Genomic DNA, 57,191 nt, shown 5'->3' with positions numbered 1-57,191 from the left:
AGTTTACATTTTTAGGGAAGTTTACAGCGGGAAGAGTGAATCCTATAGTGCTGATGAAAGCAAGAATGAGTGTCGATTTTGGCATGTGTTGAGTTGTTATTTGCTGAATACAAATATAGTGAGATAATTGCGAATGTGGGCTTAAGGTAAACGGACAAGGACTATCCCTTGTCCGTTTTTATGGTTTTAAAATTAACTTGACTTAGACGTTGAGCTATTTATCAACCACTTCAGTGAATTTAATATCCTTTTCTTTGGTGATCTTTACAAATTTGAACTGCTTATTTTTTACAATTAATTTTTCTCCCAAGAATTTTTCGATGTCAGATTTTTTAATTAAAATATCCAGATTAAATCTTAAACTATCCGGGCTGTCAAAATTACCTATTGTAAATTTAAACTCATCGATATAGTTCTTTATAGAATCTTCCAAAACAGATGTGTAAATATGTAAAGCCAGCTCTTTAATCGTTTTTCTTCTGAATAAAGTATCATTAATTTGATCGTTTGACCAATTGAGCATGGTTATTTCATATTCTTTTCCAAACCCCTCACAATTTAGACCCGCATATAACGGCCTGTATTGATAAGATACTCTTGATATAAATACATCATCATTAAATTGCTGTTTTAATTTTTTTTGAAGAGTTTTTTCTTTTTTATTTAAAGGTCTACTTTTACCACAATCATCAAATGGGTTTTCTGTGCCCATAATACAGGAGCCTAAGATAAAAACCAATAACATACTAACTATTTTCATAACTAAAATTTTACCAATCACCAACATTACAAGGTTTATGAGTATGTGCATCTAAATCAATCGATCTAAATTCAGTATTATTTTTTCCGCCGTTATTTTTCATGAACCAGCCATCCCCAATTTTCAATGAATTCCATTTGAAATCTTTTATACCAGATACTGTGAATTTATAAAATTCTCTCAATTCTCCTTCAGTTGTTGTATATTGAGTAGATTCCGTTTTTGTTATTTTGGCTTTTTTCTTTTTGTCCCTCCATACGCGCGCTCACACCGTTCTCAATGATATTAAAATAACTTACCTTTGTAAAACCAACCGATCTGTCACGTAGCATTTTCCAAATGAGCAATTTATTCCCGGATGAAACACAAATTCAAACAGTTGCCGGTTTCCGGGACCTGGTTTCCGTGCCGTTTCAAGGTAAAATAAATGCCGTGTGTTGGGGGCGCCAACTGACAGGAGATTTTTCCGAGATCGTTGAAAAAATAGCACTAAACGGAAATATTACGGAAGTGGAGCCCGGAGAATTGCTTGAGCTCCAGTTGAGCGAACAAGGACAACTGGCTCGTGAGATCCTGCTGAACGACCTGGAACTGCTGAAAAATTGCGGGGCATCACCGGTTCTCAACGTGATTAGATCCTATGATCGGGACGATTCGTTTTTCCCAACCGACGTGTATTCCTTTCACGTCGACCGCTCTCCTGTCCCGGTTGACACCTTTTTGTGCACTTATGTCGGAGCAGCGAGTGAGATCGTACCAAATGCACAGGTGAGGCAGAAAGTCTTGATTCCTGAAATACGCGACGAACTCAAAAAACAATATCATGGATCAGAAGAAGGGTTTGAATCTTTCCTGGAGGAAAATTTCTTTGATTTGCACTATCAGGCTGAGCCGGGTGCGCGTATTGTGAGTTTGGGTCTCGGGAATTTGTGGCGATTGGCGGTGGATCATCCCGGAAGTCAGGTTCCGCCTTGTGTTCACCGGGCACCGGAAGAAAAATCCGGGGAACTTCGCTTGTTGCTGATTTGCTGAATAAAATTCCTTGCCTGGCGGATCTGATCTGCAAAAGAAGTAGGAATGGATCGCCGGAAATGCTGTTTACATCCGGAATCTGCCAGGGGAAATAAAAGCTCCCAAGTTAAGTGCAACTAAGCTTGAATCATAAACAAAAAGGCGTCTCCCGCAGAAAACGCCTTGATCGAGTCATTAAACAACAATTCTTACAACGCAAATGCTATTGGCAATACCATTTCAGCATCTACCTTTTTACCGTCCTTTTCACCGGGAATCCATTGCGGCATTCCATTGACAACGCGCAAAGCTTCTGCATCAATTTCCTTGTTTACGCCCCGTTTAACAGCGGCTTTTGTTACTTTTCCTTCCTTCGTTACAACAAAAGAAACGATCACTTTTCCGGTTGTCTTGGCTTTGGCAGCAGTCTCCGGGTAACGGATGTTGGAAACCAGGTAGTTGGTCATAGCTTCCATTCCACCGGGATATTCAGGTAATTTGTCCACTTCTGTTTCTTGCTCAATCGCCTTGGTGGATAGGGAAGAAGTCGTGATTTCCGGCATTTTTTCCACAGGAGGGATGAATTGAACCATTTTTTCATTCGGAACTTCCCTGGAAATCGGATTCTGCTGTGTTGTCTCAACCTGTTTCACGGTTCGGTTGGAAGGGCTTTCTTTCTGTGTTTCGCGTTTAAATTCCGAACGCGTTTGGGGTGTTTGTTTTTGCGGAACCTGATCGCCTTCTGCTGTGAATGAGATCAAAGTCAGTCCGCCTGCAATGATTGGTAGGGCAAGTGCCGCTATCAATACTTTTTTTGAGGTGTTTTTCATGATTTTAATACGTTTAATCAGTGTGAGCTTGGTCATAAACTGATTGGTGAATAAATATATTGAGGAACTAGTTCCGAGAGAATACGCCAGCAGGAATTCCATATAACCGACGCGGTATTTGTTGTACATGATCCGGTCCACTTCAAATTCATGGATGTGAACCAATTCTTTCTTCATCAGCAGGAATACCGGGTTGAACCACGAAAGGCAATGTGCCGTTTCGAAGAACAAACGGTCTGCCGAATGGTATTTCTGTGCGTGCACCTTCTCGTGCTGGAGAATAATTTCCCGGTCGTATTCCGAAAGCCCGGCCGGTAATTGAATAAAACGGAAAAAGGAGGCAGGAGCTTCGTCAGGCAATTCAACCAGGGTAAAGCCGTCTTCGGTTATTCGTTTAGCGCCAGAAAAGACTTTCAGGACTTTATAAACATTGAAAAGCATCCACCCGGAAAGGAGGATAACTCCCAGCCAGTAAGTGATGTCCCAGATCGCCGAATAATCAATGCTGTACGGGATTATTGTCTTTTTGGAAGAGATAGTGACCGTTTCAAGCTCAAAGACCGGGATGTGATAACTCCACGACGACTCTGTAATACTCACCTGCTTCACCCAAACGGCAATTCCGGACATGATGGGAATCGAAAGCAATGAAAAACGTTGCCATCCAAACGAAAGAAAACGCTGTATCAGTTTAAAAACGCAGAACAGCAAAGAGATCACTACGTTAACTTCAAAAATGGTCCATAAGTAATTAGTCATGACGTTCCTTTTTAATGATTTCAAGTAATTCATTTACATCCTTCAAGTCCAGGTTATTCTCTTTCATGAAAAATGAAAGCAATTTTGCATTCGAGTTCCCGAAGTAATTTTCTTTCAGGGATTGAAAACGCTGTGCAGAATAAGCTTCTTTGGTGATCATGGGGTAGTACTCATTAGACTTTCCATAGGTTTTATAATCCACGAATCCTTTGTGCACCAATACACGAATAACCGTTAATACCGTATTGTAAGCCGGTCTCGGTTCTTCCAGCTGCTCGTGAATGTCTTTTGCAAACCCTTTTCCAACAGACCAGATTGCCTGCATGATTTGTTCTTCTGCGCGTGTCAATTCCTTTTTCATAATGCAATGATATAATTAGTTTTTTAATTATACAACTATATTTATAAATATAAATGTATTTTTTTTAAAATCGCTTGCAGTTCATCTGACAGATTCGGTAATCTCATGGGCAAATATATCAGGTTGCAAGTTTGCGATATTGCGAACTGGCTGGTCCGGGCGAGGGATTGGGAGAAATAATAACCCTGATTCAATGGGGCGAAAACATTCAGATTCCTTCACATCAGAAAATAAGAAAGCAAGTTAATCACTATCTTTCGTGTTCCATAAAAAAGGATCATGAACGAATTGGAACAAAACATTGCAGCACTTTTTGAAGTCAAATCGGATGATTTGAAAACAATTAGTTCTTATTTCCGACCCATTTCCCTGAATAAAGGAGCATACTTCTTCAAAGAGAATGGTTATTCCAATCAACTCGGATTTGTGAAATCAGGTTTACTCCGTGAATGGGTCGATCTGCCGGATAAGGAAGTGACCAAGTGGGTTGCAACACCCGGTTATTTCATTGTCGATTTAAACAGTTTTTTGTTTGACAAACCGGCCGTTTCTTCTCTTCAGGCATTGACTGACTGTGAATTGATGGTCATCAGTAAGGAAGACTACCGGAATATGGGAAAATCGATCCCGACCTGGAATACCGTGGAGAAATTGTTCATGGCAAAGTGTTTTGCTACCATGAGCGATCGGATTCTGGCGTTTATTTCCATGACTGCTGAAGAACGGTATACCCAATTGTGGGCTGCAAATAAAGAATTGTTCAACCAGGTCCCACTCCAATACCTGGCTTCCATGTTGGGAATGACTCCGGAAACCTTCAGCAGATTGCGGAAAAAGCTCGCTTCCATTTCTTGATATTTGTCAAGAGCAGCTTCCGTTCTTTCATCGAACTTTGTTTCATCAAAGAATCAAAAAACAGTTCAGATGAAAAAAGAAATTAAAACAGAGATTATCATTCAGGAAACTCCGGAACGTGTTTGGGAAGTATTAACCAATTTTAAAGGGTATTCCGATTGGAATCCCTTTATCAAATCCCTGGAAGGCAAGGTAAAAGTGGGGGGGAAGATTATCGTGCGTCTGGAATCTCCCGGAGCAAAAGGAATGACTTTCACCCCGAAAGTGTTGACTTTTGATCAAAACAAAGAATTCAAATGGATCGGTCGTTTGTTTTTGCCCGGAATTTTTGACGGGGAACACCGCTTTGAACTGATCGATAACGGAAATGGTACAACGACCTTCATCCAGGCTGAAAGATTCAATGGAATTTTGGTACGTATGCTTTCCGGGATGCTGGATGGAAGTACACTGAACGGATTTAAAGCGATGAATGAGCAATTGAAGATCGAATCGGAAAGACGACGCGAGCATCCGTGATTAAGTAGGTTTAAACTTCTTCACAAACGCATTCAACCGGCTCAGCCATCCTTTTAAGAAAACAGCGTTCTTTCCTTTTGCAATGCGGTGAAAGAAGTCGGAGCGTTGTTTTACCAGCTCATCGAATAATTCCTTGGGAGGAATGGCATTGGCGGCGGCAATCGTTTTTGCTCCAATCACTCCGTCTACAGATACCGCACCGCCTTTTTTGTTGATTGCACGTTGCAATGTCAATCCCGCTTGTCTTGCTCCCGAACCCCAGGCAATCGTAGTTACCATGAAACCGATCGACAGCGAGTTAAAAGAAGCAGCCCGTACTTTGGAATAATACAAAGAATCGAAAACAGCAAACCAATCGGCATTCGACATGTCGAAGAAGCGCTGATCATTTAATTTCCCGAATTTCTTTCGCCAAACGGAGTAAGTAATTCCTGCATTGGTGTGCCAACCCGTCTTGCCTTTGTATGGAGTTGGACAGGGTGTTTTACTTGCCGAGTCGGAAGTGTGTCTGCTGAGACCGCCTTCCCATTTTCGTTCAAAATTGATAAAATCTTCCAGTGTCATAGAGTGAATAGTAAATATGTCATAAAGATGCACCAAATTTTATAAAAACGCATCGTTTAGACTGATTGTTAACATGTTAATAAATTGGCTTGCTGCTTTTAAGGATACGAATTTACGACAGGAAGGCCGTAAGCTTTTTACGGGATGACTTTTTGGGGAAAAGAAAATCGGATGAATTTTCCGGGTTCATCCGATCTCTCCTTTGCATCCGGAGGCTTAGGTTTTATAATGTTAAGATCTTGTCTGTTTCGGAGCTCATAGATACCTAACGAGGTCTTTTTCATTTGGGTTGGGTACAAACGAAAATCGGATGAATAATTCAACTCACCCGATTCCGTTTCATACGAAGTGTTGCTTGTTAGCTGTCGGAAGTAGGAACCTTACTTTTCGGGCTCTCATTCCAATATTGCATAATGATAAATGAAATAGCTACGGCACAGCCAATTCCTTCCGTGAAGAGAGTCAGTGCAGCCTGACCGAGGGTAATGTGATTGTTCCATAAGATCCCTCCTTCAAATTTACTGATGTAATCGGGCTGAATGAACATGGCATAGATTACAAAGCCGATTAGAGATAATCCGACGGTGACCACGTTGGCCAGAATTAGAGAAAGCCAGGCATTCAGGTAATTGCTGTCGGCATTGCTTTGATGATTCTTTTTTGCCAGGCGATTGGTAAAATAAATAATAATAAAAACGTTTAAAAAGCGGAGAAAGGTGATGTGTTCCAGTGAAAGCAGTTTGGTCAGTAAGAATAGTATTACAATTCCTGCAAAACTATAAAGTCCGTAGCGGACGGATAGTGATCGAGTGTTCATAAAGATATGAATTTAAATGCGTTTAGAAATTACATGAAAACAAAATGATATCCAAATTTATTTTTATGTAATACATTTATTATCAGTAAAATAAAAAAAGAAAATCGGATGGGTTTAAATCCATCCGATTTCCCGATTTGTCAAGAGTTTTACTCTTTGGCGGGTTCCACAGGAACACATTTGTTGTCCGGAGTTCTTTCATTCCAGTACATTACGTTGATAAATGATACTGCCAATGCGCTTCCTGTTCCTTCAAAGAACAGGATAAATGCGGCCTGGTCTAATGTAACATGATTGTTCCAGAAAATTCCCCCATCAAAATGGTTAATAAAATCCGGTTGAATAAATTTGGCATAGATCACGAAACTGACTACTGTTAAAGCTACTGTAACCATGTTCGATACGATTAATGAACCAAATGCAGTCAGGAAATTATCGTCGTCATCGATCTGGCGATTCTTTTTGGCCAATCTGTTTGTAAAGTAAAACACAATAAATACGTTTAAAAAACGCAGGTACCCATTGTTTTCCAACGAGAATAATTTCATGATAAAAAATAGCGCTGCAATACATACAAAACTATAAATTCCGTAACGGAAATGTTGATATTTACTGAACATAACTTTGCTATTTGAATGAGTTTATAAATTACGACAAACAGGATTGGTATCCAAGTATTTAACATTTTAAAACACTTCCTTCCGGTGAACCTTTTTTGCCTGAAAGTGTATCTCAAATCAAAGATTTCTTACATTAGTAAACTTAATGCTGTGCCTATGAAATTCGTCCTTTATTCTTTAGCTGTAGTTTCCATGCTTGCTTCGTGTGGAAATCCTGCTGTTCCCGGTTCCGGGACAGGTCCGGAAGGAAATGTTGCTGTTGATGAAACAGAACCTGTCCGATTGAGTGCGGCAGATCTTTTTAACGGTGAAAAAGTACGCTTGTTCCTGTACCAGAATCCAAAAGCAAACCAGGAATCCAATAAGTTGTTCCTGAATGCCCTGGATGAATTCAAGAATGAAAAGAACCTGCGGGCTGCAAGTGAAGGGTTCAAGGCATCGATAGCAGCATACCCGAATTCAAAATCCTACTATGAATTGGGAAATGTATGTATGGAAATGAAAAACTACCAGGGAGCTCTGGATGCTTATTCCATGGCCGAGAAACTGGGATACGAACCGTTTTCAAAAGTGATGTTCAATGTGGCTTGCGCATATTCTCAATTGAAGAATTTCCCCATGAGCGCGGATTATTTGCAATTTGCTATCCAGGCAGGATACGTGAATATCGATAACATTGAGAAAGATCCAGACTTGGCAAATCTCAGGGAAAAGGAACCTTATTTGTACAAAAAGAACATGGAACTGGCTCTCAACGGTATTTCCGACCTGGAAAATTTACACTGGCTCCAGTTTAAACGCACGTTTGTTCAGGCCTCTTTCCCGATCAACATGAATCTGGAGCAGGGAAAAATGGTTTACGACGATAAAAACAGGATTTCCTACGATTACGAACGCTTTGTCTCCGAAATGCGTAACGAACGCTTTTCCAGGGAGGTTAGCAAAGGATTCTACCATTTCGTTCAGGTTGCAGAAACACCGAATTATGTAGCGTTGATCTATGTGATAAGAGAAGAATTTAACGGGGACCAAAGTCCTTTGACCTATAAGTTGGTAACTTTTACAAAAACAGGAAAACTAATCGATAAAAAAGATATTGCGGGCCGGCAGGATTACTCGGAATTGCTTAAAATGTGCACGATCAATAAAGATCTGACCTTTACGATTACCAATTACGAGACCACATTCCAGAAAGATCCGGACGAAGAAGGTTACTACGACAATCCGATTGTTTCCAAAAAGAAAATCGATACGGAAAGATACCGGATTGATTCTTCCGGGAAGATCCGCTATATCGATGGGAAAACATTCGCAGAAGCAGCAGCTGCCTAACGATTCGCCAGCAATCGTTTCACCAGTCCGCGCCGGATAAAAATCTCAGCGGCAACCAGATTGAGAGTCCAGCTTAACCACGAAAGCAGGATGTACAGATCTGTAGGGTCCATTCTCAAATGGAATACGTCGAATAAATAGGAGTAAAGCCTCAAAGAAACTGCTGATAGGGTCAGTGCGTAACTGCGTACCATCCATTTCCCGTGTCGTTCGTAGTCTTTTTTGCGCACATAGTGATACGCCAAAAAAGTACTTCCGATCCAGAGAATGCTTAAGATGACAAAACTTGTTTGAGCAGGGTATCCGCCATTGGCATAAAAAGACATGACCAAAGCCGCAGGTCCCGAAATCAAAAGGGTTACAGTCAGATAAATGAAACCGGAAATGCGGTGGATCTTCGGATAGCTGCTCAAAATGGTTTTACTGAACTGAAACAGGCCACTGGTGATGATCAAAATGCTGGTGAATACGTGAATATAAAAACTGTACCTCCAATGTTTGATGTGGTAGATGAATTGCTTGGTTTTCAGAAAATCGATCCCACGGCGCATTTCCAAATAAGGAAGCGACAATAAAAGCAGCAAGTACGAAGCGTAAAGAATTCCGATAACGAAAAAGATCCAGGCCGTTTTTTTCATTTAGCCGCCTGCATTAATAATAATCCGGGTAAATACTCAATTCATTAGGTCCGTCAAAACTGGGCATTTCATCTTTGTTTTGTGACAACTTGAATTTCATGATTTGTTGCTTGAAATGAGTGTTTTTCGACCAGTTGATAATCAGGGTTTTCGGATCGGAAAACTTCCAGGACCCTTTAATTATTTCCTGTTGTTCTTTTTCCTGTCCTTCCGGATAATAGCTAAACCGGAGAATTCCGTTTTCTTTGAATTCAACATAGCCGTCTCCCAGGTTTGCATTAGAAAACAAGTCCATGAAATTGTCTTCTGTAATTTCGCCGTCATCATAATAGGTTTTATCTTTAGATGCATCTGTTTGTTTGACAGGCTGTTTTTTCAAGGTAAACTTTTTGGCCTTTATTTTTGGATCATTCGCTGTCCAGCTTGCATCCACATGACCATCCTTTTTTGAAATGTTCAAAACGAAAATACCGTCGTATGGATTATCGCCCGGCTCGTTTAATGTCAGTTCGAAACGGTCCGCTTTCTGAACAACCGAACCGCTGATGTTTCGCTGTAATCCTTTGTGCACGTTGTAGCCGATTGCTTTTTTGTCGTTCACATAGGTGAGGACTACATTGATGAAGCCATCTCCGAAATCACCGGTATACAATCCGCAAAGTGTATCAAAATCCGTTTCCGGGAACCATAGATCGGTTTCAAGGGAGTCGGCAGAAGTTTTTTCTGTTAGAGCAGTTGTTTGATCCTCAACAGGATCGGAGGAGCAGGAGGAACTGAACAGCAAACCGGCTACTCCGATAAAAAGTGCGACATGTGTTTTCATAAGGCCATTAATTCGTAGCTAAAATAACCTTTTTGTCGTAATCCGGTGAAATGATTTTTAATTGCCTGAATTGGAGTTGAAACTTAGCTGGATATTTCGATTTAAAAGCTTATTTTTGAACTTTCGAAGAAAATTTATGGAATACAACACCACGAGACCGAAGTTATTACTTCCGGAGTATGGTAGAAACGTACAAGAAATGATTTCTCACGCGATGGAAATCGCAGATCGCGATGAGCGTAATAAAGCAGCCAGAGCAATTATAGAGGTCATGGGACAATTGAATCCGCATTTACGTGATGTAGATGATTTCCGACACAAGTTATGGACACATTTGTTTGTGATGTCTGATTTCAAACTTGATGTGGATTCTCCTTATGAAATTCCAAAGCCGGAGACACTGACCAGTAAACCGGAACAAATGACTTACCCGAAAGGCCGGATTAAATATGGTCATTACGGGAAATACACACAGGAAATTTTAAAGGATGCGAAGAACGTCACAGAAGCTGATGAGCGTGATTACTTAAAGATTACCATGGCGAATTTCATGAAGAAGCAGTATTTGGCTTATAACAATGATGCGGTGGAAAATCACGTGATTGCAAACCAGTTGAGAGATCTTTCGCAAGGGGAATTGATCCTGGAAAACCCGGATGAATTGATGAATACTAACCTGATCCTGAAATCGTTTGGAATTCAGCCGAACAAGCGTCCGAAAAAAAATCAGAAAAATCAAAAGAACTTTAAAGGAAAAAATCAAAACCAAAATCGTAATAAGTAATTCAGTATGTCATCTTTTGAAATTTACGGAGGAAAGAAGCTAAAAGGCGAATTGACTGTTCAAGGCGCAAAAAATGAAGCACTGCAAGTTTTATGTGCCCCTTTGCTAACTTCTGAAAAAGTTACTATTTCAAACATTCCGGATATCGTTGATGTAAATAAGTTAATTGACTTGTTACAAATAATGGGAGTGAAAATTGAAAAAGTGGAGCGCGGTACTTACGTGTTTCAGGCAAAAGATATCGATTTGGCTTACCTGGAAACGGAAGATTTCAAAAAAAGAGCAGGATCTTTGAGAGGTTCGATCATGATTGTCGGCCCATTGCTGGCGCGTTTCGGAAAGGGATTTATTCCAAAACCGGGTGGTGACAAGATCGGACGCAGAAGATTGGATACGCATTTCGAAGGGTTTGCATTATTGGGTGCAAAATTCAATTACGATGCCGGTGAGCATTTTTATTCCATTGAAGCAAAAAAATTAAAAGGAACATATATCCATTTGGATGAAGCTTCCGTTACGGGAACTGCAAATGTTATTATGGCGGCGGTTCTGGCAGAAGGAACAACTACATTCTACAATGCAGCTTGCGAACCGTACATTCAGCAGTTATGTAAAATGTTGAATTCCATGGGAGCAAAAATTTCCGGAATCAGCTCCAACTTACTGACCATTGAAGGGGTGAAAGAATTGGGTGGTTGTTATCACCGGATTTTACCGGATATGATCGAAATCGGAAGTTTCATCGGTTTGGCAGCAATGACGCAGTCGGAAATTACGATTAAGGATGTAAGCTGGGAAAACCTGGGAGTGATTCCGAATACCTTCAGAAGATTGGGAATCAAACTGGAAAGAAGAGGAGATGATATTTATATTCCTGCCCAGGAATCGTATGAAATAGATACTTTTATCGATGGTTCGATCCTAACGATCTACGATGCTCCTTGGCCTGGATTCACTCCGGATTTGTTATCCATTATCCTGGTTGTTGCAACACAGGCAAAGGGAAGTGTGCTGATTCACCAGAAAATGTTCGAGTCCCGTTTGTTCTTTACGGATAAACTAATTGATATGGGAGCGCAAATTATTTTGTGCGATCCGCACAGAGCAACTGTTATCGGATTGGGAAGACAACACAATCTGCGCGGGATCCAAATGACGTCTCCCGATATTCGTGCGGGAGTTTCCTTATTAATTGCGGCACTTTCAGCGGAAGGGAAAAGTGTCATTCACAACATCGAACAAATAGACAGAGGTTATCAGGATATCGATATTCGCTTGCGAAATCTGGGTGCTGACATCCGTCGGGTAAACTAAATACAGATGAAAAATTCAATAATCATTCTTTCGACACTTTTACTGGTAGGTATTGGCTTGTCTTCTTTTAAAACGCTTAAAGCATTGCCCGGAGTCGGTAGCAAGGCACCGGAAATTGCCCTGACAGGTGTTGATGGAAAAGTCGTGAAACTTTCTTCTTTAAAAGGAAAAATGGTACTGATCGATTTTTGGGCTTCCTGGTGCGGACCTTGCAGAAAAGAGAATCCGAACGTAGTGGAAGCTTATGGGAAATACAAAAACGCGAAGTTCAAGAATGCAAAAGGATTCGAAGTGTTTTCAGTTTCTTTGGATCGTGACGAAGCCAAATGGAAAGAGGCAATTAAAGCAGATGGCTTGGTTTGGAAAAGTCATGTTTGGGACAAAGCAAACGATGCCGGAAAAGCATATAATGTGCAATTCATTCCAAGTGCTTTCCTGGTAGATGGCGAAGGGAAAATAGTAGCCGCCGGAGAGTCTTTGAGAGGTCTTGGACTGCATGTGGAATTGGATAAGCAGAAAAAGTAGTCTTCTTGTTCTAATTGTTCTAAATTCGATCGGCAAAATATACGGATAGACATGTGTCTATTTGATCAGTGATACCAGGTTTTTTTAACTTTTTATAGCTTGTTTTTCTTGGTTTTAAATCCAAATCCGCTGAACTTGCGTAACTGATTCAAAACGATTGAACATGAAAAACTATTTGATTATTTGCAGCTTGTTTTTTGGATTAACTGCTTGTTCCCAGGAACCAACCAAGACCGATTCTACCAAAAAGGAAACAAAATACAATAAACTGACTCCACAGGAAGAAAGTGTAATAATCGGTAAAAATACTGACCGGGCGTTTACAGGAGATTATTATCTGAAAACGGACAAAGGAATTTACATCTGCAAACAGTGTAACAATCCGTTGTATAGATCAGACGATAAATTTGAATCTCATTGCGGCTGGCCGAGTTTTGATGATGAAATTGAAGGCTCCGTGATCCGGGTTCCGGATGCAGATGGAATGCGGACAGAAATCATTTGCGCCAATTGCAAAGGACACTTGGGGCATGTCTTTACGGGCGAAGGATTTACGGATAAGGATACCAGGCACTGTGTGAATACGAGTTCTATCCAGTTTTATCCTTCAAAGGATTTGGACAAGCTCCCGAAAGTGATTAAATAAAAGAAAGCACTGCTTTCGATTCGATTGTCTGCTCCAGCGAAAGAAACTTCAAATTGCTAGATATACTAATTAAAAAGTCTTCCGATTTTGGAAGGCTTTTTTAGTTTGATCAACACCTGAACTCCACGTAAATTCGCAAAAGCCAACCGGATTTAAAGAGATGCGGAGGGATTTTTAATCAAACAAATTGTAAGATAAAAGCACTAAAGTGCAGTCAGAATCAATTGCCAAACTTATAATTCGGTATCCGTAATTAATTTGGAATTTTTAAGTTTTGTCCAACACGAATCACGTAAGATCTCAAGTTATTCGCTTTGGCAATTCGAGATACGGTGGTATTGTGTTTTTGAGCTATTTGAGAAAGTGTATCTCCCGACTTTACAGTGTAGCGTCTATAATGCACAGCCGGAGCTGTAGGTTTTGATACAACCATTAAAGAAGTCATTTCTGCGTCTTTTTCTTTCTGCACCACTTCAGCAAGCGTTGTACCGTTCCCAATTTGAGGATCGTAATATTTGTAGAAATGTTGTTGAATATTGATTGCACGCGTCACAGTATCTAATTTTTCCCCCTCCCAGTTGTAGCATTGCAATACATTGTCGTTGAATTCAAGCAGTTTAACAGGGACCAGGTTGGAGTGCAGCCGGTGCATACGCGGACATTGTTTTTGAACGGCAGGCAATCCCCCTCCCGCTGAACCACGGCTGTCAACACTCATGTAACATCTTCCGTCAAGGCTTGGTCCAACTACTGCAGTCCAGTAAACAGTCAAAGTGGAAGGATCAATTTGAATGTATAATTTCTTCAGATCGGAATTAAATCCTTGGCTGCGAACTTCGGCTAAACCGGCATTGATCTTATCGTTTAAAAAGCCTCCGAATCCGTCCATTCTTCTGCGGTGGAAAGAATGCAGCGCGTCATAGATATAAGGCTGCCCTTGGGCTGTGTATGAATCCGAAACCAGGAAATCGTTTTCTCCAAGCTGGATGGTATCCGGATTATATTTTTGGAATACAGGGACTTCCAGGATTTTCTTTGAAGGAACAACAGCAATAGAATCAGGTGTTTCAACTTCCGATTCGCTGTCTGATTGCGCGTACAGTGCCTGACTGCTAATCAGAATACTAAGAAAAATAAATTTGATCCCCCTCACTTTTGTTGTTTTATGTACCTTAAACGTTCCTAAATTTAACAAGTTACAGTGGGAATTCAAAAAAAAGTTTGTTGAAAAGCCGGATATGTTCGATAAAAAGCATCAAATACATGGTTTATTAGACGGATTAATCCAGGTGGAGAGACCATAAATGAATAAGAAATACATATTTCTTCGTTATATAACGATATCATGTTTTGATTGATTGCTGGCTAAACAGGTAATTATAGTCAATCCCAACTATGGATCAATCATTCGCAATTCGGCATTCGTAATTCGGCAATCGTAATTACCTTTGCTCCATGCAGAATCTCAAGCAGCTTACTTCCCTTTGGACGAATAAACTATTCAATCTCTATTCGGAAAGAGAAGTGAGAAACATTCTTCTACTCGTTTTGGAAGATATTTTCGGATTCAATCGTTCGGCTTTATTGGTTTCGAAAGAAATAGCGCTTTCCGATGATCAGTTGAACCAGCTGGATCAAATCTCTTCCAGGCTGCAAACAGGAGAACCGGTCCAATACCTTATCGGTTTTACGTATTTCGATGACTTGAAGATCGAAGTTGCCCCTGGAGTGTTAATTCCCCGGCCTGAAACAGAAGAATTGGTGTCGTGGATCATGGAATCGGCCCGGGAACACACGAATTTGAAAGTAGAAGATTGGTGCACCGGATCGGGATGCATCGCCCTGGCGATAAAAAACCGCAGGAGGGACTTTGAAATCTTCGGTTTGGATGTTTCTGAAGAAGCGTTGTTGATTGCCCGCTCGAATGCAAGAAAATTAAATTTAAACATTGAATTTGAGTTCGGCAATGCTCTTGATATAGACGAAAGGAAGTCTGTAGATCTGATTGTTTCAAATCCGCCATATATTCCCTGGATAGAAAAAGAACAGATGCATATGAATGTAACGGGATTCGAACCGGATCTGGCTTTGTTTGTTCCGGATGAAGACCCGTTGTTATTCTATCGTGCAATTGCTGAGTATGCCGTACAACATTTAAATAATGGTGGATACCTGTTCTTCGAATTGCATGAAAATTACTCCTTGGAAACAAAAGCAATGGTTGAAAGTTTGGGATTTGACCCCGTTGAGGTCCGGAAGGATTTACAGGGGAAAGAACGCATGCTGAAGGCAAAATGGACGGTGAGATAATCGAACGATTTCGTACCTTTAGTCTTATTTATTTGAATTGAGTACTCATGTCTGACAAACCGATCATTAAAGAATATACCAATGGAGAAGTAACTGTCATTTGGAAACCCGAAAATTGTATCCATTCCACCATTTGCTGGAAAAAAGCAACCGGGCTTCCAAACGTTTTTCAACCGCAAACAAAACCCTGGATCAAATTGGAGGGCGGAACAACGGAAGAAATCATCCGGCAGGTCGAAAAATGCCCGAGCGGGGCACTAAGTTATCGTTTGAAAGATGAACAAAAAGAAATCCATCAATCGAATGTGGTGGAAACGCTACCGAACGGGCCATTACTGGTTTATGGAAATATTACGGTAAAACACAAGGGTTCGGAAGAACTAAAAGAAAGTAAGGTAACTGCGTTTTGCCGCTGCGGGGCTTCAGCCAATAAACCGTATTGCGATGGAACGCATGTGAAAATCAGTTTTACAGATTAATATTTACCGCAAAGGTGCGAAGAGAGTTCATTTTTTTCTTGTCCCTTTGCTTTCTTAAATAGTGTGCAAAAATGATTTTCATCAACTCTTTTTCCTTTGCTTCTTAGTGCTCTTAGCGGTGAAAATAAGTGCTGATTTTCGTATCTTTGCAACCAGTAAAGAACATGTCCGTAAAAAACTCCAAATTCATTTCCTTTCACTCAGACGTGTCGCAAATACCGCGACCGGATAAATTCACCTTTCCCTTTTACTACGAACCTCATGAGTTGGCCGTTATAGCAATGTCCCAGGTTCAGGAATACCTCGAAACTCAAACCGAATGGGAGCATAACTTCGGATTGGATGACCGGCAGGAAGGATTGGTAATCGGGAAGATGTTCGGAGTACTTGTTGTAGAGGATAAACAGGGAGAATTAGGATTTTTAGCTGCCTTTTCAGGGAAGCTGGCCGATTCCAATGAGTTTGATTACTTCGTTCCACCTGTTTTTGATTTGCTCGATTCCAAAGGGTTTTTCAGAAAAGAAGAAGTGGTTATTAATGAAGTTACGATACAAATTGACCAACTTGAAAAAGAAGAAGCATACCTGAATGCAAAAAGGAAACTGGAAGAAGCCAGTAAATCTTACCTGAAAGAACTTCAGAAATACAAAATAGAGATCAAAACTGCCAAAGCAGAACGAAAACTGATCCGTGAAAATTCAAAGGATCTAATTCCGGAAGAATTGGAGGCGCTTTTGGAAGATCTGAGAAAACAATCCATCAGGGAGCAATACTTTTTGAAAGATTTTACAGAAACCAATAAGAAACAGATCGCTTCTTTAAGTGAGGTGGTTGAATCTTTTGAAAATCAATTGGCTGAGCTCCGTGAAAAGCGTAAAAACATGTCCAATACCTTGCAGGGTGAAATTTTTGATTCGTATTATTTCCTGAATGCTGAAAAGGAGAAAAGAAGTCTGCAAAGTATTTTTCAAAATACGATTGATCACAAACCTCCTGCAGGTGCCGGGGAATGTGCTGCGCCGAAGTTATTGCAATTTGCATTTGAAAATGAGTTGAAACCAATCTGTTTGGGTGAGTTTTGGTGGGGAGCATCTCCCAAATCGGAGGTGCGTGTACACAAACAAGTCTATCCGGCCTGTCGAGGGAAATGCGAACCCATTCTCGGACATATGCTGGAAGGAATCGAAACGGACGAAAACCCGATGCTTCAGAATCCGGCAGAAAACAAAGACCTCGAAATCGTTTTTGAAGACGAATACCTGGTGATTGTCAATAAACCGGCAGAATTTCTTTCTGTTCCCGGCAAAAACATTACCGATTCGGTCTATACACGTATGAAGGAAAAATATCCGGAAGCAACCGGTCCGCTGATCGTGCACCGCTTGGATATGTCGACTTCAGGTATTCTTGTACTTGCAAAAGATAAGCAAGTGCACATGCACCTGCAAAAGCAATTCATCAAGCGGAATGTGCAGAAACGATACGTAGCATTATTAGATGGAATAGTAGTTAAAGATTCCGGAATAATCGATTTGCCCTTGCGCGTGGATTTGGACGACAGGCCGCGCCAGTTGGTGTGTTATGAACATGGGAAGCGGGCAGTGACCAAATGGGAAGTAGTGGAGCGTAGAAATAGCCAAACGCTGATTTATTTCTATCCGATCACGGGAAGAACTCACCAATTGCGTGTTCATGCGGCACACATGCTTGGACTGAATGCGCCCATTGTTGGCGATGATCTTTACGGATCAAAGGAGAACCGGCTACACCTCCATGCACAATTCCTGCAATTCACACATCCGATCACCAAGGAAGCAGTAAAGATTAAAGTAGACGCGGAATTCACGTGATTTCTCCTGCTTTTTTCAAAGCGAAAAAGTAGGCAAGAATCCGCAACAGCGTATGAAGACGAAGTATAATTTCATTGAAACGTATACGAGGTAAGGCTTTTGCCCCTTACACGAAGAATCGCAGCAAACAAGGGAATGGAGCTTTTCGTGGATTGATCCGAATTGATTGGTTGTTCGAAAGCTTAAGTTCAAGTAGGAGAAAGAAAGTTTTGCGCTGTTGAAATTTTGAACAAAGAAGTCTGATTGTAACCCGGCATTCGTAATTATTAAATATTTTTGAATACGAATTTTTCAATATGAATCCAACAGAAGCACAAAAAAGAATCGAACAGTTAACACAGGAGCTAACCCAGCATAATTACAGCTATTATGTGGAAAGCAACCCAACTATTTCTGATTATGAATTCGATGTGCTGCTGAAAGAACTTCAGGACCTGGAAGCTGAATTTCCACAGTTTGCATCTGAATTGAGTCCTACAAAACGGGTTGGTGGGGACATTACCAAGAAGTTCGAAACCGTTGTGCATCGGTTCCCGATGCTTTCTTTGTCTAATTCGTATTCGGAAGAAGAAATTATCGATTGGGAACAACGGTTAAAAAAGCTTGCTTCAGGACCAATTGAGTACGTCTGTGAATTGAAATATGACGGTGTTGCCATCGGAATTCGGTATGTCAATGGAAAGTTTACACGTGCGGTTACGCGTGGAGACGGAACAAAAGGAGAAGATATTTCTGCAAATGTGAAAACAATCCGAGCCGTTCCATTAACCTTGAAAGGAGATTACCCGGATGATTTCGAAGTACGTGGCGAGATCTTTTTTCCGCGGGCCAATTTTGAAGCAATGAACAAACAACGGGAGGAATTGGGAGAACCTGTTTTCGCAAATCCCCGGAATTCAGCTTCTGGAACACTCAAATCACAGGATTCCAGAGTGGTAGCGGAAAGAGGACTGGATTGTTACCTCTATGGTGTTTATGGCGACGATCTGAATCTGGAATCCCATTTGGAAAGTGTCCGAAAGGCACACGAATGGGGATTTAAAACACCTCTTGAAAAGGACAGGTACATTGCAAAAACTTCCACTATCGACGGGATTATGGACTTCATCCATTATTGGGATAAAGAACGCTATAACTTGCCATTCGATATTGATGGAATTGTAATCAAAGTGAATAATTACGAACAGCAAACTGATTTGGGCTTCACTGCAAAATCACCACGTTGGGCAATCGCTTACAAATTCAAAGCAGAACGTGTCTCCACTATCCTGGAAGAAGTGACTTACCAGGTGGGAAGAACGGGTGCTATTACACCGGTTGCGAATCTGAAACCGGTTCTGTTGGGTGGAACGGTCGTAAAAAGAGCTTCTTTGCACAACGCTGATCAAATAGAAAAGCTGGATTTGTATTTGGGAGACGAAGTATTTGTGGAAAAAGGGGGGGAGATCATCCCGAAAATTGTGGGGGTAAATACGGCTTCCCGCTTGTCGACAGCACAAAAAGTGATTTTCATAGAACATTGCCCGGAATGTGGTTCTGAATTGCACCGCAGGGAAGGAGAAGCGCAGCATTATTGCTTGAATGATTTGGTTTGTCCGCCACAAGTCAAAGGACGAATGGAACACTTCATTTCCAGGAAGGCAATGGATATTGACGGGCTCGGGGCCGAAACGATTGACCTCTTATATAAGAAAGGTTTAGCAACAAGTATAGCGGATTTATACGATTTGACGTTTGACCAGGTTGTGAATCTCGATCGTATGGCGGATAAATCGGCAAATAATTTAATCCTCGGTATTAAAACCTCGAAAGAGGTTCCGTTCGAACGGGTACTGTTTGCATTAGGGATCCGGTTTGTTGGAGAAACGGTGGCAAAAAAACTGGCTAATGCGTTTAAGAATATCGACGCCATTGCAAGCGCTACCTATGATGAATTAATTGCAGTAGAGGAGATTGGAGAGAAGATTGCAATTGCGGTACAACATTTTTTCCAGGATCCGCGTGCGCTTCATACAATTGATCGTCTGAAAGCTGCCGGAATTCAATTTGAGGTGGAAGAAGTGGCGCTTGATTCTAATGAGCTGGAAGGAAAAACTTTCGTGGTTTCCGGAGTCTTTTCAAAATTCAGCCGTGACGAGATCAAAGACCTGATCGAAAAGAACGGAGGAAAGAACGTAGGGTCCATTTCTGCAAAAACGAGTTATGTTTTAGCGGGTGAAAACATGGGGCCTGCAAAACTGGAAAAAGCGAGTAATCTGGGCATTCCGATCATCTCCGAAGACGATTTCCTGGCGATGATCTCAACAAATTAAAGTCTTAAGTTTGTTGGCACGAATCTCTAACTCGTGCCGAGAAAATCCGAGATCAACTCGAATAACTGACCGGATAATTCACCGGCCTCAATCTGTGTCATTGCTTCTCCATTGAAGTGCGCCGCAGTTTCATCCCATTTCAATATTCCCTCTGCAAACTCGCGGATTTGCTCGTCACCATTTTGCGCCATAGATCGAAACGTAAGAACAGAAATTGTAGCGCTCTGTCGCGACTGGGCGCTACGGATTTCTTTCTGTATAATAAGCCAGTTATAAATCACGCTCTTATCCTCAGACTGAATGTCGGTTCGTTTGATTTCAACGATCAGTTTCGATTCATTTTCGAAATAAAAAAGGACTTTGAACGGGAATTGCTGTGTTGCCATATCATAAAATTAACCAATCCGTATCAACAATAAATGGGGAATGAAACGATTCATAACTCATTCCACCAGGTAAAATCGTTAATCTGCGAGATCTACGTGCTGATAATATTCGTAATTTTGAGCTTACTTTTTACTGTTTAAAAAATAAATACAATGAATCTATTTAAAGGAGCCGGAGTTGCATTGGTTACCCCATTCAATGCAGACATGTCTATTGATTTTCCGGCATTGCGCAGATTGGTACAGGAACAAATCTCAGGAGGTACCAATTACTTGGTAGTTCAGGGAACCACGGGTGAATCCCCAACTTTAAACAGTGATGAGAAAAAGAAGGTGCTGGAAACAGTACTGGAAGAGAATAACGGCAAATTACCGGTCGTTTACGGTGCGGGTGGAAACAACACCCTATCGGTAATCGAAGCGTTTAAAAATATTCCGAAAGGTGTAGATGGGATTTTATCCGTTGCACCTTATTATAACAAACCGACACAAGCTGGATATATCGCACACTACAAAGCATTGGCTTCCGCTACGGATTTACCGATTATTTTATACAATGTTCCTGGAAGAACAGGATCCAACGTACTTGCTGAAACTACTCTCGAACTGGCGGAGATCAAAAACATTGTGGCAATGAAAGAAGCATCCGGGAATATGGAGCAGATCATGGAGATCATTCGCTGCAAGCCCGAAAACTTTTTAGTGCTTTCGGGAGATGATGCGATTACACTTCCTTTGATCGCTGCTGGTGCGGACGGAGTTATTTCTGTAGTGGCAAACTCATTCCCCGCACAATTCAGTCAAATGGTTACCAGTGCTTTGAACGGAGATTTTGAAACTGCAAGAAAACTCCATTACGACTTGTTGCCGGTTACCAAATTAATGTTTGCTGAAGGAAACCCGGGCGGAGTAAAAATTGCTCTGGAAGAATTGGGGTGGATGAAGCCGTTTATGCGTCTTCCTTTGGTGCAGGTCTCAGAAGGACTAAAAGCAAAAATTGTTGCAGAAACAAAAAAACTGACCAAATAATCACGGGATTGATTGAAAATTAATAGATTCGCAAGAAATTACTTGATGATGAAAAACAAACTAATCTTAGGTAGTATCGTTTTACTATTCGCTTATGCTTGTGGTTCCGGTGAAGAAAAACGGGAAGTTGCAACGGTTGAAGAACAGGAGACAGTAGATGCTGCGAACGTAAACTATAACATTCCATCCCCATCCGAGCAGTTTGCTTTGATCTCCAAGATGGATGCAGTAAAAAACACGAAAATCCTGCACGATCCGGCTTTGGCAGACAAATATTCCAATTCTTCTCAAAAAGCATTAAACTTTGGAGTATACACTGCGGATGTAGCTTATTTAACTTCGTTCAATGAAACCAATAAGTATTTGAGTTACTTCGGCAAATTGGAAAAGTTAGGTTCTGATATCGGTGTGGCTCAGGTTTTTGGAAATGAATTGGGTGAGTTGGCGAAAAAATGGGACGGAAATGCAGATTCTTTATTCAAATTGAGTGATGATGTGTACAACCGGACGTTTCAGCGTTTGATCGAGATTGATAAAGGCGATGAATTATCATTGATGCTTGTTGGCGGTTGGATCGAATCCATGCACCTGATGATCGGAAGTTCCAAAGGTTTTGGAAAATCACCGAAATTGGATCAGGCACTGGCAGATCAGAAATTGGTTGCTGAAAACTTGTTGGAATTTTTAGTGAGTTACCAGGACAACGAATCAGTAAAAGAGTATTCAGCGGATATTGAAGAAATTTTGAAAGTCTATGAGCAATTGGATTGCAACTCAGGGGAAACCCAGGTGCAAAATTCCAATGGAAAACTAACTTTTTCGGGAGGAGACAGCTGTAAAATGACTCAAAAATGTTTTGACAACCTGTCGAAAAAAATCATGGAAATTCGTACTAAAATTATAACTGCTTAACTTCTTGGATATGAAAGTTACATTAACGTTAGCCCTATTATTTGGTTTTGTATTTGGTTTCGCGCAATGTCCTCCTGCTGAGGCATTCATGAAAAAGAAAAAGACAAAAGATACCTATAGTCTAAATTCTCAGTCACGATCAGGATCCGTTGCTTCAGATGAATCGTACGAAATGTCATTCATAGCTCACGCCGGACTGGATTATCGTTTAACGACCGTATTAGGCGAAGGAAGTACCGGCACATTGAATTACGAAATCTATGAACTGGTTGTCGAGAAAAAAACTGAAGGAGAAAAAGAAACGTTTAAAAGAACGAAAAAAGTATTGGCTTCATCCGGAAGTGCTGAGGCATTGGAGTTTACTTCAGATAAGTCGCGCAAAATTTTCATCAATGTATCCATTACCGGTGGTGATAAAAAGAAGCTGGCTTGTGTTGGAGTTTTAATTGAAACAAAACGCACTGAAAAAACAGGATTTTAATCGGTTAAAAAAATAAAATGATCAGTAGGGGCGCGATTAATCGCGCCCCTACTGATTTTGTGTCGGTACTATTCACAATCAATAATGCATAATTTCCGGTACGTAATTCGCAATTCGGAAGGAACAATGCGTAATTTTGGAATATGGATTCATCGCAAAAAATTAAGGAGTTTGTTGATCAGGCTCAATCAATTGTTATTACATCACATAAATCCCCCGACGGAGATTCCATTGGAAGTTCCCTGGCTTTATATCACCTATTGAAGAAGTGGGGAAAAAATGTACAAGTGGTCCATCCCGATCCTGCTCCCGAATTTTTACATTGGGTTCCGGGACAACTGCAAATCATTGATTTTGAAAGAAAAGCGGAACAAGCCATTTCCGTAATTCAAACCGCGGACCTTATTTTTTGTCTTGATTACAATGAACCGTCTCGTGTGGGAGACCAAATGCAACCGTATTTGCTTGCTTCGGGTGCAGCAAAAGTGATGATAGACCACCATTTGCATCCGACAGATTTTTGTCAGGTAATCATTTCTGAGACAGCTGCCTGTTCTACCTGTGAATTGGTATACAAATGGCTAAGTGATATTCAGCGTTTGGATGATTTGGATGAAACTTCAGGCACGTGTATTTATTTGGGGATCATGACCGATACAGGATCATTCAGGTTTCCCTCGGTAACTGCTTCGACGCACGAAATCATTGCGGATTTGATCCGGAGAGGAGTAAAACATTACCTGATCCATGAGGCGGTTTACGATACCAACACGGTTGACCGGATCAAATTGAGAGGGTTTGCCTTGTCTGAAAAATTGGTTTGTCTGAATGACATACATGTAGCCTATGCATCCCTTTCCGAAGAAGAATTGAAGAGGTACAATTACCAAAAAGGAGATACGGAGGGCTTGGTCAATCAGATCCTGGGGATTCAGGGAATCAAAATGGCGGTATTGTTCGTTGAGAAAGATGGTAAAGTGAAAATTTCTTTCAGAGCGAAGGGAGATTATTTTGTGAATCTATTGGCTAAAACTCATTTTGAAGGAGGTGGACATGCCTATGCTTCCGGGGGAATTTCATCTGAAAGTTTGGAGAAAACAGTCGGAAAATTTGTAACATTTGTAAAAGATTTCATTCCTAAAACATGATGAAAAAAGAAGTTCTTTTCTGCTTGCTAATCTGCTGTTCCTGTACGGAAGAGCAAGAGCAGCCGAAACCTGTTCAGTGGAATATGGAAAAATCGACGAAAATGAATAAGGAATTGGCTATTGAAGAAAGTATCAATATCGATTTGTATTTTGCCCAACATGAAAATTGGGAAGTAAAACAAACAGGTACAGGCTTGCGTTATGTGATTTTGAAAAAGACCGACGGAGCCATTCCGAAACCCGGGATGGATGCCAAAACCCAATATAAAATAAGTCTTCTTGATGGTACCGAAGTATATAAAACAGCCGACGATGAGGTTGACATCTTCCGCATCGATAAAAGTGAAATGGAATCGGGAATTCACGAAGGAATTAAATTGATGCGGGTCGGAGAAAAAGCAAAATTGGTCTTTCCCAGCCATTTGGCCCATGGATTGGTCGGAGACCTGCAGAAAATACCACCGCTTTCACCTTTGGTTGTCGACATTGAATTAATTGGAATAGAATGAAGTATTTAAGCTATATAGCAATCGGTCTGTTAATTACTGCCTGTACTACAGGAGTGGAAAAGGTGGATGATAAGAAAGAAGCACCTTCTACCCGCAGCACCGGAGACGGATTATCCGAAGCAGAAAAACAGATCGAACCGAAGCAAACGATCGTTGATAAGAAAAGTTTTCCCAACGGGATCAGGATCCAATGGTTTGAAAAAAACGATGGAGCACCGATTCGGGATGGGGCTGTTTATGAGATCAATTTCAAAACAAAGTTGGAGAATGGTGAGATCGTTGACGGAAATTACAAACTGCAAAGGGATATGCTTCCTTTTTTGGTAGGATATGGAATGCAGACACCGGGTTTTGATATGGCGATAAAAGAATTAAAAGTAGGTGACTTTGTGGAAATCTTTATTCCCGGCAAATTGGCCCGTGGCAAAAAAGGAATTCCCGGAATTATTCCACCCAATGCACCTAATATCGTTATGCTTCGAATCGGCAAAGAAATTAAACCGACAAAAGTAATTGATGGGGTGAAAGTATGGAAATTGGAAGAAAATCCGGAAATGACCGATGCGGTTGTCGGAGAAAACTCCAATGTGGCAATTCATTATTTTGTAGGAACGAAATCAAATCCGCGTTACGATAATTCGTACCAAAGAAATACACCGTTTGCTTTCGGAATGAACGATCATTCACTCATTCCCGGGTTGAGAAAAGCGATGCTGAACAACAAAATGTATGACAAACTCTACATTCTGGTTCCGGCAAAAGAAGCCTATGGAGCAAGAGGTTATGTCGATCTGGTGAAACCGAATGAAGATTTGTTTTACGACGTGATCATTATGGATGTGGATGGAAAATCCGTACAAAAAAATCAAAAATAAAATGCAATCCGGTAGGGATTAATCGCGACTGATCCCTACTCGGGAATTTTTTCAAAACGCGATTTTCAATGATCAAAATGGAGTTATGAACTTGTAAATGTTGGAATTAACGTTTTTTCGCAAGTAAAAATTGGCTTTTTTTTGTTAGTTTTGCCACACCCAGAACATACCAATGCTTTTAAATTATGAACAAGTTTCTTTATTTCCTCTTCTTCTTTATTTCATTTTCGGGATTCGCTCAAGCTCCGATCGATACCGTAGACACTGAAAAAGGTAAAATGGTCATTTACTCCAATCGAACATGGAAATTCCTGTTGGATGAAGAGTTTGACGGGATCATGAATGAAGCATTGTTCAATATTATTCAGGCAGATACGAATCTGAATTTGGTTCAAACCTGGAACAACGATGTTTGTTTTTCTTCCGACAGACCGGATATGTCCCGATTGAACGATACTATTTGGTTGTGCTTGGTAGATGATTTGCACAATGAGTTTGTTGCTCCTGTTCCGGGAATTGTAACCTCCCGTTACGGATACAGAAAAGGACGATACCACAACGGAATTGATTTGAACCTGCGAACAGGTGATACGGTTAAAGCAGCTTTTTCGGGTCGTGTAAGATATGCTAAATGGAATGACGGAGGATTCGGTAATCTGGTAATTATTCGTCATCACAATGGATTGGAAACGTTTTATGCACACCTTTCAAAGCATTTGGTAGCGCCGGACCAGGAAGTGAAAGCAGGAGAGCCGATCGGATTGGGTGGGAATACCGGACGTTCATTCGGGGCACACCTGCATTTTGAAGTGCGTTTTTACGACGCGCCGATGAACCCGGAAGAAGTCATTGATTTTGAAAAGAAGGAGCTGAAAGACGAGAATCTCCTGGTTCAAAAGCGTTTATTCCGACCGGGAGCAAGACCAAGTGATGAAGAGATTTCAGGCGAGTCCATTGCAGCTGTTCAGGCAAGAACAGAGGCAGCCGCTACCAGAAAATACTATAAGATCAGACCGGGAGACACCTTATCTCAAATTGCTGCCAAAAGCAATACAACCGTATCCAGGCTGTGTAAACTGAATGGGATCAGACCTACAACGCTTCTCCAGGTTGGTCGACAATTACGCGTAAGATAAAGACGAATCCCCCGGATTAGTCGTTCAACTAAGATTTACTGTTAAAAATTTGCGTGGTAATAGCGGTTTGCTTAAATTGCTCTTATGTCGTGCAACTATAGAATCGTTTTAGTAACAGACGGGGGCTCAGATGCCTTGCTTGTTCCGATAGTCGGTTTAAGTGCATTATCACGTCGTATTCACGCGGTCGATATCGACAAATCTCTTTATAACTGGATTGATTTATTAGTAGCTTCAGGAGATAGTGTTTTACTGGCTAGTTTGCTGGCTAAACAGGAAATTTCACTGATTGAGGAGTTGGGGGCGCTGGAGAAATTGTTGCGTTACCAAAACAACGGCTACAGCAAAGAAATGGTTTCCCGTCTTTTTGATGAAGATGATACCTTGTTTGCATTGAGAAAGCATTTCCTGTTTATGACCTATGATGTAGATTCGGATGAATTGTTCCAGTTTTCCGACAGCAGGCCTACGCAACAGTCTATCAAACTGGATTCGGTATTGAAGGCGTGTATGGGAAACCCGAATGAACAGCAATTCATCAAATTGGGTTACAGAAGATTAATGAATGCCAGTCAGTTTGCCCCGAATCCGATTTTGCAAGCGATGCATTATGCCGATTGTTTGTACCAGGATGATTCAGTGGTTATTGTGAGTATCGGCTCAGGAAAGCACAAAGATGCGGATCTGGAACAACAATTCTCCGAGCAGGCGCAAATACAGTTTGAAGAGGAACTGAGGCAACATAAGAAATGGCACTATTTCAGATTCGATCCTGAATTTGAACGTGATGATACCATGGAGATGAAGATTGAAAAAACGCGCAATTATTTTGAAGACGAAGCTCCGAATATGGACCGTCTGTTGCGACTGATGGAAATCAAGTCGGGGAAATTGGTTTAAATGTTCAAATATACTTTTAAACAAAATTGAATAGACTTTGATCCTTATTTAATTGATGATTTATGTTTTCAATTAGTACATTCTCCATTTTCAATTCATTGAACTTTTTTGAACCTTTTGAACATCTTTGAATCTTACAAATCTTGTTAACATTTCAGAAACAATATTCCCTGTAAGTTTGCCGTTAGGTGATTTCTCCTATTTTTGTCGTCATGAAATGGATTTTCTTACTTCTTACCATCATAACACTTGGCAGCTGCAATTCGTATAACCGTATTTTGAAATCGGACGATTACGAAGCCAAATTCAATGAAGCGAACCGCCTGTACGATTCTGAAAAGTATGAGAGATGTGTGGCTTTATACGAACAGGTTTATCAAAGAAGTCCGCGTTCTCCGCAGGGCGAGGTTGCATTTTACCGCTTGGGGAAAGCGTGTTTTGCGGTTGAAGACTGGTATTTGGCTAGCTATTACCTGGCAGCTTTCCAAACCAAATTTCCCTATTCTCCGAAAGTAGAAGAAACGACGTTCCTGGCCGCGGTATGCGCCGTTCAAAACAGTCCGGAAGTTTCCCTGGATCAGCACGAAACAGAAGTAGCTCTGAATGAACTGCAGAATTTCGTCACGCGTTTCCCGAATTCGGAACTGCTGGATACCTGCAATGCTATTATGGATAAGCTGCGTTACAAATTGGAAACGAAAGACATGATGACCGTAAGGTTGTATTCCAAAACGGAAAATTACCGTGCCGCAGTAGTAAGCGGAGAACAGTTCCTGGATAATTATCCGCGCTCCGTATACCGGGAAGAAGCATGGGCAATTTTAATGAGGAATTCCTACTATTTGGCAAATAACAGTGTGGATTCAAAAATTGAAGAGCGGATAGAAAAAACAAAAGAACGATTCACTATTTTTCTTGTAGAATTCCCAAATTCGAACTATCTTCGCGAATTCGAAGGGTATATAGAGAAATTGAAAAAGATCGATATACCCGTATCTAACAAGTAAATAAATAGAAGAAATGAGCTTCAAAAACAACAATGCTGAGCGTTCAACTGTAACGCGTGATACAATAGATTTAGAGCAAACAACAGGTAATATCTATGAATCAATTGTAGTATTGTCTAAAAGGGCAAATCAAATTAGCTCTTCAATGAAAGAAGAATTGACTGCTAAATTGCAGGAATTTGCTTCATCAACAGATAATTTGGAAGAGATTTTCGAAAACCGTGAGCAAATTGAAATTTCCCGCTTTTATGAAAAACTTCCGAAACCGGTTGCAGTTGCAATTGAAGAGTTGAAAGAAGGACAAATTTATACCAGAAAAACGCAAGAGTAATTTAAACTCATGATGTCTTTAGAAGGGAAAAAGATTCTGGTTGGTATCACTGGCGGAATCGCAGCTTATAAAATTGCATCCTTCGTAAGATTATTAAAAAAACAAGGGGCAGAGGTCAGATGTATGATGACTCCTGCCTCTTCTGATTTTATAACACCACTCACACTCTCTACCTTATCGGAATCTCCCGTCGGAATCGAATTTTACAATCCCAAAACAGGGGAATGGACAAACCATGTCGAATGGGCATTATGGGCAGATGTCATGATTTTCGCACCTGTTACGGCAAATTCACTGGCAAAAATGGCTCATGGTTTCTCTGATAATTTTTTGATGGCAACCTATCTGAGTGCGAAATGTCCTGTTTTTATTGCTCCGGCAATGGACCTGGATATGTATCAGCATCAAACCATAAAAGATAATCTGGCTCGCCTGGAATCATTCGGTTACACCATCATTCCTGCCGAAAGCGGTTTCCTGGCAAGTGGTTTGACAGGGCAGGGTAGAATGGCCGAGCCGGAAGTGCTGCTGCAATACCTTCAGGACCATTTTTATGCAGATCCCCGTTTTTCAGACAAACAATTTTTGGTGACTGCCGGACCGACTTATGAGGCTATTGATCCGGTTCGTTTTATTGGAAATCATTCTTCAGGTAAAATGGGATTTGCATTAGCTGAAGCGATTACTTCGCTTGGAGGAAAAGTGGTATTGATCAGTGGACCGAGCAGTCTGCAGGTGAAACACAAAAACATTGAATTGATTCGGGTGACTTCTGCGCTGGAAATGCTGGATGCGGTGCAGCAAAAATGGGGGCAAACAGATTTAGGGATTTTTGCTGCGGCAGTGGCGGATTATCGTCCAGCTGTTGCGGAAAATCAGAAGATCAAAAAGACCGCAGATGAACTCGAGATCCGCCTGGAGAAAAATCCGGATATTTTATCGTGGGCTGCTTCAAACAGGCCTGCCGGAGCGAATCAAAAAGTAGTCGGTTTTGCGCTGGAAACTCAAAACGGACTGGAATACGCTAAAGGAAAGCTCGAGAAAAAGAAGCTGGATGCGATCGTATTGAATGAAATGGGGGATCCCGGAGTAGGTTTTGGTACCGATACGAATTCCGTTAAATTACTCTTTAAAAGCAATAAAATGCGTAGCTTTGAGTTACAATCAAAGCAAGAATTAGCTTTCTCTTTGTTGAATGAATTGATGAATAATCTATATGAATAAAATTCTGACCCTTGTCTTTTTGACGCTTATTGTAAGAGGATATTCCCAGGAATTGAATTGCCAGGTTTCGCTGATTACCAATATCAAAACCGAAGTAACGTCGGCAGAAAAAGAATTGTTCGAACAATTGAAACAGGTGATCACGGATTTGATGAACAATACCAAATGGACGGAAGAAAAGTTCAAAGTGGAGGAACGTATCAATTGTCAGCTGCAGTTGCAGATCAATACTATCAATGCCGGAGAATTTACCGGGTCCATCCAGGTGCAGTCCAGCAGACCCGTTTACAATGGTTCTTATAACACGACCTTATTTAATTTCCAGGATGACAACCTGGATTTCACTTACACAAGAAGCAGCCAGGTGATTTATTCCAAGAACCAGTTCCGGGACAATTTGTCTTCTATCCTGGCATTCTATGCTTACTATATCATCGCCCTGGATTTTGATTCGTTTTCCAAACAAGGCGGGACAAAGTATTTCCAGGAAGCACAACAGATCGTTACAAATGCACAAACTGCTACCGGAAAAGGTTGGAAATCAAACGAGCAGGGAAAGAAGAACCGTTACTGGTTGGTAGAAAATGCATTGCAGCAACTATTTGAACCTCTGAGAGAGTGTTATTATGAATACCACCGCTTGGGAATGGATCATATGTACGACAAGCCGGATGAGGCGAAAAAGGCTATTTACACCGCTTTGGATAAATTGTCTAAAGTTTCGGCTGCCCGGCCCAATACGATTAACATCATCAATTTCGCGTATTGTAAATTGAATGAATTGAAAAATTTGTATTCGACTGCAAAACCGGAAGAAAAAACACAGATCGTTGCGGTGTTAAAGAAAATAGATCCTACCAATTCGACCAAATACGAAGAAATTCTGAACTAATGCTGCATTCTCTTTCTGTTCAAAATTTTGCTTTAATTGAACATGTTTCCCTTCAGTTTTACGATGGGTTGCACGTCATTACAGGTGAAACTGGGTCCGGAAAATCGATTCTATTGGGTGCGTTGAACTTAATCCTCGGAGAACGCTCCGACTTTTCCGTAATCCGTAATCCTGAAAAGAAAACCATAGTCGAAGCAGTATTCCATTTGAATGAAAGTTTTAAGGACTGGTTCTTACAGGAAGATATTGATTGGGAATCGGAAACAGTGATCAGGAGAGAGATTACCAGCCAGGGAAAATCCCGTTCGTTTATTAACGATACTCCTGTTCAATTAAATCAATTGAAAGAACTGACGGAGCAATTGGTTTATATTCACTCGCAACACGAAACACTGGAAATAAAAAAAACGAAATTTCAGTTTGATCTGCTGGATTCTTATGCCGATAGCCTCGATTTGGCACAACAGGTCGCGGTTTTACATAGCCGGATCAATCGGTTAAAAGCGGAGAAAGTCCAATTGGAAACTTCCAGGTCCGGTCAGTTGCAGGAACTGGATTACATCCGTTTTCAGTTGAATGAAATTCAGCAACTGAATTTGGACCAGGTAGATTATGCTGCATTGGAGAACGATTTCAATAAATTGTCTCAATTAGACGATTTGAAAGAGGCATATTCGGCGATCATAAATGCCATGGACCAGGAAAGCGGCGCAACAGATCTGATTCGAAGATTGAAAGCGCACATTGATAAATGGAAGCATGCAGATTCCGATCTGAATGCAATTTCTGTTCGGTTACAGGATGTTATTGCAGAATTGGAAGACATTTCCAGGGATTCGGACAGGCAATTGAACCAACTGGAAGGAGATCCCGAAGCCTTGTTCCGCCTGACAGAATCCCTCGACGAATACAACAAGATCTTAAAAAAGCATCACTTTTCTTCGCAGGAGGAATTGAGCGCTTATCTCGATACGCTGGAAAGTAAACTGGTCGAATCGGATTCTTCCGATGAGCGGATTGCCGAGTTGACAAAGGAGATTGAAGAGAAAGGAAAGGAATTGCTTCAGCGATCGGAAGAATTATTTGAGAAACGGTCCAAAGTAATTCCGAAACTGGAAACGTATTTATTGGAATTACTTACCGAAATGAAAATGGAGCATTCCCGGTTCCGGATTCTGCTCACCCGGTCTGAAAAATTGGATTCCAACGGGGGAATGGGCATACAGATTCTTTTTTCAGCCAATAAAGGATTGGATTTGAAACCGATCGAAAAAGCGGCGAGCGGAGGAGAATTGTCGCGTGTTATGTTAGCTATTCAGTTAATCATGAGCGAGAAAAAATCCCTTCCGACCCTGATCCTGGATGAAATTGATACCGGTGTTTCCGGTGAGGTAGCCTTGAGAATGGGAAAATTACTCAAACAAATGGGGAAACACATCCAGGTTTTTGCAATTACACATTTACCACAGGTCGCAGCAAAAGGAGATTACCATTTCGAGGTTTCCAAATCCCACGCAAACAGTCAGACCATTTCGGAAATCCACCTGTTGGACGATACGGAACGCATTGAAGTGCTGGCCAAACTGATCTCGGGTGAACAAGTAACAGATTTGGCACGTTCTTCCGCAATCCAATTAATTGAATCCCGATAGCTAGCGTGAATAATAATGCAAAATTTGAAAGCAGAATGTGCGAAGCTATTTCATTTCTGCACTCTAATTTTTCAATTTAAGTGAATTCTCTAACAAATAAACAACCCTACCACTTTCTTTCCGTATCTTTATTAAATAAATACACGAATTATGTTTAAGGTACTTTTGATAACCCTTTCGCTTGCTACTATCAGTTTTACTTCAAAAGCGTTGAACCATGATCCGCAGTTGATTCATTCGGATGCGGGAGAAGTCATCAAAATGCGTGTACAAGGTCATCGCGTAGAGTGTCAGCAGAATACCGATGTAGTGAAGTGGTGTTATTCCGTGCAAAAAGGTGCGAGTATCGGTATGGAAACCTGGGAAGTACTTCAGCAGCCGATTGAAGGATTTACCTTTGAAGAAGGTTATACCTATGATTTGATTGTCAGAATCGACATGCAGCAAGGTAAGACCGGTTCCGAAAGGTTCAAATACACATTGGTAGAAATAATTTCAAAGATCAAAGAGTCCTGATTGTCTTTTTTCTCCTATCTTTAAATCTATGGAGAAAAAATGGGTAATAACAGGTCTTATTCTGATCATCATTGCAATCATTTTTGGAGCTTTCGGAGCTCATGGGTTGAAAAAAATAACCTCGGACGAAGCTATTTTGACAGCTTTTGATACTGCAACAAAGTATCAGTTTTTCCAGGGATTGGGGTTTTTAGCCGTCCCGTTCATAACAACTCGGTTCTCGATTAATGGAAAGGCTGTTTTTTATTTATTGTTGCTTGGAACGATTTTCTTTTCCGGAAGTATTTATGGACTGACATATTCCAAAGTTCACGCCGGAGGTGTATTGTCAAAAGCGTTTGGTCCGGTAACTCCGATTGGCGGATTGCTGCTGATCATCGGATGGACAGTTCTCTTAATCCAAGTAATCCGCTCGCGTAATTAATGAAGTTTTCAGCAACGATATTAGGCTCCGGCACCTCTCAGGGAATTCCTGTGATTGCATGCAGTTGTCACGTTTGTACTTCCAGTGATCCGAAAGATGACCGCCTGCGTTGTTCCGTTCTCCTGGAAATTGAAGGAAAAAACTATGTAATTGATGCGGGACCTGATTTCAGGCAGCAAATGCTCCGGTTTCAGGTAAAAAGTCTCGAGGCCGTGCTATTCACACATGAGCACAAAGATCACATGGCGGGTTTGGATGATGTGAGAGCATTTAATTTCATTGAAAAACGGGATATGGATATTTATTGTTCGAAAGCCGTTGAAACGGCATTGCGACGTGAATATCATTACGCATTCGAAGATGAGAAATACCCCGGGATTCCTCAGTTGAATATCATAAACATTGAAAATAAACCATTCGAGCTGTCGGGTAAAATTCCGGTTGTTCCGGTAGAAGTCATGCACTATGTGATGCCCGTTTTAGGCTTTCGAATAGCTGATTTTGCTTATATAACCGATGCGAAAACAGTTGCTCCTGCCGAAATTGAAAAGTTGAAAGGAGTAAAAATATTGATCGTGAATGCGTTGAGAAAAGAGCCGCATATCTCTCATTTCAACCTGAAAGAAGCGCTGGATTTTATTCACCGGGTGAAACCTGAAAAAGCATACCTGACACACATTTCGCATCTTTTCGGTACACATGAAGAAATTGAACGGGAATTGCCTCCGAATGTATTTGCTGCCTATGACGGACTGAAATTTGAATTTGTCTGAGCTTCCTTCAAGAACATCAGAAAGGGGGAATCTTTTGGAATTCGGTTTAATTCGGATGATAGCCCGAAATATTCCTTGTAAGCTTGAAATTAAATTCTAAATTTGTCCCCAAATCAAACAATTATGTCAAAATTATTGGAAGGAAAACGTGGGATCATTACCGGAGCATTGGATCAAAATTCAATTGCCTGGAAAGTTGCTGAAAAAGCACATGAACACGGCGCGACTTTTGTTTTAACAAATGCTCCAATTGCAATGCGAATGGGAGAAATTAATGAATTGGCTGCAAAGACAAATTCAACGATTATTCCTGCTGATGCAACAAATACAGATGATTTAAAAAAGCTTTTCACTGACGCTCAGGAAATTTTAGGTGGTAAGATTGATTTCGTACTGCACTCGATCGGTATGAGTGTGAACATTCGTAAAAATATCCCGTATCAGGATTTGAATTATGACTTTTTCCAAAAAGGGATTGATGTTTCTGCATTGTCTTTACATAAAATGCTTTCTGTAGCAAAGAATATGGATGCAATCAATGAATGGGGGAGTGTAGTTGCATTGACTTACGCGGCTGCTCAAAGAACTTACCCGTTCTATACAGATATGGCTGACATCAAAGCGATGTTGGAATCAATCGCAAGAAGTTTTGGTTATCATTATGGATTGGAGAAGAAAGTGCGTATCAATACGGTTTCCCAGTCTCCGACTAAAACAACTGCCGGTTCTGGAATTAAAGGATTCGGAGATTTCTACGATTATGCGGATGCGATTGCACCATTGGGAAATGCAAGTGCTGAAGATTGCGCGAATTACTGTATTTCATTGTTCTCAGATTTGACCAGAATGGTGACCATGCAGAATTTATTCCACGATGGTGGTTATTCCACAACAGGAGTAAGCGACACAATCCTGAAGAAGTTGGGAATTTGATTCTCTGAGATTAAAAATATTGAACGAAAACCTGTGGGGACGTGATGTATCACGTCCCCACATAGTTTATACTAATTACTACTTTAGTAACGTTATTAAAAAAAGACATTACTTCAATAAACGAACCTATGAAAAAGAGATGCATCTTCCTGTTTGTGATCCTCTCGTGTCATGCATTTGCTCAGGACCTGACTATAAAAGGTGGAAGAGGAGGGATTCTTTCCTTCGGACAGCGAACAACACTGAGTACTTTTAACGGAGATCATGAGCGTCCGGCTGTTGGTTTGGGAGGACAAATGAGACTTCAATTGTCAGATCGTGTAAATACCGAATGGTTCATGGACTACTTGCCGGTAACCAATCAATACACTCGAAGAAATGATTTGCACATTGGCTGGAGCGTGATGTTTTACGTCCTGAGCAATCCCACACCGAAAGTACAACCCTATATTGTTGCCGGACATTGTTTTGATCGTACTTTGCAAACCGAATTGGCCGACAGAAGCAATAAGATAGAACGTTGGAGCAGTGCGGTACAAGGCGGATTGGGCCTTCATTTCAATTTGACACAGCGATTCGATATTTCACTTTCCAGCCAATACATGATCCATTTGGGAACAGATATCCATTCGCATATGGAAGAAAACGGAAGAGTTGAATTCGAAAAGCATAAAGGAGGCTCTCTGGAAGGACATTTGCTGACTTCATTGACGTTAAACTATAAATTAGGCGACCTATGGAAATCAAAAAGAAAATAAGCATCCTGTTTTTTTGTTTCTTAACCGGTATAAACTTCACAGGCGCACAGATCCTTGCGGATGGCGACCGGGCCGGATTACTGCAAACAACGGGAAGCATTTATCCTTCACAGCAATTGAATTCAAAAGGCTTGAATTTGTACGTCGGTGGATACATGAACTATCATTTTGACGACAAATACAGTTTTAGAGGAGACATCTATCAGTTTATAGGTGCTCAGTCAAAACCGGGCTATATTAATGACCATCTGCAGGTCCAAGCTGGATTTATGCGTTATTTTCCGTACAAGCGTTTAGATCCGTTTGTAGGCTTGCAGGTAGGCTTTTCTGCCATTCAAACCAATGAAAGAAGTGAACGCATTTATAATTCCGCTTTTGCGGTTAAAGCAGGGGTGAACTATCATGTTTATAAATTCTTCTATTTTTTCCTGGAATGTCAGTACATTCATCAGACAGATCCTTGGCACGCAAGACCGCTCGACCAGTTTATGGGTACGGGAGGATTGGGTTTTCAACTACCCTGCAAAAACGTCAGACAGTAGCTAAAAGAGTTGTTATAGATGAGTTCAATAGTTCAATATAGATTTACTTAAACAACTTGAACCCGTTAAACTTTTTTTGATCATTTAACCTCCCCAATTGCAATTGGATTCAGGGTCTGAGCAGTTAAACTGTAAGGCAGGTTCTTCCTGATCCCTTTCAATGGATTGCTTGAGAAGCAGGATGCGGTGAGCTTCCGGATAGGATACTATTTTTGTTTTTAGAATGCGGTTTATTTCGGCAAGAACTACCGATTTTGGGAACATGTAAATGGGGTGTTCCATATCGCGGATTACACGTCCGCGAAGGGTCAGCAGATCTTTTTTGAACAAATCGCTTTTTTGAATGACCAGGAACGATCCGCTGAGAAATTTGTAATTGTTACTGTCTCCGAGGAGTGAACCGCCTCCGTAATCCCAGGTACGTTCGAAAAAATTGAGCCAGCCTGGCTCGTGTCTTCCCTGTTCACCTTCAGCCAGGATTTTTAACGCCATAAAATCGTCATCGGCTTCCCCTTTGGTGTATTGAGCCAGCTTCTGAAGGTCCAGGAAGTTGTAGTCCAGGACGAATTCAGTGCATTCTGCTTCACAGGAAGACCGGAGTGCAAATGATTTATTGATGAAACTCAAGGCTTCCATTCCGGAATAGCCATCGGGAAATTTGGTTGAAACAGCTTTTTCAATGTCAGCAAAAATTTTCTTGCCATTGTGATATACCCGGGCAAAATCCTTATCTGTGTGAACAAATGAAAGCGAATCGAGGTAAGAGATCATGGATTCAACCGTTTTTTTCGGAAGAAGCTTATTCAGTTTCCCGATTTGGTCAGGTGTTAGCTTACGTACAACCGGATTTCGCTGAGGGACCGTGTCAGCTGGCTGTTCTTCGGTTTGGACTGCCGCAACTTCATTTGCCGGTTTGCTTTTGTCAGAGGCTTCTTTTTTCGAACCTTCGGAACAAGCTGTTGTCAGCAGGCAGATTGAGAAGCAGAATACTAGTTGTTTCATTGGATAAGCGATAAACATCAATCTAAATTACATTATTTTTAAGTTTGGGATCATAAAATAACCCTTCATTCGTTAGAATAGAAAATGAAAAGATTGACAAATCACTTTAAAACAGTATTTCCGCTACTTCTGTGTTTACTTTTTGTCTTACCTGCTAAAGCGGCTTCGGTTTCATCTGAGAGCCCTCATTATTTTATTATTGATTCCTGGGTGAGCGGGTTTATTGCCGGTTTGACGAAAACCAAGGAAAAAAGATGGAAGGCAGCCTGGAAAAGAGCGAATTTGAGTGCAAAGAATGATGCACGGATTTGGGGCGGTCTATTTGTTTCCGACACCAATTCCAGTTCGGGTAAGCGATTTCTGGAAGTTACTTCGAGATGGACGTACCAGGGGCCGCAAACAGGAATAGGATTTTTTATGGCACATTTCTATAATACGGTTCTTTGTAAAGTAAATACGGTCAGTTATCCGAATGGAAGTACTTTGCTAAATATGAATGTGGGTTGGACGGGGATTTGTTTCGGGAATTATATTCTGGCGAAAAAGAATTGTACTCCCAGTCCCGATAATCGCATTTTTCAGCACGAATACGGACATTACCTTCAAAGCAAGCGCATGGGATTTGCTTATCTGATCCGCGTTGGGCTTCCTGCCATTATGAGCAAAGGAGACCACGATGCGCATCCGGTGGAAGTAGATTGTAACCGCGAAGGTTTTCTATATTTTAATCGGATCAATCCGGCATTTCAAAACGATTCCGCATACTATGACAAAAAAGGATGGGATTTTTTATACAATCCATTTCCGGATTCGATCGGTGTGAAAAAGATCAGCGGTAAAAATACATTCCAATACCTGAACTTCCGTGATTCACTTGACAGGCAACGAATTGAATCGCTGAAGGTAAAGGCCAAATGGTACGATTATGCGGGGTGGCTGGTATTTCCTTCTCCCGCAATTATCGGAGTGTGTAATGCAGCCAAATACAATAAGGTGCAATTGAAACAGAGGGAAATGCTGAATGCCCTGGATTCGACACCGACAATTCCCAGGTAGATCAGATCTTCCCGGTTATATCGTAAGCAAGATAACCGAACATTTCTTTCAATAAACCATGCCAGTCGTTCATTGTGCTTACATCAGGAATAAGCATTTCATCGAAGGAATAAGCGCGTTTGGGGCCGGTATACAGATCGGTTGAGTAGGGATCACATTGAACACCGACTTTACTGAAACAGGCCTTTGCACGACGCATGTGTTTTCCCGAAGTGACTAAAAGGATTGCTTTTGAATTCGGGAATGAACGGTCCAGTATTTTTTTCGATTCAACTGCGTTTTCGTAAGTGTTCTTTGATTTTGTTTCGGTCATGATGACATGTTCAGGAATTCCCCAATGCACCAGTACCTCTTTTAGTTGAGAAGCCTCATGCAGCCCTTTGTCAATAAGATAACCATGGTCTCCGGTAATGAGAATGCGGTCGATCTTCCCGGATTTATAAAGTGAAATGGTTTGCCAAATCCGATCAATTCCCCTTCTTGCACTGAGCACTTTCAGGTCGTTATTGTATTCTGCCATTCCTGTTAAGACAACGGCAACATCATAATGTTTAATAGATGCAGGAGGAGTACCGAATACTTCCCATTGCCTGCAAACCTCCTTAAAGACAAATGTATTGCTGAAAAAAAGTGCAATAAAAACAGCACTGTATTTTGCTCTTTTTACCCTGACGGGTTTTTTGGAGAAGAAGGAAAAATACAAAGCGATCAGTAACCAGGTATAAGGGCTGATAGTAAAGAGCAATATTTTTGAAAGAATAAAAAACATCGTTTTGGATATGAATTCGGATAATCAAAAATATGAAAAAAGCCCCGACATACATGCCGGGGCTTTCCAAACAAATTGTTTTTATTAGCGAATCAAATGGACAAAGGTTTGTCCTTCGATGACTTTATCTCCTTTCACACTTGTAATTTTATAAGTCACGAAATACACACCGTCAGCTGAAAGTGCCCCGTCTACTTTTCCGTCCCATTTCGGATTCAAACCTGAACCCTGGAAGATCGGATTCCCCCAACGATTGACAACTTGGAAATCAACGTTTGAGTAGTTTGTTACTACAAACTCAAAGAAGTCATTGTCTCCGTCTCCGTTTGGAGTAAAGATATTCGGAACAGTAAAGATCGGTTCAGGGTAGCTACATGATCCATCATTTGCAACAGCAGTCGGATCGTAGTTAACAGCTAACGGATCAGTACATCCGCAAGTTTGAACTGAAACGCTTACATAAGCGGTATCCGAGCAGTTACTGGCATCATAAGCAACCAACATAATGTCTGCATTACCTGAATAAGTATGGTATTGATCGTTCATGTCGTTTACATTGATCACAGTACCGTCACCGAAATCCCACAGGTAATGTGTTGCATTCTGGCTGTTGTTCGAGAAAGTCACGTTAAATGGTACACAACCTGCTAACGGATCAGCATCGATAATGGCAACAGGAGGGTTCTTAATTTCAACCTGAACACTGTCTGAATCCGTACACACATCATCGGTAACCGTGAAATAATACCATCCCGGAGAGCGGTTTGTCCAAACAGTCGAATTAATAAAGCTTGGATTTGTTGCCCCCGGACCATGCCAGTTATACACCGGTTGATTCACAACAGCTGTAAGTCCTGAAACGTAAGCTACAACAGCCCCATCGTTAATACATGCGCTGGCATTATAAGCAACGAGTGAGTCAATGTTGAGTTTCTTATTGACGACAAGTATCACACTGTCGTTCCTGAAAAAGCCACATCCATCGGTTATCGTGACATGGTAGGTAATCGAATCGTGCTCGGCACCACCGGTCGACAGAGTCTGCGGATTATTCGTACTTGGAATATCTGTCCAGTTTACCGTATAGGGAGGAATTGACCCCGAAATATTTGTTACTGCAACTGATGGATTGGTAGTTGGACAGTAAGAATAAGCATAATCCTGAAGGTTGTAAGTTAAATTGTCATCGTATACCTGAATGGTAATAGGAGATGAGCTACACTGATATACTCCAAGACTATCGTATACATCGATGATGAATGTGGAATCAGCCGTAGGATATAAAGTTTGTGTTGAACCTGTAAGTCCGTTGCTCCAAACAAGGTCTGCAGCAGCAGCACAGTTACCACCCATTGCATTAATGATAATGTTATCTAATCCCCAGTTATCACAACAAGAACTGGATGAGTTTAACTGGATCCATCTGAACTGTGTGTTTGTAGTTACAGCACCGGAAGGTAAAGGAACGTTGAACGTATTCCAGGTTGTAAATGGTGTGTTACCGGTAACTCCGGGAGTTGTTGACGTGGTAATTGTAGGCAAAATTTGTCCGTCCGGCTGGTAGTAATTGATGGTAATCCATGTTACCCCGCCATCCGTACTGTATTGCAATGCAACTCCTTCATTTGCCTGATCCGGACCTTCGCAAGGAACCGCACCTCCCTGGATGGAGTAAATCATTTCAAAAGTGATAAAACCACCACAGCTCACGTCTAATGAAGCCGTAGTAATGTTCGGGAATCCGGATGTTCCGGAAGTTCCTGCCCAATAATAGGGTGTATTGTCCAAACTTGGCAAGCAAGGGGATGAGAAAGCTGTTGTACCGCTACTTGACCATCCGGAAGGAAAGGTTGCACTGTTGAAATCAAATGCCTGGTTACCATTTAATAATGATGCACTGGCAACGATTGTTACCGGTGATCCCGGACAGATGGTCGTATCGTAAGGTGAAACGTTGATGGTACAAAAGTTACCTTGACCATAACTGAAAGCCGAAGAAAACCCGACTAAAACAAAGGATAAAATCTTTTTCATAGTCTGTAGTTTTAATTAATGATTAAGTTACCAATCATCAGATATTCAGGAATCCAACCATTGTTCAGGTTTGCATTCAAAAGCAATACCGATAACGGCGTGTTTCCGTCAGTATATTTTCCTTCAATGCTTTTATTTGGAGCTATTGTAACCAGTTGTCTTGCTTCCGAATTAGGATTGCAGTTATTACATCCCAAATTGTAATGCACTTCCAGGTTATACAAAAGCTTCACTTCTTTATTGGTTGTGTTTTCCAGCTTAACAACTGCATAGCTTACAGGTTTTCTACCGTCATTTGTTTCAATAACTTCTTGTTTTGCGTAGAATTTAATTCCTTTGGCTTCTTTAAACAAAACCCAATCAGATTTAATCGATTCTACTGGAAGCTTTTCCTGGGAGAATGCAGTACTCATACAAAACATTATCCCAACAAAAAACAGGGTCAGTTTACCTAAAACATTCTTTTTACTCATAATCTCAATTTTGATTCGTTGCTTTTAAAACGAAATAACTAATTCAATCGTTGCGTGAAGGTATGCATAATTTGAAAAAATGATTGTTTTAACAAAGTGTTTCTGTTAAAATATCATGAATTTGATTCAAGCTGTTAGATGTCTAAAAAAATCTATTGAAATAACACGTGTTTAAGCATTAATGATTTAGATCATCCAGACAGGATTGAATAGTGGGAAACCTGAACAGAAATCCCTGATCAATGAAATTCTGTGGGAAAACATACCTGCTTTTTAAGATCAACTCAGTTTCTGTCCCAATGAGAAGTGCTCCGGTTTTTAACATCCAATGCGTTTGATTGATAAAATAGGGGATATGAAGACTTTTGCGCAACTCTTTTTGAAAAAGCTCATTCCGGACCGGATTGGGAGATCCGATATTGTAAATGGACGAACTTGAAGTACTTTCGGAGACAAAAAAGAGTGCTCTGCAAAAATCGTGAATATGGATCCAGCTGATCAGTTGGTTTCCTTTTCCCATTTTTCCTCCCAAACCCAACCGGGCGAGTTTTTTTAATACCGGATAAACACCACCGTTTTTGCCCAGAACAATGGTGGACCGCAAAAGAATTTGTTTGGTAGGAAGATCTCTGAATGCAAAAAAAGCTTTTTCCCAGGCTCTGCAAACATGGACGGAGAACCCTTTTCCGATCAGACCCGTCTCTTCGGTGTTGGGGCGTTCCAGCGAATGCTCGTAAATTGTCGCACTGGCTATATTGATCCAACAGATTGGTTTCTGCTTACAATCCTGGATTGCTTCCCCGATAATCCGTGTGCTGTCCAGCCTGGAAGCAAAAATTTCTGCTTTGTTTTTTTTCGTATAGCGACAATTGACTGATTTTCCGGCAAGATTGATTACAAGATCAGCGCCTTCAAGTTCTTTTGTCCAGGGACCGCATGTTTTCCCGTCCCATCGAACCTGTTTATATCCTTCGGGTAATTGAGGTATTGGTTTTCGGGAAACAGCAATGATTTGATAGTCTTTTTGATTCGTTTTTGTATAATCAATAATAGATTCTCCGATAAATCCATTGGCAGCAAAGAGGATGATTTTTTTCATGATATGAAGCGTTAAAGTTGGAAAACGAGCGGATAAATACAAACTCTGAAAAGGATCCAGCTGATGCTTAATGTCCGGGTCCATCCTTTCAGTGCAACACGCCTCTTATGTTCAAAGAACATGAATGCAAGGGTAATTCCGTAACAGGCAACAGCGAGGAAATGGGTTTCAATTCCGAAGAGATTTACGAATTGGATTCCTATTCCGAAAAAAAGCAGCAGCAGAGCGCCTAAAAAAGAAACAAAGACCAAGTGTCCGATGTAATCATAACTGTTTTTTTGATGGAGAAGAAGAAAGGCCAGCCATTGGAACCCGATTTGTGCTGCAAGCAGGATTAGATCGTTTGGTGCTGTATTGGTCAGGTGCCCATTGAGGAATTGATGGAAATACCAGTTAACAATTATATAAGTGATAAAACTCATCAGCAGAATAAAGTTGGTTCTCCATAAAATGGATCTGGGAGGTTCACAATTACATTCAAATTCACTTTTTCTCATGACGGGAGCAAATATTCTCCGGTTATAACTAAAAAGCAGGTAAAGAACTTTTAAGAATAAGTTAATGGGTTTGAAATTCCCCAAAACTTTTATAATCCGTGAATGATGACCAAGGAGCATGAGTAATCCGTCTATCCCGTAACGGATTTCATGACTTTGGTGATTTACACAGGCAATTTTTGTTTGAGCGATGTCTGTGTTTACTTCTCCGGGGTGCTGTAAGATATACTCTACGTAAGGAATTCTGCCATTTTCATCCAGGAGTTTGTATTTTACGAAGATGCGGGTATACCAGCGGCAGAGTGGGCAATCTTCGTCGTAAAGAAGAGAGATGTTTTCCATGATGTTTTTATTTATTGTTAATTCAAAAGTTTCAATATATTTTGAAAATTTGATTCAAAAAAAAGGAATTGGCTCCTTCTATTTGAATAAATTCAATATTTTTCCAAAGAACACGTGTTCGTCTGCTTTCATTAAAGTACCCGACAATGAATCCAGTCTGCTGACCAAACGTTCAATGTTCTCAATGGTTGCAACGAAAGAAATTGATTCGTAGGATTGTTCCACTTTTTTGAGTTCTGCCAGATGTTGCTGCAGAGGTTCCAACTCTCTTCGTTTGCGTTCTTTTACAATGCGCTTTGCAACTTCCCACATATCTTTTTCTGCACGGAAGTATTCCTTTCGGTCACCGGCAATACTTTCCTTGTAAATTAAATTCCAGTTTGTCAGTTCGCGAATATTCATATTGGCATTTCCTCTCGAAATAGATAACCGTTCCATAATGTCTTCCGTACAAAGCGGACTGTCACTCACGATTAGCAGTGCATGGACCTGCGCCATGGAACGGTTGATCCCCCATTGTGTCCCAAAATTTCCCCAGGTTTGAATGAATTGCTGTTTGGCTTGCTCTAATTCCATGAATCAAATATATACAATATTTTCAATAATAATTGAAAATACATATTTTTTTGTTGATCCACTCATTTCCAGATTCTTCCGTCAATCTGCTACCGATTTCTACTTCTTTAAAATGTCCAAATGCCGTTGCTTACCGTTTTGGGTTACCAGTAAATGGTACACACCGGCAGCAAATTCGTGTAAGGAAATGTGGCTTGAATCTGTGTGTTCCAGTGCAAGAAGCAGTCTTCCTTCCGGAGAATAGAAATTTAAGTAAGCCCGGCCGGCAAGTGTAACCTGCAGTTGATCGGTTGTGGGATTTGGAAATGCATGTACTTCCAATAATTCCAATTCGGTTAATCCGAGTGTTCCATTGATGATCCCGATTGCTTCCAGGTCGAACCCTCCGGATTCGAAAGCGGTCGGATACGGATCATTGATTACGGTTCCGTACTGATCCGTCGTTACGTGTCCTGAAATAGAGCCGATTACGTCAATAATGCGAACCAGCGTCACTGCTGATTTATTCAGGTCCGGATCGTTTGGCAAATCGCTCAAATCAAAAGGAGTTCCATAACCCAGGCGGAATTTCCCTGCCAGGTTATCGATCATTCTGCAATCGGTATAGCTTGCATTGGATGATTGGGGTGTAAGCGGAATTTCAGTGGTGGAAGGAAACCGGAAAAAGTGAATTCCATCAGAACTGACTTCTACGTGTGCCATTTCAAGATAATCATCCGTAAATCCGTTTTCAAAAACCGCAAAATCATACCCGGGTCCATCCATAATAAACTGATCGAAACTCAAGGTTGCAACTCCACTGTCGCCCAAAGAAAGCACATCGGTAATAGATCCTGTTGCTGGACCCAATGCCAAATTCAGGTTTCCGTAACTGGCCTTGTTGGATCCACTTGCCACGATAGTTGTATCGGCAATATTGAGATAACCCCTTGTTACAGTTCCGCCGCTTGCCCAGGAAACAAAACAGGAACTGTCTTTTCCAATGGCATTGGTACCGGGATTTCCGGGAGCAGGATGAAAGCTTTGAGCATGTAAAAATCCGGGAACGAAAACCAGGATGAGGATGAACTTATTCATAAATTAAAATACTTGCCGGGTTTAACCCTACGTTATAACTTGTTTCAAAAACACCGTTTGGAGAAAAAACATGAACCTGCCCGGTTACGGTATAATTTTTTGCATCCAGGCAGTAGATCCTGTTGGTCATATCAGAATATTGGACACCGTATAACGTTTGAATTCCTGAAGTCGGAATGTATTGAGGATCAATTATTGTTTCGGTATTGGGATCAAATAGTGCAATTTGGTTGCTTCCCGAACTGAAATCATGATACGAGATCAGGAAGTTGGAATTGAAGGGGGAGATTCCGCTTGCATCGAATGGAAAGGATTGCACCAATGTATTCGTGATGGCATCAATGCGGTGCATACGGGACGGGACAGAAGCGTAATCACCGCGCGAAATCACATATACATCACCGTTCAAATCCGTTTGGACGGATCCCGGGTTTTTACCCACGGTAATTCGCGTAATCTCTTGCAAATTTCCCAGGTCAATGACGGATACGGTGCTGTCAACATTCGGGGAGTTCAGACCTCCCGAGTTCGCTACAAATAGTTTTCCATTGCTTATTGCCAGTCCTTCCGGATTTGCTCCGACCGGAATGCGGTTTGTAATGTTCAAAGAGAGGGTATCCAGTACATCGACGTAACCGTCATAGCAAGTGATAAACGCCTTCGGTCCGTAAAATGCAACGTAGCGCGGTTGTTTCGGAGTTCCATTGGCCACCATCGAAATTTGAGTGATGCTGTTTCCGGTTGAAGCATCCAATACTTCAATTGTGCTGGAAACATTTACGATAACGTAGATCTTTCCACCGTACTTCTTCATGTCATTGCCGGTATCTCCCAATGAGCGGTTTGTTTTTTGTTCAAAGAAATTACCGGTATAGGAATTATCCGAAAAACTAAACCATCCCATTGAGGCATTGTTCTGCTGGAAAAGCCCTTCATTTAAAACGAGTATTCCATGATGAAGGGTTTGCGGCGCATCCGGTTCGCCTGCTTTTTTCTTTTTGCAGGAAAAAACGAGGATAGCGATGAATACGATGGGAAGAATTTTATAGCGCATATTGAAGTCTGATATTGAAATGAGTTCCCGGCATTACAAAGTAATTGATGTAATTGTATTGCTTGTTGGTTATGTTATTGACCGTCAAACGAAGTGTCAGTTCGCTTTGATTTAATTTTTGAGTGTATGAAGCACCTGCATCCAGTAACAAATAGTCTTCCAGTAAATTAGCAGGGATGTTTTGATTCAATGCGTAGCGTTCCCCCAGGTATGATGTCAGAATGAAAAAACTCAGTTTTTTCCAGGTGTAATCCAGTTCAACACTCCCTGAATGTAAGGGAGCGTAACTTAAGATGTGACGGTAAGTCGGACTTTTTGGATCACTGATATCTTGCGTGTATTGGAAAGTATAATTGATTCGCATTCCAAGCGTATGCTGCTTCATTTTTTTTTGGATCAATTCCGTAAATTCAACTCCCGCTGCGTCGGATATTCCAATGTTTTGGATGCTCCAGATGAACAGGTTTTTGGTTGGAATTGCGAGGATCTTATCGTAAACATATGCATAAAACGGCTGGATCATTGTTTGCAAGATTCCTCTTTTAAATGGAAGTGTCAGATCGTAACGCACGGAAGCGATGTGTGCCTTTTCCGATTTGAGTTTGGTATTCCCGATTTGTTGATAGTACAATTCATTGAAAGAAGGCTGCCTGCAGGTATAGCGGTATACCATTCCTATTTTGTTCCGGCTTCCAAGGTCAAAACTCCAGGAAACAGCCGGCAGTATGTTCCACTGGCTGTTAAGTACAGTATCGCGTTTCTCGAAAACGCCCTGTAAGCCAACTTGGGCCAAAATTTTCCCGATTGCTTTCCATTCGATTCCGAGTACACTTTCTGAAGTGTTCCGATAGGGATTTCCAACGAGTAGTTTTCCTTTCAATTCTTCCGATATCAGTGAGCTTCCGATCAGGATGCCCCATTTTTCTGTAATAGAATAAGCTGCTTGTGACTGCAGATCGAATTGCCGGGAATAATAACGCGAATCGAGGTAGCCAAGTGTGTTCAGGTAGGTGGAATCCAGGTACTGTAGGTTGTTTTTTTGATAATTCAGTGAAGAGAAGACATTCCAGCGATTTTTTTTGAACTGATGATTTATCGTTCCATTCAGTCCGTAACCGTTTAAATATTGTGCAGCATTACTGTTATAGAAAATAACAGCCCCTGCCAGGTCTTTTTTGTAGTCATTCCCGGAGATTCGAAGTTGAAACCGGTGGTTTTGACTGGGTGAAAACTGCACCGATGCGGTCCCGAAGTATTCCTGCAAGCTATTATTTTCTCTCCGGTCTTTAATCGTTGTATTTCCATTCAGGTACGTATATGGATAAGCACCTCCATACGACCGGATCTTACCGGTTAAAGTTCCCGCCCATTTCTTCGATCTTTTCTGAAGCATCAAATACCCCTCGTATTGATCAAATGAACCTGCCTGGGCGCCCAGGATGAGGTTTCGCTGATTGGTTCCCACATAGGAATGAACGGATTCCACATTGACAACCACACCTGCCAGCTTGGCATGGATTGGAATTTCAGTTCGGGTAGGGGAAAGTGTGATTAGTTCCAGTTTTTCAATGAAATCGACCGGAAATGAACTGAGGTCTGCCTGACCGCTTTGCGTGGTTGAAACCAGCGAGTAATCCTGGACCAATGCAGTATGAGCTGCACCCAAGCTTCGAAAACTGACGGTTTTTAGTCCGCCGACATCTCCGTAGTTTTTGACCTGAAGACCAGGAAGCAAGCTGAGAATTTGCCCCAGGTCATTGGCCAGTTTGTTTTGGATCTTGTCCTTTGACAAGTCAATCCGGATACTGTTTTCCTTCTCGTTAACCGGTGAAATAACAACTTCTTCAATAGGTTTAACCTCCTGTCCGAATACCGGACAAGAGGTTATAATCAAAAGGGTCGGTATGTAAAGTTTGAGGAACAATTAGATCTTACTGATGTGTGTTCTTGCAATTCCTTCGGAAGTACTTGTTTCAATGATGTATGTTCCGGACTGAACTGAACTTAGATCAATTTCCCCGATTCCATTTGTTGTTTGAGACAAGATCAATTCTCCCGACAATGCGTATACATTGATTTGCCCGTTTGGAGATTTTACGGTGAATTTACCAGTTCCCGGATTCGGATAAACTTCCTGGTTTACACGATTCAAAGTGTTCATTCCGGCTGTTCCGTAAACAATATTGTCCAAAGCGAAGTAAGCTGGAGTCAGGATTCCCTGTGCGTTGTGGTCGGATGATTCCAATTCGAATTCCAAAAACTGGACTCCACCAAGTGCAGTTAAGTCCACAGTTTGCCAGGTATCTACGATGTAATCCTCCGTGTTGTTGGCAAAACGATAATCAGCCAGGTAGAAAATAACAGTATCGGTCACATTACTTTGAGCATCTTTCCCAATAATTAAAAGACGAAACCAGTCTTCCCCGTTCGTACCATCCGGATTTCCCTGTGCATTGTTCACAGAACCGAATTGTTTTCCGAACATGTCGCCGTCGCGCATGGAAAGAGCTGCATAAGTCGTATTCGTTAGTTGAATACTGCTCAGTACTTTTTCCGTTCCGAAATCAATCCCGGTTCCACCGTAATTGATCGCATAATTCTGGCTGCTGTTTCCACCTGTTCCGGTATATGCGGAAAAGTCATTGGTATAACCGGCTGTAGTTACATCCGTTGAACTGGAGTAGATGAATCCACCGGACCAGTAATCCCAATCAAAATCATACGAGTTTTCGAAATAAACTCCCCCGGAAGTAAATCCTAAAGTGGAATCTGAACCATCCCAATGCGTGTTGGGAGCAAGTGTTAAGTCGTCAAAAGTAACGACTGTTTGGGCTTGTGTGTATTGGATGCAGCACACACTAACTGCAAGTAACATTTTTTTCATTGCCTTTAAGCATTTAAAAGTGAGTAAAAAAGCAAATGAAAAAATCAGAGAATAAGAACAAATTGGGAGAAGAACCTCCCATTTCGAACCCGACTTTAATCTGAAGTCTTCATTCATTCGCGTTTCAGGCAGGTATTCTGACTTCTCTCCGGTTACTTCTCCTTCCCATCAACCGCGGCTGACAGTGGATATTATGAAGACCGTTTGATAAGAGTTACAGCTGCAGATACAGTTTCGGATTCTCACCGAATTCCCTATTGTCTTTTGCAAACTTACAATCGAACCTAAAACGGGGCAAAGGTATACTTTTTTTAATGGAAAATGTAAAATTGACTCCCGATAATTATCGGGATGAAAAGGAGCGATCTTTCCTTTTAATTCAAATTGAACTATTTTGAACATTCTCAAATCTTTCAATTTTCTATTCTCAATTCCTAATTAACTTTCACCTTTTAATAAGTTTCAATTTCTAATTCGAAAAAAAGATTATTTTTGCAACGCTTAAATAAATTTTCAAATGGCAGGAACTACCAGTTTTAATGATATTAAACGTCAATTCAAAGAGAATAAAAGACTTCGTATGATCACTTTCGCAGTGGTTGGATTAATCGTTGGAATTCTTGGATACATTCTTTATAAACAATTTGTTTATGCTCCCAATAACCAGAAAGCAAATGAAGGTTACTACCGCGGGTTGAACCTGGCGGCAAAGGACTCGGTAGATGCAGCCATTGCGGAGTTGGAACCGTTCGTTAAGAAAAATGACGGGTATCAGGGTGGTGAAGTTGCCGAATTTACATTGGCTCGTCAGTATATGGCGAAAGGAGATTTCCAAAAAGCTTTGAAGTTATTGGAAGGTGTGAAACTGAAAGATACTTACGGTCCTGCAATGGCACTTGGTTTACAGGGGGACTGTTACAGTGAATTAGGTAAGTACAAAGATGCGATGGAACTGTATATTGATGCAGCGGAAGTAAATGAGAACGAGTGGACAACTCCGACTTATTTGTTCAAGGCGGGTCAGGTTGCGGAAGAAATTAAAGACTACGCCAAGGCGAAAGAACTTTACGAAAGAATAAATCAGGATTACTACATGTTCGGTCAACAAAAAACGATTGACAAATACATTGCCAGAGTATCCAATAAATAAACAAGAAACGTGGCTACAAGTTTAAAAAACTTATCAGCGTTCGATCAAGATACAATTCCAAACGGTGCCGATTTTTCAATCGGCATTGTTGTTTCTGAATGGAACGGTCATATTACTTCCAAATTGCTGGAAGGAGCGATGGAAACTCTTTTGAATGCAGGAGTGAACCAATCAAACATTCATGTAAAACAAGTGCCGGGAGCATTTGAATTGCCTTTGGGAGCGCAATGGCTGGCACAGAATGACCAAATCGACGGGGTCATTGCCATTGGCGTAGTGATCCAGGGAGAAACCAGGCATTTTGATTTTGTCTGTTCCGGAACAACCCAGGGAATCGTTGATGTGACTTTAAAGTACAACAAACCGGTCGGATTTTGTTTGTTAACCGATAACACGGAGCAGCAATCCATTGACAGGGCAGGAGGAAAACACGGAAACAAGGGTGTGGAAGCAGCGGTGACTGTTTTGCGCATGATCGAACTTAAAAAGAATTTTTAATTGACATGACATTAATCAAATCCATTTCAGGAATCAGAGGAACCATCGGAGGTTTTCCGGGAGACAATTTAACACCTATTGATGCGGTGCAGTTTGCAGCAGCTTACGGGACTTGGTTGAAATCCGTTTCAGATAACGGAAAGTTGAAAGTTGTTGTAGGGAGAGACGCACGACTTTCAGGTGAAATGATTTCGGCACTCGTTATTCAGACCTTGGTTGGATTGGGAGTTGAGGTGGTTGATCTGGGCTTGTCAACCACGCCAACGGTTGAAATGGCCGTTCCATATCACCAGGCAAACGGGGGAATTATTTTAACGGCTTCTCACAACCCGAAACAATGGAATGCTTTGAAATTGTTAAACAGCAAGGGGGAATTTATTTCCGGCGCGGAAGGTGAATTGTTGTTGAAAATTGCAACCGAAGGAAGTTTTGTCTTTGCTGAGGTAGATGATCTCGGGAAAGTAACTTCAGATACTCAGGCTATCGAACGACATATTGACGCAATTTGCGCGCTTTCGGATGTGGATATCCCGGCAATTAAAAATGCCAATTTCAAAGTGGTTGTTGATGCAGTGAACTCAACCGGCGGAATTTCCGTTCCGCAATTGCTTCGTAAAATAGGAGTAACCGATATCGTTGAAATGTATTGTGATCCAACGGGGCATTTTCCGCATAATCCCGAGCCATTAAAGGAACATTTGGTTGAATTATCTGCACGAGTGGTTTCCGAAGGAGCTCATCTGGGAATTACGGTAGATCCGGACGTTGATCGGTTGGCCTTGGTCAATGAAGACGGCTCCATGTTTGGTGAAGAATATACGCTGGTTGCTGTTTCCGAGTATATTCTTTCCAAAAGAAAGGGAGCAACGGTTTCCAATTTGAGTTCTACACGGGCATTGAGAGATATTACCGAAGAAGTTGGTTGTGATTACCATGCTTCGGCAGTTGGAGAAGTGAATGTGGTAGTGAAAATGAAAGAAACCAATGCAGTGATCGGTGGTGAAGGGAACGGAGGAATCATTTACCCGGAATTGCATTACGGAAGAGATTCATTGGTTGGAATTGCCTTGTTTTTATCCCATTTGGCACATAAGAAAGTGAGCATGACCGAACTTCGTGCCTCTTATCCCAATTACGAAATGGCGAAAAAGAAAATCGACCTGACTCCCGGGATCGATGTGGATGGAATTTTGCTCAAAATGGCCGACAAATACAAAAACGAAGAAGTGGATACTGTTGACGGAGTGAAGATCTATATCGGGAAAGAATGGGTTCATTTGCGTAAGAGCAATACCGAGCCAATCATTCGAGTCTATACGGAAAGCAAGGACGCGCAGGCAGCTTCTGATTTGGCGGACCGGATTATTTCAGAGATAAAGGCGTTGATTTAATTTCACCACGAAGAATGAAAGATCGCAAAGGTATTAGGGTTGTGAATCTTTGCTTCTTTTTCTCTTTGCAGTAAAAATATATAAATCTGATAATCAAGTAGATGTATTTATTTTGAACACCACTTCTTTTCTTTTTGTTAAAATTCCTTTGAACGAATTATCCTTCCGGAAGTACTGCAGGGAAATTGATTCCTATGAAAAGAGTAGTTATTGTCCTCCTGGCCATTCTCCCAAGTTTCGGTTCACTTGCAGCCAACGACAAAGAGATTATCAAATCTTCCATTAGTGAAGTAACTGTTTACACCAATGGTGCACAAATTTACCGGAAGGCGAATTTCAATGTAAAACCCGGCATTACGGAATTGATCATTGAAGGTGTGAGTCCGAATATCGATCCGAAAAGTTTACAGGTGAAAGCTTTCGGGAATGTGGTCCTGATTGATTCCAAGTACCAGGTTTATTACCCCGAGCCGGAAAAAATCAAATTGGAAGGGCTTCCATTAAAAATCCGCAAAGATATCAACTTGTTACAGGATTCAATCAGTACTATCCAATTCGACATCAAAGAAATCCAGGATGAGATCGATGTGTTGAATACTTCCAAGACCATTTTGACGAATAACGGTGCAATCCGCGGGCAAGGGAAAGTGAACGACTCCATTCAACTGTTGAAACAAGCAATGGATTATTACCAGTTGAAAATGAACGAGATCAATAAGAAGTTACAACTGCTGAACAAACGACTGAAAGCGAAAAACGGCATTTTACAGGAAATGAATGCCCGCATGGTTGACTTACAGAATTACCAGTCTTCCAACGCGCCAAAAGTTCCGGCAGGTCCGATTCACCGGATCATTGTAACACTCCAATCCAAAGAAGTTGTTGCAGGCCGGCTGGCTGTTTCTTACCTGGCTTCCGGCGCTTCCTGGATTCCGACATATGACATTCGAAGTGAAATTACCTCCGGGAAAGTGAACCTGGCGTATAAGGCAAATATTCAGCAAAATACGGGTGAAGAATGGAATGATGTACAATTGACTTTATCCACGAACGATCCGTATCAAAACAAGATCAAGCCTGATTTACATCCTTGGTATGTAGATTATTACAATTTTGAAGCTATTAATGGGCGTATGAACAGCTACGGTCTTACTGCGGCGCCTTCCGTCTCCTATGAGAAAAAAGCGACTAGTAATGCTGTCGGAGCTATGGATTTGGAAAGTGAGACGGCGGCAAATTTCACAACTGTAATCAACCGGGTATTGTCAGCAGAATACAAAATAGATTTGCCGTACACGATTGAAAGTAACGATGAAAGTCATTTGGTTTTGGTACGAAATGTGGATCTGACGGCTAATTATCGTTACTATACGGTTCCTAAAATTGATCCGGGAGTGTTCCTGGTGGCAGAAGTATTGAAACTGGAAGATTTACAATTGGTCCCTGCCAATGCAAATATTTTCTTTGACGGAACTTATATCGGGGAAACCTATATTGATCCGACGACCATGAACGATACCCTGAAATTGAGTTTGGGCAAAGATCCCAATATCCTTGCCAAACGAATCCTGCTGAAAAAAGATTACAAGGAAAAAGTGATCGGCAATGACATTGAACGCACGTATGCATATGAAATCTCGGTTAAGAATTTGAAAGCGAATACGGTCGAATTGGTTATCGAAGACCAGGTCCCTGTAACCAGTAATGGGGAAATCGTTATAGAAGCGATCAACACGGGTAAAGCAAATTATGACAAAACGACGGGAAAACTAACCTGGACAATTGATTTGAAAACCAAAGTCACGGATAAATTTACCTACTCGTTTAAGATTAAGTATCCGAAAGATCGAAATGTCATCCTTCAATAATTGTTTTGTAGTTTGAATGTGATCCCTCAGTTTGCCGGCTGGGGGATTTTTTGTTTGTATAGAATGTTCAAATGTTCAAATGTTCAAATGTTCAAATGTTCAAAATGAAGCTTAAACACTTTGAATATATAGATTGAACCATTTTCCATTTTAACTTTTTGAACTTTCTTTGAATTTACTAATCGCTTCCGGATCGTATGAAAAGAAAATGTTTGCCCAAATGATCTTTGAAAGGGCATACAGGTAAGGGCTAAGGAAAATAGAAAGCCCGGAAATGACCCCGATCTGAAGAAAGACATTTGAATCCGGAAAAAACAAATTAATGCTGACCCAGCAGGTAACGAAAAGCGCAACTCCTAAGGCATAAGAAACATACATGGCGCCATAGTAAAACCCAATTTCTTTTTCATACTTCAAGCCGCAACTGGGGCAATAGGTGTACGTTTTTCCAATATTTTTCATGGAATAGGGGTGAGAAATGAAAAAATCTCCTTCCTGACATCTGGGGCATTTCATCTTAAAAATGCTATTCAACTTTGACCCTTTACCAAACAACATGCTTCATTCATTTTTAACAATACACAAAGTTAGAAACACCAACCCGAAGAAAAGGTGACTCAAGTCACTTTTCACTCTTTTTATAAAAATTCAGTTTTTTTGAAACCTTTTCCCGCATCCGGCGTTAAAAGATGTAACGGATCAATTATTAACATCTACAGGTTAAGGGAAAGAGGCTATCAGTCAGTTGACTAGTGGCCTTTTTCTTTTGTTAATTATTCATCATATTTCATAAGAATCAGTAACTTGGAAGAGCTAAAACAAAAAAATGAAAAAAACTCTCCTCTCATTATGTTCCATTTTACTTGGATCATTTATTTCCCAAGCCCAATATTTTCAGCTAAAATCAGAAGATTCGGAATCGATCAGGCTCGTACAGCAGTTTGAAGAAAAATCCTTTGATTACAAGGAAATTAATGGGCAAATGATGATCGATTTTTCCAAATCTTTTCGTGTGCTATCACAAGAGAAAGGTGCTCCTGCTCTTCCCTTGTTCCACACCACCGTTCAGCTTCCGGATAATGGAAGTCCGCAAATTGAAGTGACTTTTGATGAGGTGATTATCTATGACAATGTGCTTGTTGCACCTTCAAAAGGGAGTATGAAAAGAAATGTAGCGCCATCTTCTGTTGCTTATTCATTTGGAGCTGCATATAGTTCAAATGCATTTTATCCTGCTGAGCCGGTTAATCTGAAAACTCCATTTATTTGGAGATCCATGCGAGGTGTTGTTGTAGAAGTTTCTCCGTACCAATACAATCCGGTTACTAAGAAACTGGTAGTTTACAAGGGGATTCATATTCAGGTGAAAAAGAACACCGGAATCCATGGGGTGAATGAATTGAGCGGGCAAACTGATCCTGTTATGCAGCCAGTGCAACAAAAGTTTGTTCTGAACCCAAAATCGGAGAAATATGTTCCGATGGAAGAAAGCGGAAGTATGCTTTTCATCGCTGCTCCGGCCATGATAGAAGAAATTACTCCTTTGGTGAATTGGAAAAATCAGAAAGGAATCCGTTCTGTTTTGGTCTCAACTGCTGCAACAGGGACTACTGATACAGATATCCAGGCTTACATTCAAAACTACTATTCAATACACCCGGAACTGGTGTATGTTTTATTGGTTGGGGACCACGACGATATCCCGGCTCATACCTATGGAATGTCGGGAGGTGAAAACCTGTATTCCGATTCTTACTACGGACAATTAGCAGGCAGTGACTACTATCCGGAATTGTTCGTCGGGCGTTTTTCCGGTACGGAAACAAACATTACGACAATGGTTGACCGAACGCTCGAATATGAAAAGAATCCGATGGCTGGTGACTGGATGGAAAAAGCGATCGGCCTGGGCTCGAATGAAGGAGACGGAATTGGTGACGATGGAGAACCGGATTGGCAACATTTGAGAAATATCCGTACGGTCCTGATGGATTACGGATATTCTGAAGTGGCAGAATTTTACGATGGCTCACATGGTGGAGCAGATGCAACAGGCAGCCCCAATTCGGGAATCATTTTGCCGGCTGTGAACAATGGAGTCGGTTTGTTCAACTACACCGGCCATGGTGACGTGAATTTGTGCGTGACCGGAAATTTTCAAAGTACACATGTGAATCAAGCGACAAACAACGGGAAATATCCTTTTGTTATATCGGTTGCATGCAATAACGGGACCTTTACGTCCGGAACATGTATTTCAGAGGCCTGGACACGAGCCACTAAAAACGGAACTCCTTCGGGAGCAATCGGAGCTGCCGGATCTTCTATTTTAATGGCTTGGGCGGAGCCGATGCAAACACAGGATGAGATGGCGGCAATTATCGGTGAAACCTATCCGGGAAACCATAAAACAACCCTGGGAGGATTATTCTATAATTCACAAATGTCCATGCTGGAAGAGTATCCGTCCGGGAGCGGAGTGGAGGTGATGCAAACCTGGGTTTTATTCGGAGATCCTTCCGCGATGTTCCGGAATAAGCAAACACTGCCGATAACGGTGACACACACTGGAAATGTTCCGATGAATACCACCTCAATTACGGCAACGTGTGATGTAGATGGGGCCCTGGTAGCCGTTTCACAGAACAATGTACTTCTGGGATCAGCGATTTCATCCGGAGGGCAGGCAGTGATCACTTTTCCGACACTCACAACAAATGATTACCTGATAGTTACTGCGACGAAGCAGAATTATGCAACGTATCAGCATGCCGTTCAGGTTGCCAATGGACCTTTGGGAATAGAGGATCTGAATATGGAGTTTTCAGTTTATCCGAATCCTGCAAATGAGGAACTACAGGTTGTTGTTTCAAATGGAACTGCA

Annotated in this window: 59 protein-coding genes and 1 riboswitch (1 of these 60 running past the window's edge); of the genes, 37 read left to right on the top strand and 22 right to left on the bottom strand. The window is 41.2% G+C overall.

Annotated features, from left to right (window positions below; translation table 11 throughout):
• Positions 1-214 precede the first annotated feature (214 nt).
• A complete protein-coding gene (locus FO442_RS03690; RefSeq protein ID WP_144331789.1) occupies positions 215-760 on the bottom strand; it encodes a hypothetical protein in 546 nt (181 codons plus the stop codon).
• Positions 761-1,099: 339 nt separating this feature from the next.
• Between FO442_RS03690 and FO442_RS03685 the strand changes: the two genes are divergently transcribed.
• Complete coding sequence (locus FO442_RS03685; protein ID WP_144331788.1) at positions 1,100-1,792, top strand: DUF1826 domain-containing protein; 693 nt, start codon at positions 1,100-1,102, stop codon at positions 1,790-1,792.
• A 188-nt stretch (positions 1,793-1,980) separates the two neighbouring features.
• Here FO442_RS03685 and FO442_RS03680 read toward each other — a convergent pair whose 3' ends face one another.
• Both FO442_RS03680 and FO442_RS03675 read right to left on the bottom strand, forming a co-directional pair.
• Positions 1,981-3,360 carry a TonB family protein gene (locus tag FO442_RS03680; protein WP_186279866.1) on the bottom strand — a complete coding sequence of 460 codons (1,380 nt, stop codon included), beginning with the start codon at positions 3,358-3,360 and terminating at the stop codon, positions 1,981-1,983.
• Positions 3,353-3,721: a BlaI/MecI/CopY family transcriptional regulator gene (locus FO442_RS03675; protein WP_144331786.1), complete on the bottom strand. Its 369-nt coding sequence runs from the start codon at positions 3,719-3,721 to the stop codon at positions 3,353-3,355. The genes FO442_RS03680 and FO442_RS03675 overlap by 8 nt, the downstream gene beginning before the upstream one ends.
• Positions 3,722-4,000: 279 nt before the next feature.
• Between FO442_RS03675 and FO442_RS03670 the strand changes: the two genes are divergently transcribed.
• Both FO442_RS03670 and FO442_RS03665 read left to right on the top strand, forming a co-directional pair.
• The gene (locus FO442_RS03670) at positions 4,001-4,576 is read left to right on the top strand and encodes a Crp/Fnr family transcriptional regulator (protein WP_144331785.1); all 576 of its coding nucleotides are present in this window, start codon (positions 4,001-4,003) and stop codon (positions 4,574-4,576) included.
• A gap of 69 nt (positions 4,577-4,645) precedes the next feature.
• On the top strand, positions 4,646-5,095 hold the full coding sequence (locus FO442_RS03665) for an SRPBCC domain-containing protein (protein WP_144331784.1): 450 nt from the start codon (positions 4,646-4,648) through the stop codon (positions 5,093-5,095).
• Here the strand turns inward: FO442_RS03665 and FO442_RS03660 are convergent, their stop codons facing one another.
• The 3 genes from FO442_RS03660 to FO442_RS03650 form a co-directional block, all read right to left on the bottom strand.
• On the bottom strand, positions 5,096-5,659 hold the full coding sequence (locus FO442_RS03660) for a putative peptidoglycan-binding domain-containing protein (RefSeq protein ID WP_144331783.1): 564 nt from the start codon (positions 5,657-5,659) through the stop codon (positions 5,096-5,098).
• A gap of 358 nt (positions 5,660-6,017) precedes the next feature.
• Positions 6,018-6,476 carry a hypothetical protein gene (locus FO442_RS03655; protein ID WP_144331782.1) on the bottom strand — a complete coding sequence of 153 codons (459 nt, stop codon included), beginning with the start codon at positions 6,474-6,476 and terminating at the stop codon, positions 6,018-6,020.
• A 149-nt stretch (positions 6,477-6,625) separates the two neighbouring features.
• The gene (locus FO442_RS03650) at positions 6,626-7,096 is read right to left on the bottom strand and encodes a DUF4199 family protein (protein ID WP_484103587.1); all 471 of its coding nucleotides are present in this window, start codon (positions 7,094-7,096) and stop codon (positions 6,626-6,628) included.
• Positions 7,097-7,252: 156 nt separating this feature from the next.
• Here FO442_RS03650 and FO442_RS03645 point away from each other — a divergent pair, with 156 nt between their 5' ends.
• Positions 7,253-8,428: a tetratricopeptide repeat protein gene (locus tag FO442_RS03645; RefSeq protein WP_144331780.1), complete on the top strand. Its 1,176-nt coding sequence runs from the start codon at positions 7,253-7,255 to the stop codon at positions 8,426-8,428.
• Here FO442_RS03645 and FO442_RS03640 read toward each other — a convergent pair.
• Together FO442_RS03640 and FO442_RS03635 are read right to left on the bottom strand one after the other, a co-directional pair.
• Complete coding sequence (locus FO442_RS03640; protein WP_144331779.1) at positions 8,425-9,066, bottom strand: DUF2306 domain-containing protein; 642 nt, start codon at positions 9,064-9,066, stop codon at positions 8,425-8,427. The two genes, FO442_RS03645 and FO442_RS03640, sit on opposite strands and share 4 nt — an antisense overlap.
• A 13-nt stretch (positions 9,067-9,079) precedes the next feature.
• Positions 9,080-9,889 (bottom strand): hypothetical protein, encoded by an 810-nt coding sequence (locus FO442_RS03635; protein WP_144331778.1) that lies wholly within the window; start codon positions 9,887-9,889, stop codon positions 9,080-9,082.
• Positions 9,890-10,025: 136 nt separating this feature from the next.
• Here FO442_RS03635 and FO442_RS03630 point away from each other — a divergent pair, with 136 nt between their 5' ends.
• The 4 genes from FO442_RS03630 (at position 10,026) to FO442_RS03615 (ending at position 13,158) form a co-directional block, all read left to right on the top strand.
• The gene (locus FO442_RS03630) at positions 10,026-10,673 is read left to right on the top strand and encodes a DUF4290 domain-containing protein (protein ID WP_144331777.1); all 648 of its coding nucleotides are present in this window, start codon (positions 10,026-10,028) and stop codon (positions 10,671-10,673) included.
• Positions 10,674-10,679: 6 nt separating this feature from the next.
• Positions 10,680-11,987, top strand: a complete 1,308-nt coding sequence (gene murA / locus FO442_RS03625; protein ID WP_144331776.1) for a UDP-N-acetylglucosamine 1-carboxyvinyltransferase — start codon at positions 10,680-10,682, stop codon at positions 11,985-11,987.
• Between the two features lie 6 nt (positions 11,988-11,993).
• Positions 11,994-12,512 carry a TlpA family protein disulfide reductase gene (locus FO442_RS03620; RefSeq protein ID WP_144331775.1) on the top strand — a complete coding sequence of 173 codons (519 nt, stop codon included), beginning with the start codon at positions 11,994-11,996 and terminating at the stop codon, positions 12,510-12,512.
• A gap of 163 nt (positions 12,513-12,675) precedes the next feature.
• Complete coding sequence (locus tag FO442_RS03615) at positions 12,676-13,158, top strand: methionine-R-sulfoxide reductase (RefSeq protein ID WP_144331774.1); 483 nt, start codon at positions 12,676-12,678, stop codon at positions 13,156-13,158.
• A gap of 253 nt (positions 13,159-13,411) precedes the next feature.
• Here FO442_RS03615 and FO442_RS03610 read toward each other — a convergent pair whose 3' ends face one another.
• The gene (locus FO442_RS03610; RefSeq protein WP_222101968.1) at positions 13,412-14,311 is read right to left on the bottom strand and encodes a LysM peptidoglycan-binding domain-containing protein; all 900 of its coding nucleotides are present in this window, start codon (positions 14,309-14,311) and stop codon (positions 13,412-13,414) included.
• A gap of 302 nt (positions 14,312-14,613) precedes the next feature.
• Here FO442_RS03610 and prmC point away from each other — a divergent pair, with 302 nt between their 5' ends.
• From prmC to ligA, 4 genes are all read left to right on the top strand, one after another.
• Positions 14,614-15,468 (top strand): peptide chain release factor N(5)-glutamine methyltransferase, encoded by an 855-nt coding sequence (gene prmC, locus FO442_RS03605; RefSeq protein ID WP_144331773.1) that lies wholly within the window; start codon positions 14,614-14,616, stop codon positions 15,466-15,468.
• A gap of 47 nt (positions 15,469-15,515) precedes the next feature.
• Positions 15,516-15,947, top strand: a complete 432-nt coding sequence (locus FO442_RS03600; protein WP_144331772.1) for a (4Fe-4S)-binding protein — start codon at positions 15,516-15,518, stop codon at positions 15,945-15,947.
• Positions 15,948-16,111: 164 nt separating this feature from the next.
• A complete protein-coding gene (locus tag FO442_RS03595; protein ID WP_144331771.1) occupies positions 16,112-17,797 on the top strand; it encodes an RluA family pseudouridine synthase in 1,686 nt (561 codons plus the stop codon).
• 296 nt (positions 17,798-18,093) lie between these two features.
• Positions 18,094-20,109: an NAD-dependent DNA ligase LigA gene (gene ligA / locus FO442_RS03590; protein ID WP_144331770.1), complete on the top strand. Its 2,016-nt coding sequence runs from the start codon at positions 18,094-18,096 to the stop codon at positions 20,107-20,109.
• 26 nt (positions 20,110-20,135) lie between these two features.
• Here ligA and FO442_RS03585 read toward each other — a convergent pair whose 3' ends face one another.
• Entirely contained in the window at positions 20,136-20,495 is a 360-nt protein-coding gene (locus tag FO442_RS03585; protein WP_144331769.1) for a hypothetical protein, read from the bottom strand.
• 153 nt (positions 20,496-20,648) lie between these two features.
• Here FO442_RS03585 and dapA point away from each other — a divergent pair, with 153 nt between their 5' ends.
• The 19 genes from dapA to FO442_RS03490 all read left to right on the top strand — a co-directional run bounded on the left by dapA (position 20,649) and on the right by FO442_RS03490 (position 36,537).
• Complete coding sequence (gene dapA / locus FO442_RS03580) at positions 20,649-21,524, top strand: 4-hydroxy-tetrahydrodipicolinate synthase (protein WP_144331768.1); 876 nt, start codon at positions 20,649-20,651, stop codon at positions 21,522-21,524.
• A gap of 48 nt (positions 21,525-21,572) precedes the next feature.
• Positions 21,573-22,436: a hypothetical protein gene (locus FO442_RS03575; protein ID WP_144331767.1), complete on the top strand. Its 864-nt coding sequence runs from the start codon at positions 21,573-21,575 to the stop codon at positions 22,434-22,436.
• A 10-nt stretch (positions 22,437-22,446) separates the two neighbouring features.
• On the top strand, positions 22,447-22,917 hold the full coding sequence (locus FO442_RS03570; protein ID WP_144331766.1) for a hypothetical protein: 471 nt from the start codon (positions 22,447-22,449) through the stop codon (positions 22,915-22,917).
• Between the two features lie 143 nt (positions 22,918-23,060).
• The gene (locus tag FO442_RS03565) at positions 23,061-24,065 is read left to right on the top strand and encodes a DHH family phosphoesterase (RefSeq protein WP_144331765.1); all 1,005 of its coding nucleotides are present in this window, start codon (positions 23,061-23,063) and stop codon (positions 24,063-24,065) included.
• Positions 24,062-24,574 carry an FKBP-type peptidyl-prolyl cis-trans isomerase gene (locus FO442_RS03560; protein ID WP_144331764.1) on the top strand — a complete coding sequence of 171 codons (513 nt, stop codon included), beginning with the start codon at positions 24,062-24,064 and terminating at the stop codon, positions 24,572-24,574. Before FO442_RS03565 ends, FO442_RS03560 begins: the two co-directional genes overlap by 4 nt.
• A complete protein-coding gene (locus FO442_RS03555) occupies positions 24,571-25,449 on the top strand; it encodes an FKBP-type peptidyl-prolyl cis-trans isomerase (RefSeq protein WP_144331763.1) in 879 nt (292 codons plus the stop codon). The genes FO442_RS03560 and FO442_RS03555 overlap by 4 nt, the downstream gene beginning before the upstream one ends.
• 185 nt (positions 25,450-25,634) lie before the next feature.
• Positions 25,635-26,585 (top strand): M23 family metallopeptidase, encoded by a 951-nt coding sequence (locus FO442_RS03550; RefSeq protein WP_144331762.1) that lies wholly within the window; start codon positions 25,635-25,637, stop codon positions 26,583-26,585.
• Positions 26,586-26,669: 84 nt separating this feature from the next.
• Positions 26,670-27,485 (top strand): patatin-like phospholipase domain-containing protein, encoded by an 816-nt coding sequence (locus FO442_RS03545; protein WP_144331761.1) that lies wholly within the window; start codon positions 26,670-26,672, stop codon positions 27,483-27,485.
• A 212-nt stretch (positions 27,486-27,697) separates the two neighbouring features.
• Complete coding sequence (locus FO442_RS03540; protein ID WP_144331760.1) at positions 27,698-28,492, top strand: outer membrane protein assembly factor BamD; 795 nt, start codon at positions 27,698-27,700, stop codon at positions 28,490-28,492.
• Between the two features lie 13 nt (positions 28,493-28,505).
• Complete coding sequence (locus FO442_RS03535) at positions 28,506-28,823, top strand: DNA-directed RNA polymerase subunit omega (RefSeq protein ID WP_144331759.1); 318 nt, start codon at positions 28,506-28,508, stop codon at positions 28,821-28,823.
• Between the two features lie 9 nt (positions 28,824-28,832).
• Complete coding sequence (coaBC, locus tag FO442_RS03530; RefSeq protein ID WP_144331758.1) at positions 28,833-30,047, top strand: bifunctional phosphopantothenoylcysteine decarboxylase/phosphopantothenate--cysteine ligase CoaBC; 1,215 nt, start codon at positions 28,833-28,835, stop codon at positions 30,045-30,047.
• Positions 30,040-30,939, top strand: a complete 900-nt coding sequence (gene porD / locus FO442_RS03525; protein WP_144331757.1) for a type IX secretion system protein PorD — start codon at positions 30,040-30,042, stop codon at positions 30,937-30,939. The genes coaBC and porD overlap by 8 nt, the downstream gene beginning before the upstream one ends.
• Entirely contained in the window at positions 30,939-32,591 is a 1,653-nt protein-coding gene (recN, locus tag FO442_RS03520; RefSeq protein ID WP_144331756.1) for a DNA repair protein RecN, read from the top strand. The genes porD and recN overlap by 1 nt, the downstream gene beginning before the upstream one ends.
• Before the next feature lie 150 nt (positions 32,592-32,741).
• Entirely contained in the window at positions 32,742-33,107 is a 366-nt protein-coding gene (locus FO442_RS03515; protein WP_144331755.1) for a DUF4377 domain-containing protein, read from the top strand.
• A 28-nt stretch (positions 33,108-33,135) separates the two neighbouring features.
• Positions 33,136-33,531: a DUF423 domain-containing protein gene (locus tag FO442_RS03510; RefSeq protein ID WP_144331754.1), complete on the top strand. Its 396-nt coding sequence runs from the start codon at positions 33,136-33,138 to the stop codon at positions 33,529-33,531.
• Positions 33,531-34,304, top strand: a complete 774-nt coding sequence (locus FO442_RS03505; RefSeq protein WP_144331753.1) for an MBL fold metallo-hydrolase — start codon at positions 33,531-33,533, stop codon at positions 34,302-34,304. The genes FO442_RS03510 and FO442_RS03505 overlap by 1 nt, the downstream gene beginning before the upstream one ends.
• Positions 34,305-34,427: 123 nt before the next feature.
• A complete protein-coding gene (locus FO442_RS03500) occupies positions 34,428-35,237 on the top strand; it encodes an enoyl-ACP reductase FabI (protein ID WP_144331752.1) in 810 nt (269 codons plus the stop codon).
• A 128-nt stretch (positions 35,238-35,365) separates the two neighbouring features.
• Positions 35,366-35,995 carry a porin family protein gene (locus tag FO442_RS03495; RefSeq protein WP_144331751.1) on the top strand — a complete coding sequence of 210 codons (630 nt, stop codon included), beginning with the start codon at positions 35,366-35,368 and terminating at the stop codon, positions 35,993-35,995.
• Positions 35,974-36,537 (top strand): hypothetical protein, encoded by a 564-nt coding sequence (locus FO442_RS03490; RefSeq protein WP_144331750.1) that lies wholly within the window; start codon positions 35,974-35,976, stop codon positions 36,535-36,537. The genes FO442_RS03495 and FO442_RS03490 overlap by 22 nt, the downstream gene beginning before the upstream one ends.
• Before the next feature lie 84 nt (positions 36,538-36,621).
• Here the strand turns inward: FO442_RS03490 and FO442_RS03485 are convergent, their stop codons facing one another.
• Positions 36,622-37,539, bottom strand: a complete 918-nt coding sequence (locus tag FO442_RS03485; protein ID WP_144331749.1) for a hypothetical protein — start codon at positions 37,537-37,539, stop codon at positions 36,622-36,624.
• Between the two features lie 84 nt (positions 37,540-37,623).
• Between FO442_RS03485 and FO442_RS03480 the strand changes: the two genes are divergently transcribed.
• Positions 37,624-38,595, top strand: coding sequence for a hypothetical protein (locus FO442_RS03480; protein ID WP_144331748.1), 972 nt, complete (start codon positions 37,624-37,626; stop codon positions 38,593-38,595).
• Between the two features lies 1 nt (position 38,596).
• Here the strand turns inward: FO442_RS03480 and FO442_RS03475 are convergent, their stop codons facing one another.
• The 10 genes from FO442_RS03475 to FO442_RS03430 all read right to left on the bottom strand — a co-directional run bounded on the left by FO442_RS03475 (position 38,597) and on the right by FO442_RS03430 (position 49,400).
• Complete coding sequence (locus FO442_RS03475; RefSeq protein ID WP_144331747.1) at positions 38,597-39,364, bottom strand: YdcF family protein; 768 nt, start codon at positions 39,362-39,364, stop codon at positions 38,597-38,599.
• An 84-nt stretch (positions 39,365-39,448) separates the two neighbouring features.
• On the bottom strand, positions 39,449-41,398 hold the full coding sequence (locus FO442_RS03470) for a T9SS type B sorting domain-containing protein (protein WP_144331746.1): 1,950 nt from the start codon (positions 41,396-41,398) through the stop codon (positions 39,449-39,451).
• A gap of 11 nt (positions 41,399-41,409) precedes the next feature.
• On the bottom strand, positions 41,410-41,871 hold the full coding sequence (locus FO442_RS03465; RefSeq protein ID WP_144331745.1) for a hypothetical protein: 462 nt from the start codon (positions 41,869-41,871) through the stop codon (positions 41,410-41,412).
• Between the two features lie 178 nt (positions 41,872-42,049).
• Entirely contained in the window at positions 42,050-42,970 is a 921-nt protein-coding gene (locus FO442_RS03460; RefSeq protein ID WP_186279864.1) for a TIGR01777 family oxidoreductase, read from the bottom strand.
• 11 nt (positions 42,971-42,981) lie between these two features.
• Positions 42,982-43,809, bottom strand: coding sequence for a hypothetical protein (locus FO442_RS03455; protein ID WP_144331743.1), 828 nt, complete (start codon positions 43,807-43,809; stop codon positions 42,982-42,984).
• A gap of 78 nt (positions 43,810-43,887) precedes the next feature.
• A complete protein-coding gene (locus FO442_RS03450) occupies positions 43,888-44,385 on the bottom strand; it encodes a GbsR/MarR family transcriptional regulator (protein ID WP_144331742.1) in 498 nt (165 codons plus the stop codon).
• Between the two features lie 99 nt (positions 44,386-44,484).
• A complete protein-coding gene (locus FO442_RS03445) occupies positions 44,485-45,462 on the bottom strand; it encodes a T9SS type A sorting domain-containing protein (protein WP_144331741.1) in 978 nt (325 codons plus the stop codon).
• Positions 45,455-46,516, bottom strand: coding sequence for a YncE family protein (locus tag FO442_RS03440; RefSeq protein ID WP_144331740.1), 1,062 nt, complete (start codon positions 46,514-46,516; stop codon positions 45,455-45,457). The genes FO442_RS03445 and FO442_RS03440 overlap by 8 nt, the downstream gene beginning before the upstream one ends.
• Positions 46,506-48,410 (bottom strand): TonB-dependent receptor, encoded by a 1,905-nt coding sequence (locus tag FO442_RS03435; RefSeq protein WP_186279862.1) that lies wholly within the window; start codon positions 48,408-48,410, stop codon positions 46,506-46,508. The genes FO442_RS03440 and FO442_RS03435 overlap by 11 nt, the downstream gene beginning before the upstream one ends.
• A 30-nt stretch (positions 48,411-48,440) precedes the next feature.
• On the bottom strand, positions 48,441-49,400 hold the full coding sequence (locus tag FO442_RS03430) for a DUF4465 domain-containing protein (protein ID WP_186279860.1): 960 nt from the start codon (positions 49,398-49,400) through the stop codon (positions 48,441-48,443).
• Positions 49,401-49,510: 110 nt separating this feature from the next.
• Positions 49,511-49,703, bottom strand: a riboswitch (cobalamin riboswitch).
• A 214-nt stretch (positions 49,704-49,917) separates the two neighbouring features.
• On the opposite strand from FO442_RS03430, the gene FO442_RS03425 reads away from it, so the two are divergent.
• From FO442_RS03425 to FO442_RS03410, 4 genes are all read left to right on the top strand, one after another.
• Positions 49,918-50,550, top strand: a complete 633-nt coding sequence (locus tag FO442_RS03425; RefSeq protein ID WP_144331737.1) for a tetratricopeptide repeat protein — start codon at positions 49,918-49,920, stop codon at positions 50,548-50,550.
• A 9-nt stretch (positions 50,551-50,559) separates the two neighbouring features.
• Complete coding sequence (gene ribH / locus FO442_RS03420; protein WP_144331736.1) at positions 50,560-51,048, top strand: 6,7-dimethyl-8-ribityllumazine synthase; 489 nt, start codon at positions 50,560-50,562, stop codon at positions 51,046-51,048.
• Between the two features lie 5 nt (positions 51,049-51,053).
• On the top strand, positions 51,054-52,439 hold the full coding sequence (gene glmM, locus FO442_RS03415; protein WP_144331735.1) for a phosphoglucosamine mutase: 1,386 nt from the start codon (positions 51,054-51,056) through the stop codon (positions 52,437-52,439).
• 194 nt (positions 52,440-52,633) lie between these two features.
• Positions 52,634-54,307: a DUF4139 domain-containing protein gene (locus FO442_RS03410; RefSeq protein ID WP_144331734.1), complete on the top strand. Its 1,674-nt coding sequence runs from the start codon at positions 52,634-52,636 to the stop codon at positions 54,305-54,307.
• 150 nt (positions 54,308-54,457) lie between these two features.
• Here the strand turns inward: FO442_RS03410 and FO442_RS03405 are convergent, their stop codons facing one another.
• A complete protein-coding gene (locus FO442_RS03405) occupies positions 54,458-54,769 on the bottom strand; it encodes a DUF983 domain-containing protein (RefSeq protein WP_246073805.1) in 312 nt (103 codons plus the stop codon).
• 364 nt (positions 54,770-55,133) lie between these two features.
• Here FO442_RS03405 and FO442_RS03400 point away from each other — a divergent pair, with 364 nt between their 5' ends.
• On the top strand, positions 55,134-57,191 hold the 5' portion of the coding sequence (locus FO442_RS03400) for a C25 family cysteine peptidase (RefSeq protein ID WP_144331732.1). It continues 168 nt past the right edge of the window; 2,058 of the gene's 2,226 nt are visible here — the first part of the coding sequence; the start codon lies at positions 55,134-55,136; the stop codon falls past the right edge of the window.

This window comes from Fluviicola chungangensis, from assembly GCF_007558725.1.
GTDB classification, from domain to species: domain Bacteria; phylum Bacteroidota; class Bacteroidia; order Flavobacteriales_D; family Crocinitomicaceae; genus Fluviicola; species Fluviicola chungangensis.
This window is presented reverse-complemented; position numbering and strand designations above follow the sequence as displayed.

What these genes read in the sequence shown, in the direction of transcription:
- FO442_RS03425 (WP_144331737.1), top strand. Translation starts at nt 49,918, where the DNA reads ATGGCAGGAACTACCAGTTTTAATGATATTAAACGTCAATTCAAAGAG.
- FO442_RS03505 (WP_144331753.1), top strand. Translation starts at nt 33,531, where the DNA reads ATGAAGTTTTCAGCAACGATATTAGGCTCCGGCACCTCTCAGGGAATT.
- FO442_RS03445 (WP_144331741.1), bottom strand. Translation starts at nt 45,462, where the DNA reads ATGAATAAGTTCATCCTCATCCTGGTTTTCGTTCCCGGATTTTTACAT.
- FO442_RS03585 (WP_144331769.1), bottom strand. Translation starts at nt 20,495, where the DNA reads ATGGCAACACAGCAATTCCCGTTCAAAGTCCTTTTTTATTTCGAAAAT.
- prmC (WP_144331773.1), top strand. Translation starts at nt 14,614, where the DNA reads ATGCAGAATCTCAAGCAGCTTACTTCCCTTTGGACGAATAAACTATTC.
- recN (WP_144331756.1), top strand. Translation starts at nt 30,939, where the DNA reads ATGCTGCATTCTCTTTCTGTTCAAAATTTTGCTTTAATTGAACATGTT.
- dapA (WP_144331768.1), top strand. Translation starts at nt 20,649, where the DNA reads ATGAATCTATTTAAAGGAGCCGGAGTTGCATTGGTTACCCCATTCAAT.
- ligA (WP_144331770.1), top strand. Translation starts at nt 18,094, where the DNA reads ATGAATCCAACAGAAGCACAAAAAAGAATCGAACAGTTAACACAGGAG.
- FO442_RS03465 (WP_144331745.1), bottom strand. Translation starts at nt 41,871, where the DNA reads ATGAGTAAAAAGAATGTTTTAGGTAAACTGACCCTGTTTTTTGTTGGG.
- FO442_RS03670 (WP_144331785.1), top strand. Translation starts at nt 4,001, where the DNA reads ATGAACGAATTGGAACAAAACATTGCAGCACTTTTTGAAGTCAAATCG.
- FO442_RS03600 (WP_144331772.1), top strand. Translation starts at nt 15,516, where the DNA reads ATGTCTGACAAACCGATCATTAAAGAATATACCAATGGAGAAGTAACT.
- FO442_RS03690 (WP_144331789.1), bottom strand. Translation starts at nt 760, where the DNA reads ATGAAAATAGTTAGTATGTTATTGGTTTTTATCTTAGGCTCCTGTATT.
- FO442_RS03405 (WP_246073805.1), bottom strand. Translation starts at nt 54,769, where the DNA reads ATGAAAAATATTGGAAAAACGTACACCTATTGCCCCAGTTGCGGCTTG.
- FO442_RS03515 (WP_144331755.1), top strand. Translation starts at nt 32,742, where the DNA reads ATGTTTAAGGTACTTTTGATAACCCTTTCGCTTGCTACTATCAGTTTT.
- FO442_RS03475 (WP_144331747.1), bottom strand. Translation starts at nt 39,364, where the DNA reads ATGTTTTTTATTCTTTCAAAAATATTGCTCTTTACTATCAGCCCTTAT.
- FO442_RS03620 (WP_144331775.1), top strand. Translation starts at nt 11,994, where the DNA reads ATGAAAAATTCAATAATCATTCTTTCGACACTTTTACTGGTAGGTATT.
- FO442_RS03675 (WP_144331786.1), bottom strand. Translation starts at nt 3,721, where the DNA reads ATGAAAAAGGAATTGACACGCGCAGAAGAACAAATCATGCAGGCAATC.
- FO442_RS03440 (WP_144331740.1), bottom strand. Translation starts at nt 46,516, where the DNA reads ATGCGCTATAAAATTCTTCCCATCGTATTCATCGCTATCCTCGTTTTT.
- murA (WP_144331776.1), top strand. Translation starts at nt 10,680, where the DNA reads ATGTCATCTTTTGAAATTTACGGAGGAAAGAAGCTAAAAGGCGAATTG.
- FO442_RS03550 (WP_144331762.1), top strand. Translation starts at nt 25,635, where the DNA reads ATGAACAAGTTTCTTTATTTCCTCTTCTTCTTTATTTCATTTTCGGGA.
- FO442_RS03500 (WP_144331752.1), top strand. Translation starts at nt 34,428, where the DNA reads ATGTCAAAATTATTGGAAGGAAAACGTGGGATCATTACCGGAGCATTG.
- FO442_RS03650 (WP_484103587.1), bottom strand. Translation starts at nt 7,096, where the DNA reads ATGTTCAGTAAATATCAACATTTCCGTTACGGAATTTATAGTTTTGTA.
- FO442_RS03535 (WP_144331759.1), top strand. Translation starts at nt 28,506, where the DNA reads ATGAGCTTCAAAAACAACAATGCTGAGCGTTCAACTGTAACGCGTGAT.
- FO442_RS03575 (WP_144331767.1), top strand. Translation starts at nt 21,573, where the DNA reads ATGAAAAACAAACTAATCTTAGGTAGTATCGTTTTACTATTCGCTTAT.
- FO442_RS03565 (WP_144331765.1), top strand. Translation starts at nt 23,061, where the DNA reads ATGGATTCATCGCAAAAAATTAAGGAGTTTGTTGATCAGGCTCAATCA.
- FO442_RS03645 (WP_144331780.1), top strand. Translation starts at nt 7,253, where the DNA reads ATGAAATTCGTCCTTTATTCTTTAGCTGTAGTTTCCATGCTTGCTTCG.
- FO442_RS03660 (WP_144331783.1), bottom strand. Translation starts at nt 5,659, where the DNA reads ATGACACTGGAAGATTTTATCAATTTTGAACGAAAATGGGAAGGCGGT.
- FO442_RS03510 (WP_144331754.1), top strand. Translation starts at nt 33,136, where the DNA reads ATGGAGAAAAAATGGGTAATAACAGGTCTTATTCTGATCATCATTGCA.
- FO442_RS03460 (WP_186279864.1), bottom strand. Translation starts at nt 42,970, where the DNA reads ATGAAAAAAATCATCCTCTTTGCTGCCAATGGATTTATCGGAGAATCT.
- FO442_RS03545 (WP_144331761.1), top strand. Translation starts at nt 26,670, where the DNA reads ATGTCGTGCAACTATAGAATCGTTTTAGTAACAGACGGGGGCTCAGAT.
- FO442_RS03485 (WP_144331749.1), bottom strand. Translation starts at nt 37,539, where the DNA reads ATGAAACAACTAGTATTCTGCTTCTCAATCTGCCTGCTGACAACAGCT.
- porD (WP_144331757.1), top strand. Translation starts at nt 30,040, where the DNA reads ATGAATAAAATTCTGACCCTTGTCTTTTTGACGCTTATTGTAAGAGGA.
- FO442_RS03685 (WP_144331788.1), top strand. Translation starts at nt 1,100, where the DNA reads ATGAGCAATTTATTCCCGGATGAAACACAAATTCAAACAGTTGCCGGT.
- FO442_RS03490 (WP_144331750.1), top strand. Translation starts at nt 35,974, where the DNA reads ATGGAAATCAAAAAGAAAATAAGCATCCTGTTTTTTTGTTTCTTAACC.
- FO442_RS03635 (WP_144331778.1), bottom strand. Translation starts at nt 9,889, where the DNA reads ATGAAAACACATGTCGCACTTTTTATCGGAGTAGCCGGTTTGCTGTTC.
- FO442_RS03630 (WP_144331777.1), top strand. Translation starts at nt 10,026, where the DNA reads ATGGAATACAACACCACGAGACCGAAGTTATTACTTCCGGAGTATGGT.
- FO442_RS03470 (WP_144331746.1), bottom strand. Translation starts at nt 41,398, where the DNA reads ATGAAAAAGATTTTATCCTTTGTTTTAGTCGGGTTTTCTTCGGCTTTC.
- FO442_RS03495 (WP_144331751.1), top strand. Translation starts at nt 35,366, where the DNA reads ATGAAAAAGAGATGCATCTTCCTGTTTGTGATCCTCTCGTGTCATGCA.
- FO442_RS03665 (WP_144331784.1), top strand. Translation starts at nt 4,646, where the DNA reads ATGAAAAAAGAAATTAAAACAGAGATTATCATTCAGGAAACTCCGGAA.
- FO442_RS03570 (WP_144331766.1), top strand. Translation starts at nt 22,447, where the DNA reads ATGAAAGTTACATTAACGTTAGCCCTATTATTTGGTTTTGTATTTGGT.
- FO442_RS03555 (WP_144331763.1), top strand. Translation starts at nt 24,571, where the DNA reads ATGAAGTATTTAAGCTATATAGCAATCGGTCTGTTAATTACTGCCTGT.
- FO442_RS03480 (WP_144331748.1), top strand. Translation starts at nt 37,624, where the DNA reads ATGAAAAGATTGACAAATCACTTTAAAACAGTATTTCCGCTACTTCTG.
- FO442_RS03450 (WP_144331742.1), bottom strand. Translation starts at nt 44,385, where the DNA reads ATGGAATTAGAGCAAGCCAAACAGCAATTCATTCAAACCTGGGGAAAT.
- coaBC (WP_144331758.1), top strand. Translation starts at nt 28,833, where the DNA reads ATGATGTCTTTAGAAGGGAAAAAGATTCTGGTTGGTATCACTGGCGGA.
- FO442_RS03655 (WP_144331782.1), bottom strand. Translation starts at nt 6,476, where the DNA reads ATGAACACTCGATCACTATCCGTCCGCTACGGACTTTATAGTTTTGCA.
- FO442_RS03680 (WP_186279866.1), bottom strand. Translation starts at nt 3,360, where the DNA reads ATGACTAATTACTTATGGACCATTTTTGAAGTTAACGTAGTGATCTCT.
- FO442_RS03455 (WP_144331743.1), bottom strand. Translation starts at nt 43,809, where the DNA reads ATGGAAAACATCTCTCTTCTTTACGACGAAGATTGCCCACTCTGCCGC.
- FO442_RS03615 (WP_144331774.1), top strand. Translation starts at nt 12,676, where the DNA reads ATGAAAAACTATTTGATTATTTGCAGCTTGTTTTTTGGATTAACTGCT.
- FO442_RS03410 (WP_144331734.1), top strand. Translation starts at nt 52,634, where the DNA reads ATGAAAAGAGTAGTTATTGTCCTCCTGGCCATTCTCCCAAGTTTCGGT.
- FO442_RS03540 (WP_144331760.1), top strand. Translation starts at nt 27,698, where the DNA reads ATGAAATGGATTTTCTTACTTCTTACCATCATAACACTTGGCAGCTGC.
- FO442_RS03640 (WP_144331779.1), bottom strand. Translation starts at nt 9,066, where the DNA reads ATGAAAAAAACGGCCTGGATCTTTTTCGTTATCGGAATTCTTTACGCT.
- FO442_RS03560 (WP_144331764.1), top strand. Translation starts at nt 24,062, where the DNA reads ATGATGAAAAAAGAAGTTCTTTTCTGCTTGCTAATCTGCTGTTCCTGT.
- FO442_RS03595 (WP_144331771.1), top strand. Translation starts at nt 16,112, where the DNA reads ATGTCCGTAAAAAACTCCAAATTCATTTCCTTTCACTCAGACGTGTCG.
- glmM (WP_144331735.1), top strand. Translation starts at nt 51,054, where the DNA reads ATGACATTAATCAAATCCATTTCAGGAATCAGAGGAACCATCGGAGGT.
- FO442_RS03430 (WP_186279860.1), bottom strand. Translation starts at nt 49,400, where the DNA reads ATGAAAAAAATGTTACTTGCAGTTAGTGTGTGCTGCATCCAATACACA.